Origin of the sequence: Bradyrhizobium diazoefficiens, from assembly GCF_016616885.1 — a bacterium.
Classification (GTDB): domain Bacteria; phylum Pseudomonadota; class Alphaproteobacteria; order Rhizobiales; family Xanthobacteraceae; genus Bradyrhizobium; species Bradyrhizobium diazoefficiens_F.
The window spans coordinates 6,129,154-6,186,824 of record NZ_CP067102.1 but is presented as its reverse complement, the minus strand read 5'-3'; the positions used below and the strand labels follow the sequence as shown (position 1 = coordinate 6,186,824).

46 protein-coding genes and 3 pseudogenes (2 of these 49 only partly in view) are annotated in these 57,671 nt (G+C 64.2%); 22 read left to right on the top strand and 27 right to left on the bottom strand.

All coding sequences use genetic code 11. The annotated features are described in order from the left end of the window. The 4 genes from JJC00_RS28755 to JJC00_RS28740 all read left to right on the top strand — a co-directional run. Positions 1 to 1,197: the 3' portion of a GMC family oxidoreductase gene (locus tag JJC00_RS28755; protein WP_200474266.1), read on the top strand. 402 nt of this gene lie to the left of the window's left edge; 1,197 of the gene's 1,599 nt are visible here — the last part of the coding sequence; the start codon falls outside the window, past its left edge; the stop codon is at positions 1,195 to 1,197. A gap of 7 nt (positions 1,198 to 1,204) precedes the next feature. Next, a complete protein-coding gene (locus JJC00_RS28750; RefSeq protein ID WP_200469211.1) occupies positions 1,205 to 1,654 on the top strand; it encodes a hypothetical protein in 450 nt (149 codons plus the stop codon). Positions 1,655 to 1,746: 92 nt separating this feature from the next. Then, positions 1,747 to 2,766: a S1C family serine protease gene (locus tag JJC00_RS28745; RefSeq protein WP_200469210.1), complete on the top strand. Its 1,020-nt coding sequence runs from the start codon at positions 1,747 to 1,749 to the stop codon at positions 2,764 to 2,766. A gap of 59 nt (positions 2,767 to 2,825) precedes the next feature. Then, on the top strand, positions 2,826 to 4,550 hold the full coding sequence (locus tag JJC00_RS28740; protein ID WP_200469209.1) for an FAD-dependent oxidoreductase: 1,725 nt from the start codon (positions 2,826 to 2,828) through the stop codon (positions 4,548 to 4,550). A gap of 138 nt (positions 4,551 to 4,688) precedes the next feature. Here the strand turns inward: JJC00_RS28740 and JJC00_RS28735 are convergent, their stop codons facing one another. After that, on the bottom strand, positions 4,689 to 8,165 hold the full coding sequence (locus JJC00_RS28735) for an indolepyruvate ferredoxin oxidoreductase family protein (RefSeq protein ID WP_200469208.1): 3,477 nt from the start codon (positions 8,163 to 8,165) through the stop codon (positions 4,689 to 4,691). Between the two features lie 215 nt (positions 8,166 to 8,380). Between JJC00_RS28735 and JJC00_RS28730 the strand changes: the two are divergent. From JJC00_RS28730 to JJC00_RS28720, 3 genes and pseudogenes are all read left to right on the top strand, one after another. Beyond that, positions 8,381 to 8,794 (top strand): annotated as a pseudogene (locus JJC00_RS28730) (hypothetical protein); the annotation flags it as partial. A gap of 200 nt (positions 8,795 to 8,994) precedes the next feature. Further along, a complete protein-coding gene (locus JJC00_RS28725) occupies positions 8,995 to 9,699 on the top strand; it encodes a cysteine hydrolase family protein (RefSeq protein ID WP_200469207.1) in 705 nt (234 codons plus the stop codon). Positions 9,700 to 9,703: 4 nt separating this feature from the next. Beyond that, a complete protein-coding gene (locus JJC00_RS28720) occupies positions 9,704 to 11,371 on the top strand; it encodes a regulator (protein ID WP_200469206.1) in 1,668 nt (555 codons plus the stop codon). Positions 11,372 to 11,454: 83 nt separating this feature from the next. Here the strand turns inward: JJC00_RS28720 and JJC00_RS28715 are convergent, their stop codons facing one another. The 12 genes from JJC00_RS28715 to JJC00_RS28660 all read right to left on the bottom strand — a co-directional run bounded on the left by JJC00_RS28715 (position 11,455) and on the right by JJC00_RS28660 (position 23,090). Continuing rightward, positions 11,455 to 12,576 (bottom strand): SGNH/GDSL hydrolase family protein, encoded by a 1,122-nt coding sequence (locus JJC00_RS28715; protein WP_200469205.1) that lies wholly within the window; start codon positions 12,574 to 12,576, stop codon positions 11,455 to 11,457. A gap of 41 nt (positions 12,577 to 12,617) precedes the next feature. Then, on the bottom strand, positions 12,618 to 13,763 hold the full coding sequence (locus tag JJC00_RS28710) for an acyltransferase family protein (RefSeq protein ID WP_200469204.1): 1,146 nt from the start codon (positions 13,761 to 13,763) through the stop codon (positions 12,618 to 12,620). Between the two features lie 190 nt (positions 13,764 to 13,953). Continuing rightward, positions 13,954 to 14,778, bottom strand: a complete 825-nt coding sequence (locus tag JJC00_RS28705; protein ID WP_200469203.1) for a carbohydrate ABC transporter permease — start codon at positions 14,776 to 14,778, stop codon at positions 13,954 to 13,956. After that, positions 14,775 to 15,713 carry a carbohydrate ABC transporter permease gene (locus JJC00_RS28700; protein ID WP_200469202.1) on the bottom strand — a complete coding sequence of 313 codons (939 nt, stop codon included), beginning with the start codon at positions 15,711 to 15,713 and terminating at the stop codon, positions 14,775 to 14,777. Before JJC00_RS28700 ends, JJC00_RS28705 begins: the two co-directional genes overlap by 4 nt. After that, complete coding sequence (locus JJC00_RS28695; protein WP_200469201.1) at positions 15,710 to 17,035, bottom strand: ABC transporter substrate-binding protein; 1,326 nt, start codon at positions 17,033 to 17,035, stop codon at positions 15,710 to 15,712. The genes JJC00_RS28700 and JJC00_RS28695 overlap by 4 nt, the downstream gene beginning before the upstream one ends. Before the next feature lie 75 nt (positions 17,036 to 17,110). After that, positions 17,111 to 17,890 carry a sulfur oxidation c-type cytochrome SoxA gene (soxA, locus tag JJC00_RS28690; protein ID WP_200469200.1) on the bottom strand — a complete coding sequence of 260 codons (780 nt, stop codon included), beginning with the start codon at positions 17,888 to 17,890 and terminating at the stop codon, positions 17,111 to 17,113. Then, positions 17,887 to 18,204, bottom strand: a complete 318-nt coding sequence (soxZ, locus tag JJC00_RS28685) for a thiosulfate oxidation carrier complex protein SoxZ (protein WP_200469199.1) — start codon at positions 18,202 to 18,204, stop codon at positions 17,887 to 17,889. The genes soxA and soxZ overlap by 4 nt, the downstream gene beginning before the upstream one ends. Then, positions 18,204 to 18,662 carry a SoxY-related AACIE arm protein gene (locus JJC00_RS28680; RefSeq protein ID WP_200469198.1) on the bottom strand — a complete coding sequence of 153 codons (459 nt, stop codon included), beginning with the start codon at positions 18,660 to 18,662 and terminating at the stop codon, positions 18,204 to 18,206. The genes soxZ and JJC00_RS28680 overlap by 1 nt, the downstream gene beginning before the upstream one ends. Before the next feature lie 8 nt (positions 18,663 to 18,670). Beyond that, positions 18,671 to 19,120 carry a sulfur oxidation c-type cytochrome SoxX gene (soxX, locus tag JJC00_RS28675; RefSeq protein WP_200469197.1) on the bottom strand — a complete coding sequence of 150 codons (450 nt, stop codon included), beginning with the start codon at positions 19,118 to 19,120 and terminating at the stop codon, positions 18,671 to 18,673. Then, positions 19,113 to 20,396, bottom strand: a complete 1,284-nt coding sequence (locus tag JJC00_RS28670) for an NAD(P)/FAD-dependent oxidoreductase (RefSeq protein ID WP_200469196.1) — start codon at positions 20,394 to 20,396, stop codon at positions 19,113 to 19,115. Before JJC00_RS28670 ends, soxX begins: the two co-directional genes overlap by 8 nt. A gap of 46 nt (positions 20,397 to 20,442) precedes the next feature. Further along, positions 20,443 to 22,629 carry a xanthine dehydrogenase family protein molybdopterin-binding subunit gene (locus JJC00_RS28665; protein WP_200469195.1) on the bottom strand — a complete coding sequence of 729 codons (2,187 nt, stop codon included), beginning with the start codon at positions 22,627 to 22,629 and terminating at the stop codon, positions 20,443 to 20,445. Positions 22,630 to 22,640: 11 nt separating this feature from the next. Further along, positions 22,641 to 23,090, bottom strand: a complete 450-nt coding sequence (locus JJC00_RS28660; RefSeq protein ID WP_200469194.1) for a (2Fe-2S)-binding protein — start codon at positions 23,088 to 23,090, stop codon at positions 22,641 to 22,643. 272 nt (positions 23,091 to 23,362) lie between these two features. On the opposite strand from JJC00_RS28660, the gene JJC00_RS28655 reads away from it, so the two are divergent. Then, positions 23,363 to 24,982 (top strand): B12-binding domain-containing radical SAM protein, encoded by a 1,620-nt coding sequence (locus JJC00_RS28655; protein WP_200469193.1) that lies wholly within the window; start codon positions 23,363 to 23,365, stop codon positions 24,980 to 24,982. Positions 24,983 to 25,153: 171 nt separating this feature from the next. Next, entirely contained in the window at positions 25,154 to 27,349 is a 2,196-nt protein-coding gene (locus JJC00_RS28650) for a hypothetical protein (RefSeq protein ID WP_200469192.1), read from the top strand. A gap of 7 nt (positions 27,350 to 27,356) precedes the next feature. On the opposite strand, the gene JJC00_RS28645 is transcribed toward JJC00_RS28650, so the two are convergent. After that, entirely contained in the window at positions 27,357 to 28,745 is a 1,389-nt protein-coding gene (locus tag JJC00_RS28645; protein WP_200469191.1) for an MFS transporter, read from the bottom strand. 168 nt (positions 28,746 to 28,913) lie between these two features. Here JJC00_RS28645 and JJC00_RS28640 point away from each other — a divergent pair, with 168 nt between their 5' ends. Then, on the top strand, positions 28,914 to 29,975 hold the full coding sequence (locus JJC00_RS28640; protein ID WP_200469190.1) for an isocitrate/isopropylmalate dehydrogenase family protein: 1,062 nt from the start codon (positions 28,914 to 28,916) through the stop codon (positions 29,973 to 29,975). 258 nt (positions 29,976 to 30,233) lie between these two features. On the opposite strand, the gene JJC00_RS28635 is transcribed toward JJC00_RS28640, so the two are convergent. The 9 genes from JJC00_RS28635 to JJC00_RS28595 all read right to left on the bottom strand — a co-directional run bounded on the left by JJC00_RS28635 (position 30,234) and on the right by JJC00_RS28595 (position 42,537). Beyond that, positions 30,234 to 30,932 carry a hypothetical protein gene (locus JJC00_RS28635; protein ID WP_200469189.1) on the bottom strand — a complete coding sequence of 233 codons (699 nt, stop codon included), beginning with the start codon at positions 30,930 to 30,932 and terminating at the stop codon, positions 30,234 to 30,236. A 73-nt stretch (positions 30,933 to 31,005) separates the two neighbouring features. Then, positions 31,006 to 31,578, bottom strand: a complete 573-nt coding sequence (locus JJC00_RS28630; protein WP_246774297.1) for an invasion associated locus B family protein — start codon at positions 31,576 to 31,578, stop codon at positions 31,006 to 31,008. Positions 31,579 to 31,580: 2 nt separating this feature from the next. After that, positions 31,581 to 35,678 (bottom strand): beta strand repeat-containing protein, encoded by a 4,098-nt coding sequence (locus JJC00_RS28625; protein WP_200469188.1) that lies wholly within the window; start codon positions 35,676 to 35,678, stop codon positions 31,581 to 31,583. Between the two features lie 318 nt (positions 35,679 to 35,996). Further along, complete coding sequence (locus JJC00_RS28620; RefSeq protein ID WP_200469187.1) at positions 35,997 to 37,049, bottom strand: helix-turn-helix domain-containing protein; 1,053 nt, start codon at positions 37,047 to 37,049, stop codon at positions 35,997 to 35,999. 328 nt (positions 37,050 to 37,377) lie between these two features. Next, positions 37,378 to 38,124 (bottom strand): SDR family NAD(P)-dependent oxidoreductase, encoded by a 747-nt coding sequence (locus JJC00_RS28615; protein WP_200469186.1) that lies wholly within the window; start codon positions 38,122 to 38,124, stop codon positions 37,378 to 37,380. Between the two features lie 169 nt (positions 38,125 to 38,293). Beyond that, complete coding sequence (locus tag JJC00_RS28610) at positions 38,294 to 39,211, bottom strand: MBL fold metallo-hydrolase (protein ID WP_200469185.1); 918 nt, start codon at positions 39,209 to 39,211, stop codon at positions 38,294 to 38,296. A 37-nt stretch (positions 39,212 to 39,248) separates the two neighbouring features. Further along, the gene (locus JJC00_RS28605; protein WP_200469184.1) at positions 39,249 to 40,454 is read right to left on the bottom strand and encodes an NAD(P)/FAD-dependent oxidoreductase; all 1,206 of its coding nucleotides are present in this window, start codon (positions 40,452 to 40,454) and stop codon (positions 39,249 to 39,251) included. A gap of 43 nt (positions 40,455 to 40,497) precedes the next feature. Continuing rightward, positions 40,498 to 41,487, bottom strand: a complete 990-nt coding sequence (locus JJC00_RS28600) for an alpha/beta fold hydrolase (RefSeq protein ID WP_200469183.1) — start codon at positions 41,485 to 41,487, stop codon at positions 40,498 to 40,500. Positions 41,488 to 41,586: 99 nt separating this feature from the next. Next, positions 41,587 to 42,537, bottom strand: coding sequence for a helix-turn-helix domain-containing protein (locus JJC00_RS28595; protein WP_200469182.1), 951 nt, complete (start codon positions 42,535 to 42,537; stop codon positions 41,587 to 41,589). A gap of 33 nt (positions 42,538 to 42,570) precedes the next feature. On the opposite strand from JJC00_RS28595, the gene JJC00_RS28590 reads away from it, so the two are divergent. Continuing rightward, complete coding sequence (locus JJC00_RS28590; protein WP_200469181.1) at positions 42,571 to 42,804, top strand: hypothetical protein; 234 nt, start codon at positions 42,571 to 42,573, stop codon at positions 42,802 to 42,804. A gap of 235 nt (positions 42,805 to 43,039) precedes the next feature. Continuing rightward, positions 43,040 to 43,969, top strand: a complete 930-nt coding sequence (locus JJC00_RS28585) for a helix-turn-helix domain-containing protein (protein WP_200474264.1) — start codon at positions 43,040 to 43,042, stop codon at positions 43,967 to 43,969. 46 nt (positions 43,970 to 44,015) lie between these two features. Here the strand turns inward: JJC00_RS28585 and arr are convergent, their stop codons facing one another. Next, the gene (gene arr, locus JJC00_RS28580) at positions 44,016 to 44,423 is read right to left on the bottom strand and encodes an NAD(+)--rifampin ADP-ribosyltransferase (RefSeq protein ID WP_200469180.1); all 408 of its coding nucleotides are present in this window, start codon (positions 44,421 to 44,423) and stop codon (positions 44,016 to 44,018) included. Positions 44,424 to 44,594: 171 nt separating this feature from the next. Between arr and JJC00_RS28575 the strand changes: the two genes are divergently transcribed. Then, the gene (locus JJC00_RS28575; RefSeq protein ID WP_200469179.1) at positions 44,595 to 45,095 is read left to right on the top strand and encodes a lipocalin-like domain-containing protein; all 501 of its coding nucleotides are present in this window, start codon (positions 44,595 to 44,597) and stop codon (positions 45,093 to 45,095) included. Beyond that, the gene (locus JJC00_RS28570) at positions 45,092 to 45,331 is read left to right on the top strand and encodes a hypothetical protein (RefSeq protein ID WP_246773952.1); all 240 of its coding nucleotides are present in this window, start codon (positions 45,092 to 45,094) and stop codon (positions 45,329 to 45,331) included. The genes JJC00_RS28575 and JJC00_RS28570 overlap by 4 nt, the downstream gene beginning before the upstream one ends. 14 nt (positions 45,332 to 45,345) lie before the next feature. Here the strand turns inward: JJC00_RS28570 and JJC00_RS28565 are convergent, their stop codons facing one another. Next, on the bottom strand, positions 45,346 to 45,585 hold the full coding sequence (locus JJC00_RS28565; RefSeq protein ID WP_200469178.1) for a DUF1127 domain-containing protein: 240 nt from the start codon (positions 45,583 to 45,585) through the stop codon (positions 45,346 to 45,348). A gap of 160 nt (positions 45,586 to 45,745) precedes the next feature. On the opposite strand from JJC00_RS28565, the pseudogene JJC00_RS38350 reads away from it, so the two are divergent. Further along, positions 45,746 to 46,090, top strand: a pseudogene (locus tag JJC00_RS38350) (winged helix-turn-helix domain-containing protein); the annotation flags it as partial. A gap of 840 nt (positions 46,091 to 46,930) precedes the next feature. Here the strand turns inward: JJC00_RS38350 and JJC00_RS28555 are convergent. After that, entirely contained in the window at positions 46,931 to 47,674 is a 744-nt protein-coding gene (locus JJC00_RS28555; protein ID WP_027528940.1) for an SDR family NAD(P)-dependent oxidoreductase, read from the bottom strand. Positions 47,675 to 47,829: 155 nt separating this feature from the next. Between JJC00_RS28555 and JJC00_RS28550 the strand changes: the two genes are divergently transcribed. The 5 genes and pseudogenes from JJC00_RS28550 to JJC00_RS28535 all read left to right on the top strand — a co-directional run bounded on the left by JJC00_RS28550 (position 47,830) and on the right by JJC00_RS28535 (position 53,966). Beyond that, positions 47,830 to 48,600: a methyltransferase domain-containing protein gene (locus tag JJC00_RS28550; protein ID WP_200469176.1), complete on the top strand. Its 771-nt coding sequence runs from the start codon at positions 47,830 to 47,832 to the stop codon at positions 48,598 to 48,600. A 199-nt stretch (positions 48,601 to 48,799) separates the two neighbouring features. Continuing rightward, positions 48,800 to 49,801, top strand: a complete 1,002-nt coding sequence (locus JJC00_RS28545; RefSeq protein ID WP_200469175.1) for a DctP family TRAP transporter solute-binding subunit — start codon at positions 48,800 to 48,802, stop codon at positions 49,799 to 49,801. 236 nt (positions 49,802 to 50,037) lie between these two features. Continuing rightward, positions 50,038 to 50,355, top strand: a pseudogene (locus JJC00_RS38805) (TRAP transporter small permease); the annotation flags it as partial. Between the two features lie 291 nt (positions 50,356 to 50,646). After that, positions 50,647 to 51,930 (top strand): TRAP transporter large permease, encoded by a 1,284-nt coding sequence (locus JJC00_RS38800; RefSeq protein ID WP_349643552.1) that lies wholly within the window; start codon positions 50,647 to 50,649, stop codon positions 51,928 to 51,930. A 104-nt stretch (positions 51,931 to 52,034) separates the two neighbouring features. Then, positions 52,035 to 53,966, top strand: coding sequence for an alkyl/aryl-sulfatase (locus JJC00_RS28535; RefSeq protein ID WP_200469173.1), 1,932 nt, complete (start codon positions 52,035 to 52,037; stop codon positions 53,964 to 53,966). A gap of 183 nt (positions 53,967 to 54,149) precedes the next feature. Here the strand turns inward: JJC00_RS28535 and JJC00_RS28530 are convergent, their stop codons facing one another. Further along, entirely contained in the window at positions 54,150 to 55,220 is a 1,071-nt protein-coding gene (locus JJC00_RS28530) for a glycosyltransferase family 4 protein (RefSeq protein WP_200469172.1), read from the bottom strand. Positions 55,221 to 55,495: 275 nt separating this feature from the next. On the opposite strand from JJC00_RS28530, the gene JJC00_RS28525 reads away from it, so the two are divergent. Together JJC00_RS28525 and JJC00_RS28520 are read left to right on the top strand one after the other, a co-directional pair. Beyond that, positions 55,496 to 57,259 (top strand): ABC transporter ATP-binding protein, encoded by a 1,764-nt coding sequence (locus tag JJC00_RS28525; RefSeq protein WP_200469171.1) that lies wholly within the window; start codon positions 55,496 to 55,498, stop codon positions 57,257 to 57,259. A 59-nt stretch (positions 57,260 to 57,318) separates the two neighbouring features. Then, positions 57,319 to 57,671, top strand: partial view of an amylo-alpha-1,6-glucosidase gene (locus JJC00_RS28520; protein ID WP_200469170.1) — the 5' end (the start) only. It continues 1,852 nt past the right edge of the window; 353 of the gene's 2,205 nt are visible here — the first part of the coding sequence; it begins with the start codon at positions 57,319 to 57,321; the stop codon falls past the right edge of the window.

Sequence of the window (57,671 nt, the reverse complement as noted above, 5' to 3'; positions counted from 1 at the left end):
GACCGCATCATGGGCACGTCCGGTCTATCGGGCGACCCACGGTCGCCGCTGACGCATCCGCCGATGCCGCAACAGCCGCTCGGATTGTCAGGCGCGATCATCGGCAAGGCCATGAACAAGCTCGGCTGGCACTGGTGGCCGTCGGACACGACGGTCGCGACGACAGACTATGAGGGACGCGCCCGCTGCATCAATCTCGGCCATTGCACGCCGGCCTGCGCGCAAGGTGCGAAATCCTCGACCGACATCACCTATTGGCCGCATGCGGTCCGCGCCGGCGTCGAGCTGCGCACCCATTGCCGGGTGCGCGAGATCACTACCGACGAGAACGGCATGGCCTCGGGCGTGGTCTATTACGACAAGGACGGTGTCGAGCAGTTCCAGCCGGCGCATGTCGTCATCATCGCCTGCAACGGCGTCGGCACGCCGCGGCTGCTGCTGAACTCGAAATCCGACCGCTTCCCGGACGGCCTTGCCAATTCGTCGGGCCTCGTCGGCAAGAATTTGATGTTCCACCCCTATGCGCAGATCTACGGCTATGTGAAGGAGCCGACCGACAGCAATCGCGCGCCGCCGACCTGCCTGTGGAGCAAGCAGTGGTACGACACGGACCTCTCGCGCGGCTTCGTGCGTGGCTATGGCGTCCAGTTCGTGCGTGGGGCAGGCCCGGTGTTCGAGGCTGTCGTCAGCGAGCAGAAGGGCATTCTGCCCTGGGGCGCGGATCATCACCGCGTCTTCCGCAAGCTCAACGGCCATCGGCTGGGTTTCTCCGCGATCTGCGAGGATCTGCCGGAGGAGCATAACCAGGTCACGCTCGATCCTGTGCTGAAGGACAGCCACGGTATTCCCGCGCCGAAGATCAACTACACGATCAGCGACAACAGCCGGAAGATGATGGACCATGCACTCGCCCGCGGCCGGGAGATTCTCGAGACCGCCGGGGCGACCGATATCTGCGTCAATTCGCCGATCCCGTGGGGCGGCTGGCATCTGCTCGGCACCGCACGGATGGGCACTGATCCCAAGCGCTCCGTCGTCAACGAATGGGGCCGCACGCACGACGTCAAAAACCTCTTCATCGTCGACGGCAGCATCTTCGTCACCTCGGGCGGTGTGAACCCGACGTCCACCATCCAGGCCCTCGCGCTCTACATCGCCGACCAGATGAAGCAGCGCCTCGCAAACTTGTTCGACTGAGGCCGTCATGTCCGCAGACAATCAACTTACGCGCACCCAGCGCGACGACCTCCGCACCGTCGCCGGGATGATCGTGCCCGCCAGCAACGAGTACAAGGTGCCCGGCGCCGACGATCCTGTGATCCAGGCCGATATCCTTGCGACACTCGGCCGCGACACCAAATTGGTGACCGCGGCGCTGGACCATCTGGCGCGGCTCGCCGGCCAGCCACTCACGGAGCTCGATGCCGCCAGGCGCGATGCGGTGGCGCAGGAATTTCGCAAGCATGGTGGCGCGGCTGCGGCAACGCTCGTTCGCGTCATCTTGCAATGTTATTACCGCGACGACCGCGTGCTGCGATCACTCGGGCTTGAGCTGCGCGCGCCGTTCCCCAAGGGCCATGTACTCCCGGATGGCGACTGGTCGCTGCTCGACCCCGTCAAGGCCAGGTCCGGCACGTTGCGGCGGGCACCCTAGCCACCTAGGCAGTCCAGCCTTGCGCCCCGGGCGGGCCACTTGCGCCTGACGGAACAGGCCACCATCTGTGTGAGCCTCAAGGACTTTTTGCCATGCTGGATTTCACTTCAGATATCGTCGATGACGCGTCATCATCGCGAACGAGAGCCTCTGCTCCGGTCGATGACCGGACCTTGCTGGATGCCTATTCCAATGCCGTGATCGATGTGACCGACCGCGTCGGTCCGGCCGTGGTCCGTGTCGAGACCGGGCCAAAAATGCCGAACGGTCGCGAGCGCGGCGGGCTCGGCTCCGGCATCGTGATTTCGCCGGACGGGCTCGTGCTGACCAACAGCCATGTGGTCGGCGCCTCCAAGGAGATCCGGCTGCGGGATGTCGAGGGCCATGTCGGCGACGCCCGCGTGCTCGGCGTCGATCCCGATACCGATCTTGCGCTGCTGCGCGCCAACGGCGTGCGCGATCTGCCCTATGCCGCGCTTGGCAATTCCAAGACGTTGCGGCGCGGTCAGCTCGTGATCGCGATCGGCAATCCGCTCGGCTTTGAATCGACCGTCACCGCCGGCGTGGTTTCGGCGCTCGGGCGCTCGATCCGCTCGGTCAGCGGGCGCACCATCGAGGACGTGATCCAGACCGATGCCGCGCTCAATCCCGGCAATTCCGGTGGACCGCTGCTGTCGTCGAATGCCGAGGTGATCGGCATCAACACCGCCATCATCAATGGCGCGCAAGGCATCTGCTTCGCGGTCGCCAGCAATACCGCGCAGTTCGTGCTCTCGGAGATCATCCGCCATGGTTATGTCCGCCGCGCCTTTATCGGCGTCGCCGGACAGACCGCGCCGGTGCCGCGGCGACATGCGGTGCTGGCCGGCGTCGAGAACAAGATGGGCGCGCTGCTCGCGCAGATCGAGCCAGATGGACCAGCGGCGAAGGCGGGCCTGTTGCCCGGCGACGTCGTGATCAGGCTGGACGGTGTCGATATCAACGGCGTCGACGATCTGATCCGCGTGCTCGACCGCGACCGGATCGACCGGCGTCTCGCTATGGACGTGCTGCGGCTCGGCCGCCTGCGGGCGATCGATATCGATCCGATTGAGCGGAAGCCGCAGCGCTAGCGCAGGACGGGCGAGGCGGGGTATGACGGTGTCATGCCTCGCCTTCGGACCCTTGCCGCATGATGCCGGCGCATGAGACCTACGACGTCATTGTCATCGGCGCAGGTGCCGGCGGCATGACGGCTGCGGCGGTCGCCGCCGCCGAAGGCCTGCGCGTGCTGGTAATCGAGAAGACCGCGTTCGTCGGCGGCACCACGGCTTGGTCCGCCGGCATGGTCTGGATTCCCGCCAATGCCAGGATGAAGGAGGCGGGGCTCTCCGACAGCATCACGGACGCGGTCCGGTATCTGTCGAGCACGGTGCCGGAACCCGCCAACGCCGGATTGCGCGCTGCCTTCCTCGCGCGCGGGCCGGAGGCGGTCGCCTGGCTCGAAGCCAATACGGACGTGCGCCTGCAGCCGGTGAAGGTCTATCCGGACTATTATCCGGAGCGGCTCGGTGCGACGCCCGGCGGCCGCGTGTTGGAGCCAGTCGCGTTCGATGGCACCCGGCTGGGTGCGCATTTCGCGCGGCTGCGCGCACCGCTGCCGGAGTTCACGCTGTTCGGCGGGATGATGGTCAATCGCCTCGACATCCCGCATCTGCGCCGGATTGGGAAGTCGCTGCGCTCGACCCTGCGCGCGGCGCGGCTGGTCTCGGAGTACGCGCTGCAGCGGCTGCGTAGCCCGCGCGGCACGACGCTCCATCTCGGCAATGCGCTCACCGCGCGCCTCTATGCGTCGCTGCTAGCACGGCAGGTCGAGATCCTCTTCAGTGCCGATGTCGAGGACTTGTCGCTGCAGGGCGATCGCGTCGGTGGCGTGGTCATCCGCCGCGGCTCACGCGACCGTTCGATTGCGGCGCGATGCGGCGTGGTGCTCGCGACGGGTGGCTTCTCGCACGATGCGACTTTGCGCAAACGCTTCTTCCCCGCGGCGGCTGGCTTCGTCTCGGCCACCAATACGGCAGCCACGGGCGATGGGCTTCGCCTGGCGACCGCAAGCGGCGCCGTACTCAACACGGATGCGACCAGCCCGGCCTATTGGGTGCCGGCCTCGCTGTTCCGCCGCGCCGACGGTAGCCGCGGCGTGTTCCCCCATACTGTCACCGACCGCGCCAAGCCCGGCGTGATCGCGGTGAATGCGGCGGGCCGACGCTTTGTCAACGAGGCGCTGTCCTACCACGAGTTCGTGCTCGCCATGCTGCGTGACGGCAATGGCGAACCCGATCGGCCGTTCTATTTGATCTGCGACCGTCAGTTTCTCTGGAGCTATGGCCTCGGCCGCATCAAGGCATTTACGCGTGGTATCGGGCGCTACGTGGCGAGCGGCGAGTTGATCGAGGCTCCGGATATCGCGCCGCTCGCGGGGAAGATCGGCATCAAGCCGTCGGTGCTCACGGCGACGCTCGCGAGCTACAATTCCGACGCGAAGGAGGGCCGCGATCCCGAATTCGGCCGTGGCAGCACCATCTACCAGCGTCACCTCGGCGATATCAGCCACAAGCCCAACCCTTGCGTCGCGCCGATCATTCGCGCGCCGTTCTTCGCGATGCGGATCTACCCGGCCGATCTCGGCACCGCCATCGGCCTGAGGGTCGATGCGCAAGCGCGCGTGCTTCGCGAGGACGGCACGCCGATCACGGGCCTCTATGCCTGCGGCAACGACATGGGTTCGATCATGAACGGCAATTGTCCCGGGCCGGGCATCACGCTCGGGCCGGCGCTGACGTTTGGGTTTATTGCGGGACGGCATCTGGCGGAGGGGGCGGCGGTTACGCCGAGTGCTGCGAAGGCATCTGTCTAGTTATTGTCTCTGCCGTATCCACAACCTCCGTCATTGCGAGCGCAGCGAAGCAATCCAGAAATCCATCCGTGGTGGCGGTCTGGATTGCTTCGTCGCTTTGCTCCTCGCAATGACGGGCGGAGAGAGAACGCTTAGTCGCTACTCCGCAGCCACGGCAAAGCGGCTGTTTTCCAGTTCCGCCTCGAGCCGCGCCTTCTCGGCCGCCGCCAGCTTGATGTTGGCTTCCTTGACGTGGCCGAAGCCACGGATCGTCTCGGGCACACGTGCGAGGCGCGCCAGCAGCGGAATTTGCGCCGCTGTCAGCCCGGCTGTCCGCTGATCGATCATCGCGAGATAATCCTCGACCAGCTTCCGCTCGGTGCGGCGCTCCTCGGTGCGGCCGAACGGGTCGAGCGCGCCGCCGCGCAGGAATTTGAGTTTTGCCAGCACGCGGAAGGCATGGATCATCCAGCCGCCGAACTCCTGCTTCTGAAGGCGTCCCGTCGTCTTGTCGCGCTTTGCAAAGATCGGCGGAGCCAAGTGGTATTTCAGCGTGAAGTTGCCGTCGAATTTCTCCGACACCTTGCTGGCAAAGCTGCCGTCGGTGTAAAGCCGCGCGACCTCATACTCGTCCTTGTAGGACATCAGCTTGAACAGGTTTTTCGCGACCGCCTCGGTCAGCTCCGTGGACGCGGGCGAGGCGGCATTCTCTGCCTTGCGCACCATGGCAACGGCCGCGAGATAGCGATCCGCGTAGGCCTTGTCCTGATAGCCGGTCAGGAATTCGGCGCGCGTCGTGATGATGTCGTCGAGCGACTTTGTCGGAGTAGACGCCCGGCTCTTGAACTGGAGCACGCTGCGCACCCGCGACATGTCGTGGGCCGCCAGCCGCCCCCAGGTGAAGGCGAGCTTGTTCATCTCGATCGCGGCGCCGTTGATCTCGATGGCGCGGAGCAGGGCCTCCAGCGACAGCGGGATCGCGCCCCTCTGGAAGGCGAAGCCGAGCATGAAGGGATTGGTCGCGATGCTGTCGCCCATCAGCGCCGCGGCAATACCTGTCGCGTCGATGATGTCGAGGTTCTTGTCGCCGACGGCATCGCGCAGCACGGTCTGCATCGTTCCCATCTCGAAATCGATATCGGGGTTTTGCACGAAGCTCGCGGTCGGCTGCAGGTCGGCGTTGATATAGGCCTTGGTCACCCCGCGCTCGGCGCGGCTGAGTGCGGTCGGGCCTGCCGAGACGATCATGTCGCAGCCGAGGATGACGTCGGCGCCGCCGGTGGTGATGCGGACGGCGGAAATGTCCTCCGGCTTCGGCGCAATACGGACATGGCTCATCACCGCGCCGTTCTTCTGCGACAGGCCGGTGAAGTCGAGCGCCGAGCAGCCGCGGCCGTCGACATGGGCGGCCATGCCGAGCAGGGCGCCGATGGTGATGACGCCGGTGCCGCCGATGCCGGTGACGAGGATATTGTAGGGGCCTTCCAGCTCACGCGCGGGCGGCAGCGGCAAATCGGCGAACAGTTGGCCTGAATCCACCCCCGAGGTCGTCATGCGCTTCAGCGAACCGCCATGCACGGTAACAAAACTCGGGCAAAAGCCCTCGACGCAGGAAAAGTCCTTGTTGCAGTTCGACTGGTCGATCTGGCGCTTGCGGCCGAACTCGGTTTCCAGCGGCTGCACCGAGACGCAGTTGGAAGCCTGCGAGCAATCGCCGCAGCCTTCGCAGACGAGCTCGTTGATGAAGGCGCGTTTGGCCGGATCTGGATAGAGCCCGCGCTTGCGGCGGCGGCGCTTTTCGGCCGCGCAAGTCTGGTCGTAGATGACGACCGTGAGGCCCTTGATGTCGCGCAGCTCGCGCTGCACGGCATCGAGTTCGCGGCGGTGATGGATGGTTGCGCCTTGCGGGAAGTAATTGCCCTCAGGATATTTCGTCGGATCGTCTGAAACGATCGCCAGCCGCTTCACACCCTCGGCCCAGACCTGGTGCGCTATCTGCGCGACGTTAAAGCCACCCTCGGCGGGCTGGCCGCCGGTCATCGCGACGGCGTCATTGTAGAGGATCTTGTAGGTGATGTTGATGCCGGCGGCCGATGCCGCGCGAAGGGCGAGGAGCCCGGAATGCGTATAGGTGCCGTCGCCGAGATTCTGAAAAATGTGCTTCTCGGTGGTGAAGGATGACTGGCCGATCCAGTTCACGCCCTCGGCGCCCATATGCGAGATCAGATCGGTGCGGCGCGTCGGCATGCTCAGGGCCATGCCGTGGCAGCCGATGCCGGCCATGGCGCGGCTGCCTTCGGGTACGCGGGTCGAGGAATTGTGCGGGCAGCCCGAGCAGAAGAACGGCGTGCGCGCGAGCTTGATCTGCGTGCCGGCGGTGACGGGATTGTCGAAGGCCGCGAGCCGGGCGAGGCGCTGCTCCAGCACCGGGCTGTGATGGCCGAGCTTGCGCAAGCGCGCCACCAGCGCGCCCGCAACGATGGTCGGCGTCAGCTCGCCTTCGCTCGGTAGCAGCGGGGCGCCGCTTTCGTCGCGCTTGCCCGTGACCGTCGGACGCCTGGATGCATCGATATTGTAGAGGATGCGCATCAGCTGGTCTTCGATGAAGCCGCGCTTCTCCTCGACCACCAGCACGTCCTGAAGACCTTCGGCGAAACGCTTGGCGCCGCTTTCCTCCAGCGGCCAGGTCAGTGCGACCTTGTAGATGCGCAGGCCGAGATCCTGCGCGTCCTTGTCGGTAATGCCGAGATCAGCGAGCGCCTGGCGCAGGTCGAGATAGGCCTTGCCGGTCGCGACGATGCCGAGCCGCGCGGGCTTTGAATCGAGCACGATACGGTCGAGCTGGTTGGCGCGGGCAAAGGCCTGTACCGCGGCCATCTTCGGGCCGAACAGCCGCCGCTCGGCGTCAAGCGGCGGATCGGGCCAGCGGATGTTGAGACCTCCCGGCGGCATCTCGAAATCGTCGGGCAGCTTGATCCGGATACGTTCAGGGTCGCTGTCAATCGACGCCGAGCTCTCCACGGTCTCGCTGATCGCCTTGAAGCCGACCCAGCAGCCGGAGAAGCGCGACAGCGCAAAACCGTAGAGGCCGAGATCGAGATAGTCCTGCAGCGTTGCCGGATTGATCACGGGGATCAGGGCCGCCGCGAACACCTGCTCGCTCTGATGCGCCAGCGTCGAGGACTGGCAGCCGTGGTCGTCGCCGGCGAGTGCGAGCACGCCGCCATTGAGCGAGGTGCCGGCCGCATTGGCGTGCTTGAGCGCGTCGACCGAACGGTCGACGCCGGGGCCCTTGCCGTACCAGATGCCGAATACGCCATCGACCTTGGCGCCTGGAAACAGGCCGACCTGCTGGCTGCCCCAGACGGCGGTCGCCGCAAGGTCCTCGTTCAGGCCGGGGACGAAGGCGATGTCGTGCTGCTGCAGGTGCGACTTCGCGCGCCACAGCGCGTGATCATACATGCCGAGCGGGGAACCGCGATAGCCCGAGATGAAGCCGCCGGTGTTGAGCCCCTGGAGCCGGTCGCGTTCGCGCTGCAACATGGGCAAGCGGACCAGGGCCTGGGTGCCTGACAGGAAGATCCGCTTCGATTCGAGCCGGTATTTGTCGTCCAGCTCGACCTGCATCAGCGTCATTTCAGGAGTCCTCGTCTCTTAATCGGCGGGGGTTTGCGCTGCGGGAAGGATTTGCGGCTGCGCGACGCAAATTGTGACAGTCAAGGGCATGGGCCTGCGAAGTCAATACGGCTAGCCGCATCCGTGGCGCTCCTGCTAGTCATGGCTGCTTGTGGAGAACATCATGGCTGCAAACGCATTCGACACCGAGATCACGGAGACGACCGAAGCCCTGATCGCTGCGGCAGAAGCTCGACGTCATCACTGAGACCTCGCCGTACTATTCAGGCGCGGGCAATCCGTGGAACAGAGCCATCATCCCGATGGAGATGCTGAGCGTATTGTTTCAGTACCGCTCCAAGGACGATCCGCTGCCGGCCAAGGGGCCGGCTGTCGGCCTGTTCGCCGACCAGGAGATCCGGCTGGTGAAGGGTCCGCTGTTCGTCGACGAGGAATACGAGGTCGAACGCGAGGTGGTCGCGCTGTCCGGCAGCCGCCGCATCGAGAGCGCCTGGATCAAGACGCGAGTGTTCGACAAGGCGGGCACGATGGTCGCCACGATGCTGCTCAACATGGCGACGCTGAAGGATTCCTATGCGCCATATGAGGAGGAGCATCGGCGGCTGTATGGAGATACTGGCCGCAGCTAAGAAGCGCGCTTCACTGCCGCTCATCGTCTAGGCAAATGCACGTCGCAAAGCCGTCGCACAGCGAATAAGCAAACGCGGTCTCTTCCGATAACATTCTGATAGCGCTGCGAATTTCTCTACGCTGCGCGTTCAATCGCAATTGTACACAATGGCACGGCGCTTGCAGAACTCCTGGCAAAGAGAGTTCTCGCGGGGGCGTCATGTTGAACTCAACCAAGCCGACACTGGGCATCATCAGCGCCGAGCCCGAGCCGATCCAGCTCGACTGGGCAAGCACGGCGCTTCTGATCATCGACATGCAGCGCGACTTCATGGAGCCCGGAGGCTTCGGTGAAACGCTCGGCAATGATGTCAGCCAGCTCGCGCGTGCGGTGAAGCCGATCGGCGCGATGCTCGCGGCCGCACGCGACACCGGAATGCTGGTGATCCACACCCGCGAAGGCCATCTGCCCGATCTCTCCGATGCGCCGCCGGCGAAAGTCGAGCGCGGCGCGCCGTCCTTGCGCATCGGCGATCCCGGTCCGATGGGCCGCATTCTCATCCGCGGCGAAGCCGGCCACGACATCATCCCCGAGCTCTATCCGCTCGACAGCGAGGTCGTCATCGACAAGCCCGGCAAGGGCGCGTTCTACGCCACCGAGCTGACCGATGTGCTGGAGAAATACGGCATCGAAAATCTCCTGGTGTGCGGCGTCACCACCGAAGTGTGCGTCAACACCACCGTGCGCGAGGCCAATGACCGCGGCTATCGCTGCGTCGTCATCTCGGATGGCTGCGCATCCTACTTCCCCGAGTTTCACGAGATGGGCCTGAAGATGATCAAGGCCCAGGGCGGCATCTTCGGCTGGGTCGCGGACTCAGCCGCAGTCTTGGAGGCGATGAGGACTTCGACCACACAGGGGTAATATCATGAGCGCATCGACGGGGACGGCCGGCAAATCCGAGATGAACAGGTCCGAGTTCAAGCCGGCGCTATGGACATCGGGCGACTGGAATGCGTTTTTCGGCTTCGGCACCAACATCCTCGTCAACATGCTGGTGCTCACGGGCCTGTTGCGCTTCGTGCTGAAAATGCCGGACAGTCTCGTGTTCGGCCGCATCCTGCCCGCACTCGGGCTCATGATGTGCCTCTCCACCTTCTACTACGCGTACCTCGCCTATCGTCTCGCGCAGAAGACCGGCCGTAGCGACGTTTGCGCGCTGCCCTCCGGCGTCAGCGTGCCGCACATGTTCATCGTCACATTCGTGATCATGCTGCCGGTGACGCTCAAGACCGGCGATCCCTTGAAAGGTTGGTCGGCCGGCCTGGTCTGGGTGTTCTTCCAGAGCTTCATCCTGATGATCGGCGGCTTCATCGCGCCCTTTATCCGGAAGATCACCCCGCGCGCCGCACTGCTCGGCACGCTCGCAGGCGTCTCGCTGACCTTCATCGCGATGCGTCCGGCGCTCGAGATGTACATGACCCCGCAGATCGGTCTGGTCTGCTTCGCCATCATTCTGGTGAGCTGGTTCGGTGGCGTGAAATATCCGAAGAGCATTCCCGCCGGGCTGGTCGCGATCGTGGTCGGCATGATCATCGCCTGGGGCTCGAACCTGTTCGGTCTCGGCCTCGGCGGATTGAGCGTCAACGGCGTCGGCGATGCCTTCGCCAATTTCGGCTTCTCGGTGCCGATCCCGGCGGCGAACTATGTCTTTTCCGGCTTCGAATATCTCGGAATCATCCTGGTGACGGCGATTCCTTTCGGCATCTATGACCTCGTCGAGGCCATGGACAATGTCGAGAGCGCAGAAGCCGCCGGCGACGAATATCCGACCACGCGGGTGCTGACCGCCGACGGCGTCGTCAGCCTGATCGGCTGTCTGATGGGCAATCCCTTCATCAACGCGGTCTATATCGGTCATCCCGGCTGGAAGGCGATGGGCGGCCGGATCGGCTATTCGGCGGCGACCGGCATCATGGTGGTGGTCCTGTCCTGGTTCGGCGTCATCTCGGTGCTGTTGGCGCTGGTGCCCGTCGTCGCGATCTCGCCGATCCTGCTCTATATCGGCATGCTGATGACCGCGCAGGCCTTCCAGACCACGCCGTCGAAGCACGCGCCCGCCGTGGCGCTGGCCTTCACGCCGCATCTCGCCGCCTGGGCCAAGCTCCAGATCGACACCATGCTCGGCTCGACCATGAATGCGGCGGCAACCGTCGGCGGCTTGGCGGCCGACAAGGCCGACGCGGTCAAGGCGGCCGCGATCGCCGCGCTTCCGCAGCAAGGCGTCTTCTATCACGGCCTCGAAGTCATGGGCGGCGGCTCCATCCTCGGCGGTCTGATCCTGGGTGCGATCGCCGTCTTCATCATCGAGCGCGACTTCGAAAAGGCGTCGGCCTTCGCATTCGTCGGTGCGCTGCTGACCTACTTTGGCTTCATGCACGGCGAAGCAGTCGGAATCGGCGGCGGCTTTGGTGTCACGCCTGCCGTGGCGTTCGCCTATGCCGCGATGGCGGCCGGCCTGTTCGCGGCGAGCAAGCTCGGCACCGCCGAGCATTATGCCGTGCATCCGGAAATGCATGCGGCACCGGCGGAATAGACAGTCGAGATCTGGCGATTGCGGCCGGTGAAGCAAGCGACCCGGCCGCTTCGTCGTAAGATTTCGCTGTTCCTGCAGGCCGGTCAGTCGGCGCCTGGGTCGTCGAACAGACCGAGTGCGCGCAGACCGCTGCTGCCGAATGCGGATGAGGGGAAATCCGCCGTCTCCAGCCGCAAGCTGTGATGGCTGTTCGGCAGGTCGGTTGCGAGGACGATGGTGTCCCGGTCAAGGAAATTGGGCGCCTTCATCGGCCGAATCTCGACGCCGTCGATTGTGACGATTGATCTCTCGAGCAGCGTAGAGGCGCGCCCGCTGACGATGAGCGCGATGCCACACGCCTTGCAGTCGAGCTCGAAGCGAGCGGTGCTTTGCGTGATGGCCCAGATCTGCCCCCAGATGTTCGAATGCGTCAATTCCCACCCGTCGCGGTCGATGGGAGCGAAGTCGGTCGCCGGCATCAACCCGACATGCTCATAGAGTGACGATCCAAGCGGCGCCGGCAACGGTTCGGGGGTGAGTGCGCCGTGCGTCGCCGCCTGCTGCCGCAACACTTTTTCGAAGAAGTTCGTGCAGAAGCTGGCAGCATAGCGATTGCCAAGATCATTGGGGTGAACCACGTCCACGATCACGTCGCGCCAGGCGAGCCGTCCGGCCTCTATCTCCGGCCACAGCGCGTCGCGGAAGCTGATCATCGGCAGGTCGTAGTGCCGGCCGATCGGCGCCTGCATCGATTGCATGTTGCCGCCCTTCTCCCACATCATAAACAGCAGCAGCGCGGCCGGCGCGGTGCGGTGGTCAAGGATGTGCCGCAACAGTCCCTCGTAGGCGTACGCATCGGCGGAGGCATCGTTGACACCGAATTCGACGATCACGAGATCCGGGTCTTTAGACAGCAGATCGACGCCGACGCGAAACGCGCCCAGCAGCGAACCTGTGCCCGCAAGTCCGGCATTGACCACCGAGAGGGACGCGTTGGGAAAGCGTTGGCCCCACCAAGCCGCAATTTGCGATGCATAGTTTTGCGGTGGACCCTGGGTGATCGAGCCGCCGATGAAACCGAGCGTGACCGGTTCACCCCGCGCCGCCTTGGCAAATACCCGCTTCAGGCGCGTGGTGTTGCCCGGCGAGACGACGCTGCGCGCAACCATCTCGGCATTCGGTGCAGCGAGGGCGCGACGGGAGGCGGGCAACAGCGTGGTGCCCATGGCGATGCCGGCGCCGAGCAGCAGATCGCGTCGACGGACGATCACGACGCGCTTCCTTGCGTCACGGCAGTCGGGCGGCGCCGCTGCCGCGTCCAGTTAAGGATCGGCCGCTCCAGATACCAATAGGCAAGGCATCCGACGGCGAGGCCAGCGGCGATCGCCGCAACGGCCAGGGGCGCATAGTTCAGTGCGCTGACCGGGCCAAACAGCTTCCGTCCGATCGCCCAGGCCGCAGCCATCGCGAAGAAGTGGAAGAGGTACAGCGAATAGGATGCATCGCCGAGGAAGCGGAAGGCCGGAATGACCGGCAGGCGCCCGGCTTCTTCGACCCAGATCATCGCGGCGACGATGGTCATGGCACCAAATGACATCGACATATGGAACAACGGCAGATTCGTCGCCGGGTCGGTCCGGTAGAGGATGACAAGCGACAGCGCGCCGGCGGCGAGCAGACTGAGGACATGATTACGGCCAAGTCGCTGCAGCGAGCCGAGTTGATAGAGCCGGCCGACGCCAGCGCCGACGAGGAAGCCGAGCAGGCTGAGGCTCGTATAGAAACCCTCAACATGGGACGGGTGGTCGATCACTCGCCCAATGACGATCAGACCTACAAAAAGCACAGCAAGCAGCGCGGTGCGGCTCCCCGATCTCACGAAGAACAGGCTCCCGAATACCAGATAGAAGAAGGCCTCGTAGTCCAGCGTCCAGCCGAGACCCAGGAGCGGTGCCTTCGGCACGTCGGATGGAATGAACAGGAGCGACTTGATCATGCCCTCGATCGTCGGCACCGTGGTGCGAAAGCTGCTCGGACTGGCGGTTGCGAGACCGACTATCAGGAAGGTCGCTAGCCAGTACATCGGCACGATGCGCATGATCCGGTTGCGGGCGAAGGCGACCGGCTCGAAGCGCGCCTCTCCTCCGATCACCGTGATGATGAAGCCGCTGAGCACGAAGAAGATCTCCACGCCGAGTCGACCGGTGATGAGCAGGGCCTCATTGCGGCTCTCGAGCGGCCAGTACAGCGCGTGGGAGACGAGGACCATCAGCGCCGCCAGCGCCCGCAGATATTGGATGGAAACGAGCTGCGCACGGGCGGATGCCGCCCCGCCTGTCTCGAAGCGGGAGATTAACTGTGTCATTTCAGACCACTCTCTTTCCCAACGACAATGATGCGGCGAAGTGTGCAAGCCGCGAGCCAGGGATCCGGCTACCCGGTGAAGATGAGCGGTCTAAGCCAAAAGCATTGACGCGTATTTAAACGGAATGACGGTCAGTCCGGAGGCCCGTTAACCATGGATCTGGAGTGGGCACGCGCCTCTCGCCGCGGCGGTTCGCCTCATCGCTCATTCGGCTTGGCCGGCTGACGATGAGGTGTGCTCACCCGCCCTTGACGGCACCCGCCGTCAGCCCGGCCACGATCTGCCGCTGAGCAAACACGGTGAGCAGCAGCACCGGAAGCGTGACGATCAGCGCTGCGGCGGCAAGCGGGCCCCAGCTCAGCTGGTCGAACGAGATCATGTTGTAGACCGCGACGGGCAAGGTGCGTGTCTCGCGTCCGGCCAGCACGATGCCGAACACGAAATTGTTCCAGGAGAAGATCACCGCGAGGATGAAGGCGACCGCGATGCCGGGCTTGGCGATTGGCAGCGCGACGTGGCGGAACACCTGCCAGCGTGTGGCGCCGTCGATCAGCGCGGCTTCCTCCAGCTCCATCGGCGTCGTCTCGAAATAGCCGATCATGATCCAGATCACGATCGGTACCGTCACCACCAGATGGATGATGATCTGCGGCACCAGTGTGCCGAGCAGGCCGAGCCACTGAAACAGCAGGAACAGCGGGATCAAATAGGACAGGCCGGGCGTGATGCGGGCGATCAGGATCACGATCGCGGATTTGTGCGCGGCCATACGCGCGATGCCGTAGCCGGCGGGGACGCCGACGATCAGCGCCAGCGCAGTCGCGCCGCCGGTCACGATCAGGCTGTTGATGAAATAAGTCACGAAGCGATTGGAGGCGAGCACGTCGGCGTAATTCTTCCAGGCGATATGCTCGGGGAAGAACACCGGCGGGTAGGCGGCGTTGTCGATCTCGAATTTGAGCGACAGCGACAGCATCCAGAGGAAGAACAGGATTGCCGGCGACACGATGACGAACACCGAGAGCCACAGGCCGATCTTGCCGATGATCTGACGGGGCGTCATGCGTCGCTCGCGATTTCTGTCCACAGCATACGCTGGCGGGCGTAGAGCATTATCGCCGCGAGCAGGACGATCAGCAGGAAGAATACCACCGCGATCGCCGAGCCGTAGCCGAGGTCGTAATAGGTGAAGGCGACGCTGTAGAGATAGATGTTGATCGTCTCCGACGCTGAGCCCGGTCCGCCCTGCGTGATCGCGAAGATGATGTCAAAACTCTTCACGGCGTCGATCATGCGGATCATGCCCGCAATGAACAGGAATGGCATGATCAGCGGCAGCGTGATGAAGCGGAACACCTGCCACAGGTTGGCGCCGTCGATCTGCGCGCTCTCGTAGGGCTCGGTCGGGATCGCGGCGAGGCCGCCGAGCACGATCAGCATCACCAGCGGCGTCCATTGCCAGGTCTCGACCAGCACCAGCGAGGGAATGACCGTTGCCGGATGAAACACCCAGAGCTGCGCGGGGATCCCGACCAGCGAGAGCAAATAGTTCAGCACGCCGAGCTGCGGGTGGAACATCATGGTCCAGACCAGCGCGATCGCCACGGGCGTTGCCATCATCGGCATGATGAAGATACCGCGGAGGAAGCCGCGGCCGGCAAATTTCTGGTGAAACACCACGGCTGCGAACGTGCCGAAGACGAGCGGCAGCACCACTGACAGCACGGTGTAGACCAGCGTATGTCCGATCGCCTCGATGAAGCGGGGATCGCTGGTCAAGCGCAAATAGTTGGAGAACCCGACGAAGGTGGTCGGCGAACCGACCTTCCACTCGTTCAGGCTCATCCAGATGGTGAACACCCACGGGAAGATGATGATCGCAAGCACGACGACCAGCGCCGGCACCACGAACGGCCAATAGGACGGCGGCCGCAGCTCCTTCTCCGGCGCGGCATCAGACTGTGCCGCGCCTGGAGCCGATTGTGTCAACGCACTCACGCCTTTTCGCTGCGCTCCAGGATCGGCCGGTACTGGTCGTTGGCCTTCTTCAGCTCCGTGGCGGGATCGGCGCCGGATAGTGTCGCGGTGAGCGCCGCGCCGACGATGTCGCGGAATTCGGCGACCGGGATCACGACGGGCAGGCCGAGCTTGCTGATCTTGCCGGAATCGATCACAGACTGCAGCCATTCCTTCGGCATCTTGACGCCACTCTGGACCTCCGCATCGTTCAGGATCGAGTTGCGGAACGGCACGCCGCCACCAGCCTGCAACAGCCGCGCGCCCTGCTTCTTCGAGACGATCCACTGGCAGAGCAGATAGGCGGCTTCCTTGTTTTTGCTCGCTGCGGCAATACCGACGCCGTCGCCGTAGGTGGCCGAATATTGCCCCTTCGGTCCGGCCGGCACGATGGTGTAGCCGACCTTGCCGACCACGCGCGATGCGGCCGGATCTTCCAGCGGCGGCGCCCAGCCGACGCCGTCGATCCACATCGCCGAACGTCCTTGCGTGAACGAAGCCATCGACTCCATCCAGTTGAAGCCGGCGACGCCGGGCGGGGCGACTTTCGTCAGCAGTGTCTGATAGAGTTTGGTCGCCGCGATTGCTTCAGGACCGTCCGTCAGGATGTTGCCCTTCGCATCAAGGAATTCGCCGCCGTAGTTGAGGAAGAAGTTGGTCCACAACGTCATGTTGGCGTTGCGCAGGCCGCGTCCGACGAAGCCGAAGGTGCCTTCCTTCGGATCGGTGAGCTTTTCGGCGGCGGTGACCATTTCGTCGAGCGTCTTGGGGACGGCGACGCCCTTCTTCTGGAACAGCTCCTTGTTGTAGTAGAGGATGAAATAGTCGACCGACCAGGGTAGCGACAACATCTGGCCCTTGTCATTCTTTGCATATTGCAGGCCGGCGGCCGAGAAATCGCTCTCGGCGAGGTCGGGCGCGGTCAGCGTCGGGTCCTTCATGAAGGGCGTCATGTCGGCGAGCCAGCCGGCCTTCTCGAACTGACGCTTCTGCACGTGATAGCTGAGATGCACGACGTCGAAGCTCGGCCGTCCCGAGGTCAGCTCAATGACGCATTTCTGGCGCTGCTGCTGCTCGGGAATCTGCTCGGATTCGACCTGGATGCCGGTGAGTTCGGTGAACTCCTTGACGTATTTTTGCAGGTTGTCGCCGCGCGGCCCCTTGGCGAGGATCACCTCCAGCTTGGTCCCGGCGTATTTCTTCCAGTTGACCTCGGCGCGCGCCGGCACTCCCGTCAGGCTGAGCGCGCCGGCTGCGGCAGTGCCGGTCAAAAGCGTGCGGCGCGAGATTTTGTGGTCAGCCACTTTAATTCCTCCCTGTGACTCAATTTGGGGGGATACTAGCGACCGTTCCACGCCTGCCTAGCCCTAATTTGGGCGCTACGGTCGCACTGCCGGCGTTTCCATCGGCATTCCGCGTGCCCGCGCCATCAGATAAAGCTCCAGCGCGACCAGTTCGGGCGCGCCGTAATCATAGGCCTGGGCGCGGACGCCGGTCATGCAGCTGCGCAGGCGCCGCTCCAGCGATCCCAGCGTCTGCCATTCCAGCCGGTAGAGCGGATAGCCGGTCGGCTGCGCTTGCGTGATCGGCGAGCCCGCGAGGCGCTTCTCAAAGTTGTCGTCGTGGCAATTGGTGCAGGCCAGGTTGAGTTGACCCGCGCGCTGCATGAAGAGACTGCGGCCTTGTTCGACGAAAGGTTTGAGTTGTGGATCGTCGCCTGCGGTGATTGCGACGCCGCGCGATTGGTGGGCAACGAAGGCAGACAGCGCCAGGATATCGCGGCTCTCGTAGGGCAGCGGTGCTGCCTGCTGGTGATTGGCGCGACAGATGTTGATGCGCTGGTCGAGCGTGACGGGGCGCGCCAACGTCTTGTCGAAGGCAGGATAGCGGGCCGCGACGTCCTTCATGCTGCTTCGCGCATCGCCATGGCAGTCCGCGCACGCCTTGTCCGCGCTGCCCGCCTTCTTCATCCACAGCGCCTCGCCATCGAGCACGAACAGCATGCCCGGATTGGAGGTGTCGTCATCCTGCATGGCGCGCGTGTCGGGACCCATGAAGGAATAGCCGGAGCGGCGCGCATCGGGCGGGATTTCACCGGCGAGCAGGGCAGGGGCCGTGGCGACAAGCGTCGCCAGCACTATCGCGCGCCAAAAATTCATTCGACCGTGATCGATGCCGATGCGGTTGACGAATAGCCGTTGTCGCCCATCCATTCGAACTCGAACTTGCCGCTCTCCTTGGCGACCGTGAAGAACGACAAATACGGATTGGCGGCGATGGCTGGGAACAGGTCGGCACGAAAGATCTCGGCGCCGTTGTAGCGGCAGGTGAAGCTCGTGATGATGTCGCGCGGCACCAGCGCACCGTCCATGGTGTGGCGAAAGCCGGTTTCCATGATGTGCGAGGTCAGCGCACGGATCTCGATGATGTCGCCGCGTTTGGCCTTCGCGGGAACGTTGATGAGGACGGCCATCAGTTCACCTCCTCGGTGCAGGCGGCCAGCGTCACGACAATATCCGCCGTGACCTGCCAGAAACTGTCGTCGGAGAGGCGGGCGATCGCGACCACCTTCTGGGTGTCGGCGAGCCGGATCCGCGTCGAGATCTCGGCGCGGCCGGACGAAGGGTTCAGATAGAAATTACCGATGTTCGGCTGCGGGTTCTTCTCGTTGAAGACATGGATGCTCTTGACGTAGTCGTCTGCCGTCATCGGACTTGAAACGCTCACCGTCATCGGCACTGTGTTGCCATTCTCGACCAGCGGCGGAATGTCCAGCTTGACCTTGCCCGCGCGAATCGGCGCCTCGCCAACGACGTTGCGGATCGCGGTGTTGAGCATCGCCGGCGTTGCTTCGACCGGCCGTGGTGTAACGATCGGAATGACCGTGACGCTGCCAGCCAGACTTAAAAATTGTCGTCGCGTCGTTGGCATGGCCAGTCCTAGTCCCGAAGTGTTGCAAGATAGGTCACGATGTCCTCGATCTCGGCGGCCGACAGTATCGGCCTGCCGGTGAAATTGCGCCCGACGCGGACGAGGCCGTCCGCACGATAGTAGGACGGCATGATGGTGTCCGGATTGAAGCGCGAGGCGTCAACCAGCCGAAGCCGCAACTGGCTCACTGTCCAGCGGTTCCCCGCGCCGGTGAGATCAGGCGCGAGGTCGCCCTGGAACCGCGTTTCCGGGAAGGGGCCGGAATGGCAGAGGATACAGGTCGTCGTGCGCGCCAGCACCAGCGCACGTCCGCGCGCGGCATCGCCGGGCGCGCCTGTGAGCGAATCCGCGATGCCGTCGCCGGTGATCTCATAGGGCGCTAGGCCTTCTGCGCGCGCGTTGGCGACGAACGCGAGACCGACGATCAGCGCAGCGATGTGGACTATCGATCTAGCCAAATGTGTCCGCCGTGATGGTTTGAAACCAGCGCTCTGCTTCGGCCGCCTCGCGGGCGCGCAGTTCGCGCGGCGCATCGACCGGGCTCGTCGCGCCGCCCTCGACCTCGGCAAAGATGTCGCCCTTGGGCTGGTAATTGCCGGCGAGCGAGAAGCCGTAGCCAGGCGCGACGGTGTTGTAGTAGACGCCGGTCAGCCGTGGCGCCTCCGGCGCGCGGCCAGCGAGCAGATTGACGATGGCCGCAGCGCAGGCCTTGCCTTGTGCGCTCGCGGCCGATGCCGATTTCGGAATGCCGCCGCCGAGGCAGGCATCGCCGATGACATGGATGTGTGTGACGAGCTTTGATTCGAAGGTGACAGGGTCGATCGGGCACCAGCCGGTTGCGTCAGTTGCGCCCGCGAGCTCGGCAATGTGCCCGGCGCGCTGCGGCGGGATGACGTTGGCGACATCAGGGGTATAGTTGCCGAACTCGGTGACGATGGTTTTGGTCGTGGGATCGACCGAAGTCACGCGGCCGCCTTGCGACAGGCCGATGCGTTCGATCATGTCGCCATAGAGCTCCTTCCATGCCTTCTCGAATAGCCGTTGCTGCGAGAAATTGTCCTTGGCATCGAGGATCAGCACTTTCGAGCGCGGCTTCCTCGTCTTCAGATAATGCGCAATCAGGCTGGCGCGCTCGTAAGGCGCGGGCGGACAGCGCAAGGGATTGGCGGGGATCGCAATGGCGACCGTGCCGCCGTCGTCCATCGCCTCCAGCTGCCTGCGCAACAGCAGCGTTTGCGCGCCGGCCTTCCAGGCGTGCGGCATCTTGTCTGATGCCGCCTCGTCATAGCCGGGCAGGGCTTCGAAGTGGAAGTCGATGCCGGGTGAGAGCACGAGACGATCGAAGGGCAGCGCGACGCCGTCGGCGGTCATGACCCTGCGCTGTTGCGGCTCAATGGTGGTCACGGCCTGGTTGATCAGGGTGACGCCTTCGTCGGCGAGCTTGTCATGTCCAAACTGCTGCGCCTCGATGTCGCGCAGGCCAGCGATCACCTCGTTGCTGAATGGGCAGGAGGTGAAGACCGCGTTGGGTTCGATCAGGATGACTTGCAAGTTCCCTTGCGCGCGCTTGAGCGCGCGGGCGCAGGCCGCTCCGCCGAAGCCGCCACCGACCACGACGACGCGGCCCGTCGATTGCGCGCGCAAAACCGATGGCCGCGCCAATGTCGCGGTCGCGGCGGTGATGCCGAGCACGGCAGTTCGCCGTGTCATCGGTCGCGTGGTCATCAGGATCATCCAGGCAAAATGCCGCGGCGGCCGTCATGGCCGCCGCGGCGTTTCTTTAAGCGAAGGTGATGTTCTGGTCGCGCAGCGGCACCGAGCGGATGCGCTTGCCCGTCGCTGCAAAGTAGGCGTTGAGCACCGCCGGCGCCGCAACGCCGATGGTCGGCTCGCCGACGCCGCCCCAGAACCCGCCGCTCGGCACCATCACCGATTCCACCTTCGGCATCTCGTTGATGCGCATCGAGTTGTAGGTGTCGAAGTTGGTTTGCTCGATGCGGCCGTCCTTGACGGTGCAGCCGCCGTAGAACAGCGCGGAGAGGCCATAGACGAACGAGCCCGCGATCTGCCGCTCCACCTGCGCCGGATTGACGACGTAGCCGGGATCGGTAGAGGCGACAATGCGATGCACCTTGATCTTGCTGCCGTCGGTGACCGAGATTTCGGCGGCTCCGGCGACATAGCTGCCATAGCCCATCACCTGCGCAATGCCGCGATAGACGCCTTGTGGCGCCGACGTGGTCCAGCCGATCTTCTCGGCCACCGCATTGAGCACCGCCAGATGCTTGGGATTCTTGCCCATCAGCTTGCGGCGGAATTCGAGCGGGTCCTGGCCTGCGGCATGGGCGAGCTCGTCCATGAAGCATTCCATGTAGATCGCGTTGTGATTGACGTTCACGCCGCGCCAGAAGCCGGGCGGAACGTGCGGGTTGCGCATCGCATGCTCGATCAACAGGTTCGGCACCGAATAGCCGAACGCAGCCTCGCCGGATTGGGCGACGCCCTGGAATGCCGCCGGATCCATACCATTCTGCAGCGCTTCGGGACGGAGCGAGAACAGGATCGATTGGCCGGACAGGCGGTAGTGCAGCCCGACCAGATTGTTGTCGGCATCGAACGCACCGGTCATCTTGCATTGGGTGACCGGGTGATACCTTCCGTGCGTCATATCCTCTTCGCGCGACCACAACAGCTTGATCGGCGTGCCCGGCATCTGCTTGGCGATCAAGACGGCCTGACGGACATAGTCCGTCATGCCGCGCCGGCCGAAGCCGCCGCCGAGCATCACCTTGTGCACGTCGCACTTCTCCGCCGGCAAGCCCGAGGCCTCCAACACCGCGGCGAAGGCTGCCTCGCCATTCTGCGTGCCGCACCAGACTTCGCATTTGTCCGCCGTGTAGAGCGCGGTGGCGTTCATCGGCTCCATCGTGGCGTGGTTCTGGTAGGGATAGTTGTAGACCGCCTCGACCTTTTTTGCGGCGCCGGCAATTGCCGCCTTCACGTCACCGTTCTTGTTGCCGACATAGGCCGGCTGTGCGTCGTCGAGGCCCTCGGCCAGCCACCTCGCAATCGTCTCGCTCGAGACCTTTGCGTTGTCGCCTTCGTCCCAGACGATCGGCAACGCTTCCAGCGCGGTCTTGGCGTGCCACCAGGTGTCGGCAACGACTGCGATCGCGGAATCGCCGACCTTGACGACCTTCTTGACGCCTTTCATGCCGGCGACCTTGGCTTCGTCAAAGCTCTTCACCTTGCCGCCGAACACGGGGCAATCCTTGATCGCGGCGTTCAGCATGCCCGGCAGCTTGATGTCGATGCCGTAGACCATCGTGCCGGTGGTCTTGTCGGCGGTGTCGAGCCGCAGCAGGCCCTTGCCCGCGATGGTCCAGTCCTTGGGATCCTTGAGCTTGACGTCGGACGGCGGCGTCAGTTTTGCCGCGGCTTCGGCGACCTTGCCGTAGGTCGTCGTCTTGCCCGATGCCTTATGGGTGATGACGCCCTTGGCGACGGTGCACTCGGCCGCCGGCACCTTCCACTCGTCGGCGGCGGCCTGGATCAGCATCACGCGCGCGGTGGCGCCGCCCTTGCGAACATAGTCCTGCGAGCTGCGGATGCCGCGGCTGCCGCCGGTCGAGAAATCGCCCCAGACGCGCTTGCGGGCGACACTCTGGCCGGGGGTCGGATATTCGGTGGTGACCTTCGACCAGTCGCATTCGAGCTCCTCGGCGACGAGTTGGGCGAGCCCGGTGAGCGAGCCCTGGCCCATCTCGGAGCGGGCAATGCGGATCACCACGGTGTCGTCAGGCCTGACCACGACCCAGGCGGTGACCTCGGGCGAGCCGTCGGCCGCGCGGACCATGGCGGGGCCCCCGAAGGGGATATCGAGGCCGATAGCAAGGCCAGTGCCGAGAGCGGCGGTGCCGATGACGAAGGCGCGGCGGTTCATCTTGGGAGAAACATGCTTGTTCATGTGCCGGCTCCTCAGGCGCTTGCGATCGTGTGGATCGCTTCGCGCACCTGCTGGAAGGTGCCGCAGCGGCAGATATTGGTGATGGCCTCGTCGATGTCGGTGTCGGTCGGCTTCGGCTTCTCGCTCAGGAGTGCCGCCACGGCCATGATCATGCCGCTCTGGCAATAGCCGCATTGCGGAACGTCCTTGGCGATCCAGGCCTGCTGCACCTTGTGCAGTGTGCTGCCCGAGGCGAGGCCCTCGATCGTGGTGATCTTTTTGCCCTCGGCCTCGGCGACCGAGATCCCGCAGGAGCGGATGGCAACACCGTCCATGTGGACGGTGCAGGCGCCGCATTGTGCGATGCCGCAGCCATATTTGGTGCCGGTCAGGCCGGCATTTTCGCGGATCGCCCAGAGCAAGGGCGTATCCGGCTCGACGTCGAGCGTGAAGATTTTTCCGTTGATTGTTAGGTTTGCCATCGCAAGTCCCCTGATTGGCCCATCCACCGATGGACTCAGGGGCGCAATGTGTCGGGCAAATTGGAACCTTTCAAATCAAGAGTCTGAGGGGTGGTCACGAAGATTTCGGTGGTCGCGGGAAGATTATGGATCGGACGGTGTTGCCTCCCTGCGCCAGCGGACGCGGTTTGGAGCGACGTCTGGGTCTGAGGGACGGGCGACAGATTGTCCGTTTTGCTGGGGTGCAAGACGTCGGCGCTCTGGTACACTCATGCGACGCAAAAAGAGGTTCCATGACCGTATCGCGCCCTTGCAATGTGCTCATGCTCTATCCGCTGTTCACTGCGGAATCCTTCTGGAGTTTTGGCGAGTCCTGCAAGCTGATGGGCGTCCGGCGGCCAGCTGCCCCCCTCGGCCTGATCACCGTTGCGGCGATGTTGCCGGAGAGCTGGACGGTCAAGCTCATCGACTGCAACACGCAAGCCTTCGGGGACGACGATCTTGCCTGGGCCGACGTGGTCTTCACCGGCGGCATGCTGCCGCAGCAGGCCGATACGCTCCGTCTGATCGACAAGTGCCACGCAGCGGGTAAGCCGGTCGTGGTCGGCGGGCCCGATCCCACGTCGAGCCCGCACGTCTATGCAAGTGCGGACTTTCAGGTGCTCGGCGAGGCCGAGGGCGTCATCGACGAGTTCATCGCGGCCTGGGATAGCGGCGCGCGTACCGGCGTGTTCACCGCGCCGAAATTCCAGGCCGACGTCACCAAGACGCCGGTGCCGCGCTTCGACCTGCTCAAGTTCGAAGACTATCTCTATCTCGGCGTGCAGTATTCGCGCGGTTGCCCGTTCACCTGCGAGTTCTGCGACATCATCGAGCTCTACGGCCGCGTGCCGCGGACCAAGACGACCGAGCAGATGTTCGTCGAGCTCGAACGGCTCTACCAGATGGGTTATCGCGGTCATCTCGACTTTGTCGACGACAATTTCATTGGCAACAAGAAGTCGCTGCGTCAGTTCCTGCCCCAGCTCGCCGAATGGCAGCGCGCGCACGGCTATCCCTTCGAGCTGTCGACCGAAGCCTCGGTCAATCTGGCCGACGATCCCGAACTGCTGGAGCTGATGGGCGAGGCGAACTTCTTCGGTATCTTCGTGGGTATCGAAAGTCCGGATCCCGCGACGCTGGTCGCGATGCGGAAGAAGCAGAACACGCGGCGCAACATCGCCGAGAGCATCCACAAGATCTACGGCGCCGGCATGCTCGTCACCGCCGGCTTCATTGTCGGCTTCGACAGCGAGAAGGTCTCGATGGCCGAGGCCATGATCGATTTCATCGAGGAGGCCGCGATTCCCGTCGCCATGGTCGGCCTGCTCTATGCGTTGCCGAACACGCAGCTCACGCGCCGCCTGGCGCAGGAGGGCCGGTTGCACGCGAACCACGATCTGGCATCGACGACCGGCGGCGACCAGTGCACCGGCGGCATCAATTTCGATCCGGTGCGGCCGCTGCGCGACATCCTGTTGGACTACAAGACGGTGCTGGAGCGGGTCTACAGCCCCGCCGCCTATGCGGGCCGTGTCGATAAGTTGATGACGCTGCTCGACCGATCAAGGCAGCGCCACGAGCTCGCCGAGGGCGATATCCGTTCGCGGGTCGGGGCGATGGAAACCGTGCACCGTGTGGTCACCGCGATCCCCGAGGCGCGCGGGCCGCTGTGGCAGACCTTTATGAACTGCGCCAAGCGCGACACCTCATCGGCGCGCATCGCGGTGCAGATGATCGCGGCCTATGCGCATCTCGGGCCGTTCTCGCGCAAGGTCATCGATGCCATCGACGCGCGCCTCGCCGCGCTGGATGAGCAAATGCCGGTTCCAGTCGTCGCTGACGGCGCGACCGTGGCGCGAAATCTGGCCTGACATCCCGCCCAAATTCAGGGCCGCGATTGTGAGCCGCTCGCTTGACAGCGCGACAACCTGGGGGCGATCGTCGCCAGGATAACACCGGGGCGCCATCGATCGCGGCGGCTCCCGCAAATTTCCGAGCCTATCGGCCATATTGCGACAAGAATAGCTTTAGCGGGGTGCGGCATGTCCAGGAAGGTGATCGGCTGGTCGGTTGCGGCGATCGTCGCGATCTTTCTGCTCTTCAATTATCTGCCCTCGTTCGTCGCCGATTCCCTCTACAAGAATGTCGATGACATCACCGACGGAGAGATGCCCGCCACCGTCACCTCTTTCGAATCGGGACCGGAGGTCGTCAGCACGATCGGCGGCAGCGGCGAGGGATTGAACTGCAGCCTTCCCGCGGTGACCAACATCTTCTTCGACGGAAGCAAGGACGACAACGGCAGGCGCCACCTCGTCCTGCAGCGCTTCCGGCAGGCCTGCGTCTTCCACGACCTCTGCTATCGCCATGGCCTCGCCACCTACGGCTATAACCAGAACGATTGCGATCGCATCCTGCAAAATGCGGCGTTCCGGCTCTGCGTCTATATCCGCAACGGCAGCGGGACCGGCAGCGCGACGCGTTGCCAGACCGATTCGAAGATGGTCCTCGCAGGCGTCAGCATGGGCGGGTACAACGCCTTTCGCGGCTGGGATCGATCGACCTATTTTGAATTCGAATCCGATCCGTTCCGCTCGGACGGTTTTCAGGCCAGCCGCGTGGTGGACCATCCGTTCAAGTCGGTCGATCCCGCCAAATACCGCAACGAGCCGGATCAGGTCATCCTGTCGTTCGAGAACGTGCGATCCGACATCGCCGTCACCTGCATGACTTGCGGAAAGCTGCCTGTGTTCGCGTACACGCAGGATCCGAACGAGGTTGACGCCGAGCTGCGTTCCGTGGGCGTGACGAAGCTGCCGGAGGCTCTGCTCGAGCGCGCGCCGATGCTGTCGGAAACCGTCCCGATCTGGCTGCCGCCGCGCCGCCATCATGCGGCACCGCATTTGCTGGTCGATAGCAAGGGCAAGGACCATCTGATCTGGATGAGCCGGAACAATCCGCAGGATACGGTGTCCTGCATCGTTGGTGCCGACGCCGCGCGGCTTCTGACCAATACGTTGCCGCGGCGGGATCTCTGCTCGAAAGATGCCGGATCGTTGCTGAGCATGGTGGAGGTCGACATGTTCGCGACGTCTCCGCTGCCGATGGAAATTCCAGGCGCGCCTGAGACCATCTACGCGACGGCCATCAGTCCGCAGAAGACGGTCGACAACGATCTCAGCTTCTGCTCGCGTTCGGCATTGAAGCCGGTCGAACAATCCGGCAACGACGATCGGTCCAGATGCATCAGGTTCGCCGGAGAAGCCGTCAGTAAGGGCGCAGCGCTCGGCGCATTCCAGAATTTTCCGGTCATTCGCCCCGGGCAGCAGATTGTCTTCGCGCGGGACGTCGACCAGCGGACGGACTCGCCGCTGACGGCGATCTGGCAGCGCGTCTTCGGCGATACCTATTCACCGGGTGGCGCGCTGCTCGTGATCGACGTCGCGCCGCCGGCCACGCCAAAGGGAGCGGCCGTGGCCAAGCTGAAGAAGATCGTCCGGTTCAATATCGACGATCGCTTCGACCCGATGATGCCGATCACACGCAAGGTCGACGATCTGCGCTTCCTGAGCCTGGAGGCATCGAAGGAGACCGTGCGCCTCCGCATGATCGATTTCGCCAAGGACCATCCGGCTCTCGGCAATGTGCGATTGACGATGGGCGGCGGCGACGTGGAACTGGATCGCTCCTGGGCCGCAAGACCCTTGATGGTGCTGGAAACCAGGGACGCGCAACCGAGGACCAGGCTGGTGTTTTCGCGCGGCGAGATCGCGATCGATCCCGGCAAGCCCGTCTCGCCGGATGCGACGACGGAAGCGCTGACATTGCAAACCCTGGTGTTCGAGCGCGACGCCGCGGCGCCTTCGGATGCGCCGTTCGTGAAATCGGCCGGCGCGGCTTGCAGGATCATCTATGAGTTCGCGGCGGGTCACACCGACTGGCCATGCTATCGCGCCTTCGATCCCGATCGTTCGATGCGGGCCTCGCCGGCGGCGCGGATGCAGGCGTCGCAGATGCTGGTCGGGCATTTCTCGCAAGGCGCTGGACACGGCATCGCGTTTCCCGATGCATGCCTGAAATCGGAGCCGATCATCCTCGCGCCGAAAGGTGATACGTTCACGCCCGTAAAAGACACCGCGGGTTGGGACGGTCCGCCAAAGCTCCGACGGACGATCACATGCGACCCGCTCGATGCGGTGGCCACCGTAAGCCGACCGATCGCGCAGAAGGCGCAATAGAGCCGGCCTACTTCACCGCCAGCCGCAAGAAGCTCATTACGCTGCCGAGCGCGGCAAAGCCCGCACCTAACGCCAGCGCGACGGTCGCGCCGTTGTGACCAGCGAACGCAAAGCACGCCGCGGCAAGCGCCGCGCCGGTCGTCTGTCCGGTCAGGCGCGCGGTGGCGACGATGCCCGAGGCGCTGCCGCCGCGGTGCGGCGGTGCGCTTCCCATGATAGCCTTCATGTTCGGCGCCTGGAAGAAGCCGAACCCCATGCCGCAGATCATGATCCGCCACACGATATCGGGAATGCTCGGGCTCGCCGGAAGCAGCGCGAGCAGCGCCATACCGAGGCCGAGCAGGACGAGGCCGATGCCGCCCAACAGGCCGACCGGATGGCGATCGGAGAGCCGGCCGGCGATCGGCGCCATGATGCCGACCACCAGCGGCCATGGCGTCATGAAGAACCCGGTCTCGACCTGCGAGCGCCCGAGCACGTCCTCGAAATAGAACGGCAGCGAGACGAAGGCGAGGCCCTGCACCGCGAAAGAGCAGACCGCGGTCGCCGCCGACAGCGCGAACATCGGCCGGCTGAACAGGTCGATCGGCAGCATCGGCGCGGGATGGTCGGCATGGCGGCGTGTCAGGATGAAGCCGAGCGCGAGCGCCGTGACCAGCTCGACGCCCACGATAACAGGCGACAGATTATGCGCGGCGCTGCCGATGCCCGTGATGAACAGGCCGAGGCAGAGGGCGGCGAGAAGCGCACCGAGGAAATCAAAGCCGTGATCGGCGCGCGGCGTCTTCGGCAGCATTGCAAAGCCGATGCCGGTGGCGACGAGGCCGAACGGGATGTTGACGGCGAACAGCCACGGCCACGGACCGACCGCGAGGATCGCAGACGCGATCGAGGGCCCGAAAGTGAAGGCGGTGGCGACCACCAGCGCGTTGTGGCCGAAGCCGCGGCCCTGCATCCGGCCGGGATAGACGAAGCGCACCAGCGCGGTGTTGACGCTCATGATGCCGCTGGCGCCGAGGCCTTGCAGCGTGCGCGCGACCAGCAAACTGTCGAGCGACCAGGCGACCGCGCAGAACAGCGAGGCGATGGTGAACAGCACGAGGCCGCCGAGATAGATGCGCTGGTGCCCGACGATCTCGCCGAGTGCGCCGAGCGGCAGCAGCGTCGCCACCAGCGCGATCTGGTAGACATTGACCACCCAGACCGACTGCTCCGGGCTGACATGCAGATCCGCCGCAATGGCGGGCAGCGCGATGTTGGCGATCGCGGTGTCGAGCGAGGCCATCGCCAGCGCCGTGAAGATCGCGGCGATCGCCCAGCGGCGCTGCTCGGCCGGCAGGCCATCGGCAACGGGATGATCGGGCTCGCGCGCAGCGGCAGGTAACGTGATTGTCATTGCCTTGCGCGTTCTCCGACAGCGGGCTCAAATGGTCTCTGCGGCATGTACTACGCCGAAGGTCGCTTCCACAGGCATATGCTTGCATGCATTGTATGCGCGAAGCTCAGGCGCTGAGCCTTCGCGCCGGCCGTATCATCGCGACTGCCGCTCTCACAGGGGATCACCATGCAAATCGTCGTTCTGCCGGGGGACGGCATCGGACCGGAGATCACGGCCGCGACAACGGGCGTGCTGCGCGCGGCCTCCGAGCGCTTCCAGCTCGATCTGCGGCTGGAGGAGCATGCGGTTGGCCACGCGAGCCTGAAGCAGTTCGGCACCACCGTGCGCCCCGAGCTCATCGAAACCATCCGCGCCGCCGACGGCCTGATCCTGGGGCCGACCGCGACCTTCGACTTCAGGGACGAGGCGCATGGCGAGATCAATCCGTCGCGCCACTTCCGCAAGAACCTCGACCTCTACGCCAACATCAGGCCCGCGCGAACTTACGCCGGCCGGCCCGGCCGGCTCGGCGAGTTCGACCTCGTCGTGGTGCGCGAGAACACCGAAGGGTTTTACGCCGACCGCAACATGGAGCAGGGCAATGGCGAGCTACTGGTCACATCAGACGTCGTGATCTCGCTGCGGCGGATCACGCGGCTCTGTTGCGAGCGCATCGCGCACGCCGCCTGTCGTCTGGCGATGAAGCGGCGCAAGCATCTCACCATCGTGCACAAGGCCAATGTGCTGAAGCTCGGCGACGGCATGTTTCTCGACATCTGCCGCAAGGCGGCGAAGTCCTATCCCGGCCTCGCGGTCGACGACATCCTGGTCGACGCCATGATGGCGCATGTGGTGCGCAACCCCGACCGGTTCGACGTCATCGTCGCCACCAACATGTTCGGCGATATCCTGTCCGATCTCACCGCAGAGCTCTCGGGCAGCCTCGGCCTCGGCGGCTCCCTCAATGTCGGCGACCGCTACGCCATGGCGCAGGCCGCGCATGGCTCGGCGCCCGACATTGCAGGCCAGGACGTCGCCAACCCGGTCTCGCTGATCCTCTCGACCGCGCTGCTGCTCGGCTGGCATGGCGAGACAAGCGGCGCGGTCCGCTATGAGGAAGCGGCGCGTGCAATCGAAGCGGCGGTGGCGAAGGCGATCGGCGAGGGCAGGGCGACGCGCGATGTCGGCGGCAAGCTCGGCACGATCGCGGCGGGCGCCGCGATCGCCGAAATCCTGCGGGCGGAGTGAGCTGCGTCCGCTTTTTCTTTCACGCTCGAAGCAAAACGCTCGAAACAACCCCATGCACAGTAGAAGGCCCCTTGATGAACAAGGGATTTTTCAGTCGGCTCCGGTCCGCCCCTCGGCGCGTCGGATACGTTGACACGTCGGGCAAAACACCGGCACGATGCTATGCTGGTGGTAGTTGAGGACGAGAGTATCGCGTGAGCTCACGGATGCGCGTAGTCCCTTTCAGAGCTGCGAAGGATCACTCCGTGGCTATCGGCGTCATCCTGCGACCCGCAGCGCGGTGACCGCGACGCAGGCGTTGCCGAACGGAACGAGCATCACCTGCGCGCCGTTGGGCAGCGCGATCGTGGCCAGCTGGCCGAGCGCGCCGTTCTGCCCGTTGAGCTTGGCGAGCTCGGCTGCAACCATCGAACAGTTCTCCGCCCGCGGCGTCACCCGCACAAGATTGCCCTCGCAGGACGATCCAACGGGCGCAGCAAACACGATGCCGGCGGCTTGCTGGTTGGCGCTGTCCTGGGGTGGCTGGTTCGGCGCGAGCGCGACCAGCGACTGCACCGAATGAGAGTTGCCGGCCTTGGCGTCCCACTGCGACTGCGCGGTATAGTTGGAGTTCATCGCGAGGCCGCGGCCCAGTGTCCCGAACAGATTGGCGCAGGTCACGATGTTGCCCTGCCGTGCATGATCCTCGAACACAGTCGGCTGCTGTCCCGCCTGTGGCGGCGGAGCGGATGCCGCGGCAGAAGGCGGCGTCTGCGTCTCCTGCGGCTGCGCTCTATGCTGCGGCTGTGGCTTGGCCGGGGCGGCGGGCTTCTTGGCCGGCGCCGACGTTCCCGGCTGCAACGGCATCGGCTGCGCCTGGGCGGGCTGCATCTGCTGGGCATAGCCGACGACGCCGGCTGCACTGACCGCCGCCACGACGACCGCCGAGAAAATCAGGATTGGGGTCTTCAATCGCATCGGCCTGTTCATCCTCTTAACGTGCACCTCGATGCGGAGCGCCGGATTCCGGGTCCGCATACGGCTTCCTTTGTCATTTCAGTTTCGCCAGCACGCCGGACAATCCGTCCAGCGGCGCTTCCAGCACGATCGGCCCTGCCTGCGGAAGCTGGTAGGAGACAACGCACGGCGTCGCCGCGCGGATGTGCCGCCTCAGCACATTGCCGATCGCAATCGTGGCGAAGCAGAAATTGGCATCGCAGTGATCCGTCTGCGCGACAATGTGGTCCGGACTGTCGCCCATGGCGAGCTCGATCTGCGCGCCGACGCCGGCAGTTGCCGGGATGCGCATTGCCATCAGCGGCTTGCCGTCGGCGGTCGCAATCAGCGACCAGTTGAAGGCGACCGCGCCCTGCGCGCTGACGATCGACTGCGTGACGTTGCAGACGCGACGCTTCGATTTGAGACTCTCGTCGCAGATCAAGGTCCAGTTCCTGAACGGCTGGATCATCCGCCTGAACTCGCCGAGCGTCTCGCCTTCCGGGACCGCGACGTCCGACGGCTTCACGGCGTAACCGGATGGCGGCGCGCCCTGCGCGGGGGCGCGCGCGGCTGCCCCGAGCCAGATCGCCAAAGCCAGGCATGCCAGCCGCCTCGCCACAATCACCGTCAATTGAGCGTCAAGCTCACGCCAGCGCTGACACCCCAGTCGCCGCCGGCGGTGGTTGCGGCCGCGTTGGTGCGCACCCGGCCGTTCTCGCTGGTGTAGCCGATGCCGAAGGCCAGCGCGCCCTGGCTGCGCCAGACGCCGCCGCCCGCCGACGCGCTGACCTTGCCGGGCCGGTCGTCATAGCGCAGCGATGCGGCGGCCATGCCGATCGCCGCGGCACGCCAGGCGTCCTGCCGTATCTCGCCGATCTGGCCATTGAGCTGCTGGAACGCACCGTTGAGCTGGTCGACGTTGACCGCGTCGGTGCCGGCGACGCCCGCCGCCACATTACTGACGGTCACCGGCCCGCTATTGCCGCTGTTCAGCGTCACCTTGTTGATGGTCTTGCCGGATGCATCTGTGTCGTAGCGGATCGAGCTCGACGCAACCGCCTGGAGCTGGCTCACATTGACCGCATCAGTGCCCGCCGAGCCCGCGGCAACGTTGGTGACGCGGCGTTCAGCTCCGGACGAGCCGACCGACACTTCGCCGGTCGCGACGCCCGCGACGCTCTTGCCGACTACCGGCGTATAGGCCGCATCGCTCAGATTGGCCGTCGTGGTCGAGTTCGCGCCGAGCGCCAGCGAATTGGCCTGCGTCGCCTTGGCGCCGGCGCCGATCGCCACCGAATTGTCGGCCGAGGCCGTCGAGCCGTTGCCCATCGATATCGCGTTGGCCCCGCTTGCCACCGACTGCCCTCCGATCGCAACACTCTCCGCGCCGGCCGCAACGGAGTCCGCCGCGGACGAATTGGCGTGGAAATATTTGACGCCGCCACCGCCGCTGCTGATATTGCTGACGGTTGTGTAGAGATTGTCGAGCGCGGTGTTGGTGGCCCAGAGCTGCGAGCCGTTGATCGCATCGGTCGAGGTCGAGGTGATCTGGCCGGCGGCCACGTTGGTGACGGTGCGCTCCGCGCCGCCGCTGCCGACGCTGACGGTCGAGGTCGGCGCGGTGCCGGCGAAGCCGTATGTGGTGCCGCCAATCGTGGTGCTGGCGGTTTTCACCACGGTCGAGGTGGTTGAATTGGCGCCGAGGGCGACGTCGCCCGCCTGCGCCGTCGCTTTGGCGTTCGAGCCGAGCGCAACGCTGGTCGGGTTGGAAGTCTGGGATCCTGCGCCGATCGACACCGACTGGATGCCGCTGGCCTGCGCACTGGTTCCGAACGCGATCGAATCGGCAAAGTTGGACACCGAATTCTGGCCGATCGCGATGCCGCCGGGCGCAGTCAGCGCCACGGTTGCGCCAAATCCCATGCCGATGCCGTTGTCGCCGTTGACCACGGTCTGCGGCCCCACGGCGACCGAGTTGTTGCCGACCGCCAGGGAATCCGCGAGCGTGGAGTTGGCGTGGAAGTACTTTGTCGTCGTGGTCGCGAACGACGACAGCGCGCCGGTGAGCTGCCGCACAGTCACGGCGTCGCTCGACTGCGTGCCGTCGGCGACGTTGGTGATCTGCCGGTAACTCGTCGCATTGCCGACCGACACCGCGCCGAGCAGCGCGAGATCCGTGGTGTTGAAGGGAATGATGGTGCCGCCGATCGTGCCGGATGCCGGCGCCAGCGCGCGGTTGGACACCGAGCCCGAACCGATCGCCACGCCGTCGGCGACAGTGGCCTGGGTGTTGAAGCCCAGCGCGGTGGAATTGGCGGCCGTCGCCGACGCGGCAACGCCGGCCGCCATCGAGTTGGTCCCGGTCGCACCGTTGTTGTTGTAGTTGGCCTGCTGGGTGCCGCCATCGTTGACGCCATAGTAATGGGTCAGGCCGTTGCTGACGACGGTCGAGAGGCTGTCGATCGCCGAGGTGGCGGCAAACAATTGCGAGCCGTTGATCGCATCGGTCGAGCCGTTGCCGACCCGTCCCGCCGCGACATTGGTGATGGTGCGCTCGTTGCCAACCGAGCCGACGCTGACCGTCGAGGTCGGGGTCGTGCCGGCGAAGCCGTAAGTGGTGCCGCCGACGACCATGCTGGCGGTTTGAACCGTCGTGCCGGTCTGGCTGCCCGAGCCGAGCGCGATATCGTTGGCATTCGCGGCGGTCGCGCCGTTGCCGATCGAGACCGAGCCGCTGCCGGTCGCCGTCGACACCGGGCCGATCGCCACCGAGTTCAACCCCGTTGCGGTGGAATCGGCCAGCGCCGAATTGGCGTGGAAATATTTGATGCCGCCGCCGGTGTTGATGTTGTTGACGGTGGTGGCGAGACCATCCACCGCCTGGTTGGTGGCCGAGAGCTGCGAGCCGTTGATTGCGTCCGTCGAGCTGCCGCTGATCCGGCCCGCCGCGACATTGGTGATGGTTCGTTCGGCGCCGCCCGCCCCGACGCTGAGGGTCGAGCCCGGCGTGGTCCCGGCGAAGCTGTAGGTGGTGCCGTTGATCACCGTGTTTGGTGTGCCGACCGCGGCCGTGGTGACGCTGCCGGAGCCGAGCGCGACTGCGCCGGCATTGGCCGCGGTCGCACCGGCACCCAACGCAATCGCATTCGCGGCCGTGGCATTGGCCTGGCTACCGAAGGCGAGCGCGCTCGCGCCATTGGCGATGTTGCGGTCGCCGATTGCCACCGCGCCTTGACCGGTCACCGTGTTCTGGTAGCCGATGCCGACCGCGCCCTGCGCCGGCGTGCCTGCGGTGCCGACCGCCTGGCCACCGCCGCCCACCATGTTGGTGTTGCCCATCGCAACCGTGCCATCCCCCGTCGCGGTGTTGTTGAGGCCGTTGGCGATGGCGCCGTTGCCAGTTGCGGTGTTGGGATCGCCGATCGCAACCGCGCCGTTGCCGCTGGCAACGTTGCCGGCGCCGACCGCAACCGCCTGGCCGCCGGTCGCCAGGGTGTTGGTACCCACCGCGACCGCATTGGCGGAATTGGCGACGGCGGTGTTGCCGATCGCGATGGCGCTGGTGGCGCTGGCAGCCGACTGGAAGCCGACCGCGAGCGAGTTCGCGCCGCTGGCATTGGCGCTAACGCCCGTTGCGATCGAATTGGCGCCAGTCGACGTCGCGTTGTTGCCGAGCGCGACGCCGCCGGTCGCCGCGCTATTGACGATTGCGCCCGATCCCAGCGCGACGCTGCCGCCGGTCGAGAGTGCCTGCGCCTGGTTCCCCAAGGCGACGCTGAAATCTGCCGAGGCTGCGGCCTGGTTGCCGGAGGCCAGCGCGCCCGTCCCCGACGCAACAGCCTGCTTGCCAACGGCGGTGGAGTTGAGACCGCTGGCGACGGAGGCCCAGCCTCCGGCCCATGCGAAGCTGCCGCTGGCCGTGGAACTGACACCGATCGCAGTGGAGTTGCCTCCCGTGGCACTGGCAAAGGTGCCCAAGGCGCTGGCGCCGGCGGCGGTGGCACTGGCGTCGACGCCGAGCGCGACCGCATTGACGTTGCTTGCGACCGTGCCCTGGCCCAGCGCCATTGCACCGCCGGTGCCCGATGCCTTGGCGTTCAGGCCGAGAGCCACCGCATATTGCCCCGACGAAACGGACCCCCGTCCGATCGCGATGGCGTCGGCCTGAGATGCCGTCACGTCTGTGCCGATGCCGATCGCGCTCTGAGCAAGCGCACCGGTTCCCGCGGCCGTGCGCGAGCCAAGATAGATGGAGTTAATTTGTGAAGCGATCGACTGGAAGCCGATCGCGACGGCATTCTGGGCGCTGGCGCTGGTGTTGGTCCCTTGGGCAACCGCATCCAGTCCGGACGCCGTTGCTGCACTTCCAATCGCGATGGCGCGCAGGCCGCTGGCCGACGAGCTGGTGTCGATTGCCACGGAATCCGTACCGGTCGCAGATCCGCCGCCAAGCTGCACGCTTCCGGCGCTAGCGGCCGAGGCCGAAATCACCACGACGGCGAACGCACCAAGCGTCGCCGCGATGGCCGACCCGCCAACTCCCAGCGTCCCCAGACCTAACCGGTTCCGGTTCACGCCGAGCGTCCGGTGCGCCGTCCGCAGCAGCGCCAGCAGCCGGCGACGCAGCGAACCGATGCCCGCATCGCCCGCCGCGATCCAGCTCCGGACGAAGCCGGTGCGCCCTTGATGCCTCAGCGATTCGGTCGAGTTGCGTGCGATGGCCATGGCGCGTCCCCTTCGTGACATCTTTTGAAGACGCCGGGGGTATCGAACCACGGACTGAGCCCACACGCGTATGCTTTGAAAGCGCGCGTGGAGAAGTGAAGGGAGCGTGCGCTCGCATTCTTGTCCCGGCCAACGATGTGCCGATTCAGCGAACGCATCCAGCCACCCAGCGCCCGCTCGACCGCCCCATCACTGTGCCCCGAGTCGTCATGCGGAAAAGGATAGACACAATTCCGTCGACGTCACTCAGCAGACCGTCCCAAATACGCGCAGATCGTCTCACAAGTTGAATGATCAGCCGATGCAGCTTTAGGAGATTTAACCAGCAGTCGATCGGCGACGAAAGCGCTCGCGCATCTCGCGCGGGCTGACGCCGAATTCGCGGCGGAACGCGCGGGTGAAATCGGACGCCAGTTTGAAGCCGTGGCGATAAGCGATCTCCTGCACCTGCCTGTCCGGGCTGCCGACAAGTTCGGCATGCGCCGCGTGCAGCCGCCTGCGCATGACATAGCCGGCGACACCGCCGACGCTCTCGAATGCGCGATAAAGTGCGGAGCGCGAGATCCGCAACTTCTGCGCGATGCGTTCCGGAGTCAGGTCGAACTCGGCGAGGTGAGTCTCAATATAAAGACGCGCACGCTCGAACAGCACCGACTCGATCGAGCCGCGCGCCTGTCGCAGCCGGTCCGAGGACAGCTGGATGCAGGCTGCAATCATGTGCGCGGTCGCGCGCCCGGCTTGTCTCAATTCGTCCGCGGACATCAGCATGATGCGCGCTTCGAGACGGTCGAGATAATCGGCCAATAGTTCGATCAGATTGCCGGACAGCAGAGTATTGCAGACCTCGTCGAACTGATCGGCCACATCGGCGAATGCCCTGCGCGGCAAGCCCAGCACCAGGCCGTCATAGTCCGTGATGCTGCCGCGGAAATTCTCGTCGAGCGAGATCAGGAACATCGCGCCCGGCCCGGCCTGAATCCGCCGCTCTGCAGTTTCGAAACAGAGTTCGCCGGAGCGCACCCGGAACAGCCACCAGATATCCACCGGCGCGCCGTGTGACGGTGCGATGACGCGGCTGAACGATTGCGCGGCAAACCGCCCGGACGTGAACACGACATCGGCCATGTTGCAGGTCAGGTACTCGACCTCGAATCCGCGCGAAGGGATGTGACCTTCCGGCGGCGCGACCTCGACCAGCGAAGCCATCCGCGTCTTCCAGACCTCGAACTGCTCTGATGGCGGATAGTGTCGTGTCGAGAACAGCCGTGGAGGCGCCGGGGCTATATCCCTGATGTTCCGCGGCTCGCGTGGGAGGGGAACATGTTCCAGGAGCTGGGCTGCGCGTCCCGGCGCCTTGTCATTTTCTTGCATTTACTTTCGTGCCCCGTGGCCGCAAGCGACGAACGTCGGCTCAACGGAAGCGCATTCCCAAGGTTGCGTCGCCTGCGCGCGGCAGGCTGCCGTATTTCAAGGAGACAAAGAGGCGGCATTTTAGATAGCGAACAACACCGCCGGCCGCTCCTGATCGGGCTGATGCAGGTTGCTACAGCAGTCGTGCTCGCATCTAGATTTCATGATTGTGGCGACATTCGGAAAGCTCCGACTATCTAAGAACAATCTGCGTGAGAACCAGAGGAGCGGCCGACAGCGCGAACATCGGCGGGCTGATCAGGTCGACGTCGCTATCGGCCCCGTCCAATCAGGCCAACCCCAGGCCGCCATCGATAGCAATCACCTGGCCGGTCATCCATGCCGAAGCGGGCCCGGCGAGTTGGACGATCCATTCGGCGACATCGTCGGGTACTCCGCGGCGGCCGAGCGGTATGCTGGCGCGCTCCTGTTCTTCGACCGCAGCGGCCTGTTGGGCAGACAATCCCATCATGCCGGTCAGCGCGCCCGTCTCGGTTGGACCTGGAGCGATGGCGTTCACTCTGACGCCAAACGGCGCCAGCTCCAGCGCCCAGCACCGCGTCAGATGCTCCACGGCCGCCTTGCTGGCTGCGTAGTGAGACAGTCCGGCCGCCGCCTTGTGCCCAAAGGTGCTGGAGACGTTGACGATCGTGCCGCGGGTGGCCTTGAGATGAGGAAGCGCGGCCGAGGCGAGCAGACTTGGACCGAGCACGTTGACGGCGGAGATATCCGTGATGCGATCGGCGGTCACATCGGCCAGCGGCAGAATCGCGCCGGCGCCGGCATTGTTGACCAGCGCATCGAGGCGGCCCCATGTGTCGAATGCCTTCGCAATCGTCCGCTGGGCATCGTCGGCGGAAGCCGCGTCCGCCGTCATCCCGGTGATATTCGGGTGTTGCAGCATTGTCTCCTGGATCAGGCTCGCCCGGCGGCCGGTGACGAGCACCTGGTAGCCCTGATTCGCGAAGCGCAATGCCGCTGCCCGCCCGATACCTGAACTGCCGCCTGTCACGACAACGACCTTTTGATCTTGCATGTTCTAGCCTCTTGTGCGGCCGGCCGCACCTTCTGGTTGGATTGATGACGAGTTTGCAGGTCGCCGCGGTCCGTTTCGGTTTTCGGCGCCGCGGCAGTTGCAAAAGTTTTGAACTGGAGCGCGCACTCACGCATTCCGCGAGCGCGCGCCCTGGTTCGCTCAAGAGCGGTCAGTAGTCCCAGAAGACCGGCACCCAACGGAAGGCATCGCCGGCGACCGCGACATGGCCGACCGATGGGAACGGCATATGCGTGGCCACCAGCAGCTCGCCGGTATTCGCGAGCTCTCGCAAGAGACGGATACGAACGCGCGCCGCCTCCTCGGGATCGTGCTCGAAGCCGTTGTGCCACTCGGGCTGGTCGAACCCGACAGCAAACACGGCGTCGCCGGCGAATGTCAGCGCGTCGCCGCCGGACGCCACGCGAACCACGCTGTGTCCGGGGGTGTGACCGCCGGTGCGACGAACGACGACGCCGGGTGCAACCTCGTGCTCCTCATCGAACTGCCGCAACTGAGCGCCGTACTCCTTCACAAACTGCTTGGCGGCCGCCCGAAGCGCATCCGGGAATCCGGGCGGCATGGAGACGCGCGAGAAATCGGGCGCCTCCCAGAACTTGACCTCTGCGGCCGCCACGTGGATCCGCAGGTCCTTGCGCAGCCGCTCCTTCACGCCGTCGACGAGCAGCCCGCCGACATGGTCCATGTGCATATGGGTCAGCACCAAATCGGTCACGGACGCGAGATCGATCCCGGCGGCCTCCAGTCGCTTGATCAACTGACCGGCTCGCGGCAGGTGCAGGTCCGGATCGGACCCCAGTCCGGCGTCGATGAGGATGGTCTTGTCGCCGCTTCGCACCATTACCGCATTCAGCGCCCAGTCGAAGGCGTCCGGCGGCAGGAACATGCCGTTCAGCCAGGCTGCGCGATCGGCCGGGGCGGCATTGTGCGCCAGCATGGTGGTCGGGAGCGGCAGCACGCCGTCGCTGACCACCAGCACGTCGATCTCGCCGATACGCAATGCGTAGCGCGACGGGACGAGCTCTTCGGGTTTCGATGTAACGGGGGAGGGGGCGTTGTGCAGGTTCATGTTGGTCTCCTGTTGAAGGTTGCGGATGGTGAAATGTTTAGAGGGCGGTGACGCGCTCCGGATCGGCCGAGGCGAGCGCTGCGGCGCGCTCGGCTTTGGGCGGATAGATCCAGACCGTGTTGATTTCCTGCTTGGTCTTCTTGGCGACGTCGCCGACCATCTCGACTGTGCGTTCCCAGCCGCGTGTGAACAGCGCGCCGGCTTCGCCGAGGTCGAGGCAGGTAACGTAGGCTTTCTGGTGATAAGGCCTGGTCGGAACGCCCAGCAGTTCGGCGGCGGCGTTGTTGCCGGCGAAGGCGCCCATCCGGGTCGCATGCTGACATGACATCAGCGCGTAATTGCCGACATCGTCGCACGCGGCCCGTGCGGCATCGCCGGTCGCAAAGACAGCATTGACCGATGGCACGCGAAGATCACGGTCGACGAGCAGCCGGCCGAATTGGTCGCGGTCGGCGGGGATCTGCGCCGTCAGCGGAGCAGCGCGCATGCCCGCGGCCCAGATCACTGTTTCGCATTCGATGTGTTCGCCGCTGGAGAGCGTGACGCCGGATTTGTCGAGCGAGGCGACGCCGACACCGAGCCTGGTCTCGACGCCGAGCTTGCGCAGCGCATCCTGGATGACGGGGCGGGGACCTGCGCCCATGTCGGGGGCGATCGCCTCGTTGCGGTCGACAATGACCACGCGCACCTGGGCGTCCTTGCCGAGAATCTCGCGCAGGCGCGACGGCACCTCGGTTGCTGCTTCGATCCCGGTGAATCCGCCGCCGGCCACCACAACGGTATTGCGTGCCTTCGAGGGCGGGCGGCTCGACAGTTTATTCAGGTGGCGATCGAGCGCGATGGCGTCGTCGAGCTGGTCGACGCTGAAGCCATGCTCGGCAAGGCCGGGAACGTTCGGGCGGAACAAGCGGCTGCCAGTGGCGACGACCAGGCGGTCGTAGGACAGCTTCTTCCTGGCGCCTTGCGTGGCAGCGATCTCGACGACCCCTGACTTGGTATCGATCGCCTCGGCATGGCCCTGGACGTAGACGACGTCGATCGCCTTCAGCACGTCCTGTAACGGTGCCGTCAGGGTTTCGGGCTTCGGTTCGTAGAGCCGCGGGCGAACCACCAGCGTCGGCTCGGGCGCAACCAGCGCGATCTCGAGCTTATCGGGCGAAACACCCTGGATGTCGCGCAGGCGGGCTGCGGAAAGGGCGGCATACATGCCGGCGAAGCCGGCGCCAATGATGACGATGCGCATGTCGATTGTTCCTTGGTTGAGGTGATTGCGATGAAAGCGCGGGTTACGCCGTCACGAATTCGAGCAAGTCGGCGTTGACGATGTCGGGATGTGTCGTGCAGACGCCGTGCGGCAGCAGATCGTAGATCTTCAGCGTGCTGTGGTTCAGAAGCCGGGCCGACAGCAGTGCCGAGTCGGCAACGGGGACGATCTGGTCGTCGCTGCCGTGCAGGACCAGCGTCGGCACGGTGATGGCTTTCAGATCCTCGGTGAAGTCGGTCTCGGAGAAGGCCTTGATGCCCTCGTAATGGGCCTTGGCGCTGCCCATCATGCCTTGACGCCACCAGTTCCAGATCGCGGCCTGCGAAGGCTCAGCGCCCGGACGATTGTAACCGTAGAAAGGTCCGCTCGCGAATTCGAGGTAGAACTGCGACCTGCTGGCGGCAAGCTGCCGGCGCAAGCCGTCGAACACCTCGATCGGCAATCCGCCGGGATTGGACTCGGTCTTCAGCATCAGGGGCGGCACGGCGCCGATGAGCACCAGCTTGGCGACGCGATCCCGGCCATGGCGCGCGACGTAACGCGTGGCCTCCCCGCCACCCGTCGAGTGGCCGATGTGAATGGCGTTGCGAAGGTCGAGATGCTCGACGAGGGCTGCAACGTCGGCCGCATAATGATCCATGTCGTGCCCGTCGCTGACCTGGCTCGAGCGGCCATGGCCGCGGCGATCATGTGCGATCACGCGAAAGCCCTTGCCGAGGAAGAAGAGCATCTGGGCATCCCAGTCGTCGGCGCTGAGCGGCCAGCCGTGATGGAAGACGATCGGCTGCGCGGACTTCGGTCCCCAATCCTTGTAGAAGATCTTCACGCCGTCGCTGGTGGTGACGGAGGTCGCAACGTCATTCTTCCCGGTCGAGAAAGCCGCGGTTTTCGTGTCGCTGCCCGCTGCCGAGGTGGAGCGGATGGTCATGGAAGCCGCGTACATGAGCGTTGTTGCGAGAATATTTCGTCGCGAGGTGGTTGCGAGCCGGCTGACGGAGCTGATCAAGGCCATTTGCAATTTCCATTTCAGTGATGTGTGGCGCGACCATACCTAGCGAACCGCATGTGCTGATGCCCCAGCGCGATTGACGCGATTGCAGCGCGATTGCTGCTAACGCGCGCGTCGCCGCCAATCGCTTGGCGATTCCCCGGTCAACTTTCGAAACGCGGCGGCAAAGGCCGTCTGCGAGGAATAGCCGAGCGTGGCCGCGATCGAGACGACGGACACGTCGCTATCGCGCAGCATGTTCATGGCCTGCTCGAGTCGGTGCTGGCGCAGCCAGGCATGAGGGGAAAGCCCGGTACTGTCCTTGAATGCGCGGCAGAAGTGAAAACGCGACAGACCGGCCTCGGCAGCGAGAGCTGCGAGCGAGACGTCGGCATCACTGTCCGAGCGCAGCCGTTCGATCGCGCGGAGCAGCGTCTTCGGCGCCAGCCCACCCCTGGTTGGCACGATCATGCTCGGCGAGCCGCTGTGCGCAGCGAGAAGGCGCGTCGCCAGCAAGTCCATGAGTTGCTGCCTGAACAGCGTGTCCAGCGCCTCGTTTCCTTCCAGCACATCCGCCGCACTCAGGAGCAATCGGGATGTCACGGGATCGGGATGCGCGGTTCGCTCCAGAAGATCGGCCGGTGAGCCGGCTTCGGCCTCGTCTGCAACACGCTTGAGCGTAGTCTGAGGAAGATAGAGCTGAACGACGTCGACAGGCTTCGGAATGTCCCACCGCGAGCTCGATCCTTCCGGAATGATGATCACGACGCCGGGGCGAAACGTCCCGATCGCGACAGATCGTCCGGACCGGCGCTCCATGCGCTGGATCGAGCCGTTGTATGCCATGATGACGTGGTGGCTCATGGGCTCGACCACGTCGTGCAACGGCTCGTGCTTCCAGTGGGCAATCCCGGCGCCGGAGGAGTCCAATGCCATGCGAAAAGGCACCGTTCCGAGCACGCGGGCCATCTCCACATCGGCAGCGGGCCGGTCGCCCGCCGGCGCGGCATCGCGCCGCAGTTGAGACGCGGCGGGCATTTCATTCGGAGACTCGCGTAAGACGACCTTGCTCATGGACTTTCGCTCGTGTGGGGGCAGCGTCGCTGGGTGCGCGACGTCGTGATCATGGCGTCAGCCGCCGCATGGCGGGGCCGGACGGCTGGTCTGGTGATCGCTTGCTCGACGGATCGACCGCGGATGAAGGCGATCCGTTGCAGCTCCGGCACCGTTGATTTGCGGGTTTTAGGCGGCGCGAAAATCCGCGTCTTTCCCGATGCCGCCCTGAATTGCCTGATCCTGCTCCGCGGACGCCTCACCCGTGCAGCTTGCGTGCGTTTGTGAAAAGTCGTGATGTCCGCGTTTCGGTTCGACGACAGTCTCGTCGCCCAGGCATGAACCGGATCGTTCTGAAATGACTGCCGAATTTGACGTGGGTCGCCCCCGTGGGCGCGCGGGCAGGCCCGGTCGGGTGCGACGTCGGCGGTCGTGGACAGCAATGGGCGAATAGCCGATAGGTCGTGCTCGAAATGGCAGGTTGCTGTGGTCTGCTCTCGAACCTTCACAGAAGAGACAAATGATGACCAGGACAGGCGCTTACGGTGAACGGCTTGGAGAATTCCTCCGCCTCGAGGAAGCGCCGCCCACGCTGGTGACCCGTTCGCTGCGCAGCACCGAGCTCGCGGTCACCGAAACGCGCAACGACAATCCTGTGCCGGGTCTGTCCGGCTCGTTTGCAGCGGAAGATGCCTATCTCGTCAGCCTGAAGCTGCGCGACTATCCGGAGTGCGAGATCTGGGGGGAGGGCCGTCACATCAAGAAGGCGGATGTCTACGCCGGGACGACCTATCTGTACGATCTCAAGACCGACCCGCGTTACGTGATCGACAAGCCGTTCCACTCCATCCATTTCTACGTGCCACACTCGGCGCTCGATGGCCTCGCCGATCAATCGGGGACGCGGCGCATCGACGTGGTCGATTGCAGCCCTGTCGGGCATGATGATGCCATCGTCCGCCATATCGGCGCTACGTTGCAAGAGGGGCTGCGCCGGCCGGCCGAGGCCAACCAGCTATTCATCGATTACATGATGCTGGCGCTGACTGCCCACGTGGCTCAGGCCTATGGAGGCTTTCGGCACAAGGCCGAGACCAGCCCGGGTGCGCTTCCGCCATGGCAGCTGGCGCGCGCTTGCGACAAGCTCGAAGCGGATATCGGCGGCAAGCTGCCATTGCAGGCCATCGCGGCCGAACTCGGACTGTCGGTCAGCCATTTCTCGCGTGCGTTTCGCGCTTCGACCGGCCTGCCGCCTTATCGCTGGCTTCTGCATCATCGGGTGAGAACCGCCAAGCGTTTGATGAGCGTGCGCGGCCTGTCGCTATTCGAGGTTGCGATTTCGGTCGGCTTTGCCAACCAGAGCCACTTCACACGGGTCTTTTCCGAGATAGCCGGCATCAGCCCGGGTGCATGGCGGCGCGATGCGCTGGGGACAGCGAGCGGCGAGAGGTGATCTGCATTGCTTTCTGCGCGAACCGATATCCGCTTCGCCCGAAAATCTAGTCGATGATGTTGTTGGCACCTTCCGCCTTCAGGCGGGCGATACCGTCTTTCATCTGCTGCAGCCGTTCAGGCGCGTGGCCTTGCCACTGTGTCACTTCAGCAAGCACCCGCAACGGATCGCGGGAGCGATAGGACAGCGTCGGATTGCCGGGAAATTTTTTGTCCGTCACATTCGGATCGGCCATGGTCGGCTCGACGACGTAGATTCGCCCTGGTGTGGTGCCTGCGGCCAGCTCCGCGCCCCAGATCGCTGCATCGAGCGTGGTCGCGAAATAGACCCAGGACAGCGGCATGACGTCGGTGAAGTTGGATTGTTGGCCGACGACAATGAGGTCGCCAGGATTCAGATCGGCGCGGGTGCCGTGGAAAAACGATTGCACGAACGCGGTTGCAGCAGATGACATGAGACAATCCTGGAGACCTCACCCGAAGAGGTGATTGAATACACAATTTCAGAGCAGAAATACCTCGTGCCGGTGTTTCGGGCTGGGCTGATATCGGCCAGGACCCGTTGCGGACAATCCGGAACCCGCTTAGCGTTCGTGGGCAGACTTGATGAAAAGCGAGGCCTTCTTATGAGTGGACGTTTTTCGTTTGGCTTTTGTGCGATTGCATTTGTCTTGAGCTTTGTTTTCCCGGGAATCGGCTTAGCGCAAGGAAACTCGCTCAGGAATCAATTGATCGGCACCTGGATTTACGTATCCAGCACAGGCACACGAGAGGACGGCAGCGCCGTTCAGCGGCCGAGCCTGCAGGGTGCAGTCACCTACACCGCCGAAGGCCGCTTCCACTTCATCACGGTGAGGACCGATGCTCCTAAGTACGCCTCAGGTGACTCTGCCCGTCCCTCGCCGGAGGAGGCCATGGCCGTCGCATCAGGCGTGGTTGCTTACACCGGCACTTATACAGTGGACGAGAGCACAAGAACAATTCACGTCAACATCGAAACGAGTTCTTTCCCGAATCTGGTCGGCGCACCCAATCAGCGCCGGATCGTCACATCGATCACCGACGACGAGGATGGCGTGCTCGTTAACGTTCACCAATCCGCGCACACCCGCAGGCATAACTCTTGAGCTTGCATTCAAGCGGGCCAAGTAACTTTTTGAACCGAACCTCGTTCGAAGACATTTTTGGCGGCGCGCCGGTGTCCTTCTCCAAGGACAACCATCTCGGCGTATCCGCCGCAACCATCGGCCAGATCAAGAACGGCCGCTGGGTGACGATTGCCAAGAACCAGTCTCGTAAGAGCGAGAAAAATAGACTGACGACGGCGATGCCTGATAGAAGACGTCGAGCATCGCCGGTTTAGGAGGGATTCTTGACCTATCCGGCGGATTGGATCCCCCGGGGGTCGTTATCCCGGTGGGAGGCGACATAGTCGATCTCGCCGCGTGTGGTGCCGATATCCAGCAACTCCCAATCACTGAGGCCGGACAGGGCCCTGTGGACCCTCCGACGCTCGCGCCGTTCTCGAAGCGCGCTCCAAAATCTCTCAAAAAATCCGACAGTTCCGATCTGCGCGAAGGTCCGTGGAGACCCGGTTGTGTCATAGGCTGTGTTCATCGCGGTAACTCCGCCGATTGATCCACCTATGCCACGCTGCCCCGGTATCGCTGGGTGCGCTTGATATCCGGCTTACATTTTCCTTATCGGCGGCTTATTGTTGCTGGACGAATGATGCCGCGCTCTCCGGGGACAGAGAGCAAGCCCAGGGAATGGTGCCATGCGCTATTTCTTCGAGGATTTTGCGTTGGACACCGACCGGCGCGAGTTGCGGCGCGGGCCCGATATTGTGCCGACCACGCCACAGGTTCTCGATCTGCTCGAATATCTGATCCGGAGCAGGGACCGCGTTGTCAGTAAGGACGATCTCGTACGGGTGATTTGGAATGGTCGCATCGTGTCCGACGCCGCGCTGACGACCCGGCTGAACGCCGTCCGACGCGCGATCGGTGACTCCGGCGAACAGCAGCGTCTTATCAAAACATTCCCACGAAAAGGCTTTCGTTTCGTGGGCGCGGTGCATGATGAGGATCGGCGCCCGGAAACGGCGGTGGACTCGATCGCTCTCGCAGAACCGTCGAGGCTTGGCTGCGCGACCGGGGCGGCAGCAGTTTTGATCCCGGCTCTGTCCGAAGAGGATGCTGGCAAACAGCGATCCGATAGCTGGCTCGGTCACTTCAGGGGGCGCCTGAAGCTCGTCGGCGGAGCGCTGACGTCGGTTGCCGCCGTCGGCGCGATTGCCGGCGGCCTTATCGGCTATTGGAATGTCTGGAAGATCGTTCGCACCGACGCCGTTCATGAAACTCAAAAGGTTGAGAGTCAATCGGCAGTCCGGCGTGAGATCGCACCTCGTCTCTCACTGGTCGTGTTGCCCTTCGTCAACCACAGCAACGATTCCGAACAAGACGAATTTGCCGACGCCATCACAACGGAGTTGACGAGTGATCTCGCGCGAACCCCCGCCATTTTCGTTGTCGGGCGCGAGGCGGCCTTTGCCTACAAGGACAAGCCGATCGACCTGGCGCAGCTCAAGGCGGATCTCGGCATCCGCTGGGCCGTACACGGCGTAGTGAGTCGCAACGGCGACCAGGTGCGGATCAATGTCTCGCTGACCGATCTCGATACCGTCCGCGATGTATGGTCAGATCGGTTTTACGGCGATCATGCAAACCTGGCCGTCTTGCGAAACAACATCGCAGCGCGGCTTCTCTGCGTTGCGCACCTCCGCCTCCGTCAATACGAAGAGGCCATTGAACAGTGTAGCCGCTCGCTCAACACGACGGGTGCGGACGTTCAGGCCTATATTGGCCTGATCTCGGCTTACGAGCCGGCGAGACAGAAGGGGACGGCGGGCGAGGGCAATGGCCCTGCACCCCAACGCACATCCTGATTTTGCGCCCGCGCCTCAAAATTGATACCTTCGCAAACCCCCATCCACCGGGATGACCGTGCCCGTGATGTACCGCGCCACCGGCGACGCCAGGAACACCGCGAGCGCCGCGAGATCCTCCGGCTCGCCCCAGTAGCCGACCGGAATCTCTTCTTCGGCAAAGCGCTCGCGATAATCGGGCGCGTAGTTGCGGCGGATCTGCTCGCTCATGATGCGGCCGGGCGGGATGCAGTTGATGGTGATGCCGTGCTCGCCGATCTCGCGCGACAAGCCCTTGGCCCAGGCGTGCACAGCAGCTTTCGCGGCGAAAGCCGCGTTGAGACCTTCCGGCTCGGACTTGCCGGTGATGTTGACGATGCGGCCCCATTTGCGTTCGATCATCTGCGGCAGCAGCGCATGCGCGATGCGGCGGTAGCTGGTGAAATTCAGCGCGATCGCTTCGTCCCATTTGCTGTCGGGCGCATCGACCGGCAAGGGGCGGCTGCCGCCGGCATTGTTGATGAGGATGTCGACATGGCCGAGCTCGCTCACGGCGAAGGCTGAAATCTTCTCCGCTGCGTCCTTGGCCATCACGTCCTGCTCGAACGGCGTGATCAGGCCGCCGCCGACTTCCTTCACCAACTCGGCGAGCAGGTCGGTGCGCCGCGCCACGCCCACCACGCGCACGCCTTCGGCCGCGAGGCCCTTGGCAATTGCGCGGCCGATGCCGATGCTTGCGCCGGTGACGACGGCGGTTTTCGATTTCAGCCCGAGGTCCATGATCACACGCTCTCTTGTTCGCTTTTTTGCGTTTTGGTGTTCGTTTGCCGTTCGTTTCCTGCCCTGTCGCGGGTGCGGCGATTTGCCCGACCGGGACGAGCAGTGGTAACCAAGGGCGGCAGCGAAGGAAATACGAAAAAGAAAAGGCGCAGATTATGGTCTGGGATCCGCAGCAATATCTGAAGTTCTCCGGTCACCGGCTCCGGCCCGCGGTCGACCTGTTGATGCGGATTCCCGATGTTGGCCCGCGCACGGTCGCGGACCTTGGCGCCGGCGCGGGCAATGTCACGAAGCTCATCAGGGAGCGCTGGCCGACCGCCGCGGTCACCGGCGTCGAGGGCTCGGCCGAGATGGTTGCCGCGGGGCGCAAAGCCGCGCCGGACGTGGAATGGTCACATGAGGACCTCGGCCATTGGCGCCCCGCCAAGCAATACGACGTCGTCTATTCCAATGCCGCACTGCACTGGCTGCCCAATCACGCGGCACTCTTTCCGTCGGTGATGGAGAAGGTCGCGCCCGGCGGCATGCTTGCCGTGCAGATGCCGCGCAACTTCCTGGCGCCGTCGCATGTCCTGATCGGCGAGACCGCCCTGAACGGGCCGTGGCGGTCCAAGGTCGAGCACCTCGTCACGCCGCCGCCGGTCGAGGGGCCGGCCTTCTATCACGATCTCCTCGCGCCCTTGTCGCAGAATATCGACATCTGGGAGACCGAATATCTCCAGGTCCTCGAGGGCGAGAATCCCGTGAAGGAATGGACCAAGGGCACCTGGCTGACGCGCTATCTCGACGTGCTCGAGGGCGCCGAGAAGATCGCGTTCGAGGCGGCTTATGGCGAGCGAGTCGCAAAGGCCTATCCCAAGAACACCGCGGGCCAGACGCTCTTTCCGTTTCGGCGGCTGTTCATGGTCGCCCAACGCAAGGGTTAATGCCCTTCGGCGATGCGACATAAGCGCTCGCTTCCCGGGACAGGAGCGGGCGCCGGGTTGCGCATGCGACCGCCATCAAGATAGCTTCGCTGCGGCAAATTGGGCTTAGGTCTAGTTGTTCGGGGTACGGATTGCTGCCACTACTGAAACCGTAAAACAAAAAAGAAGCCGGTTTCCGAGGTTGTTGGGGAGGACTTTCATGCGCAAACTGCTCTTTGCGGTCGCAGCGGCCGCGTTCGCTTTGGCTCCTGCTGTGGCCGAGGCCCAAAGCCCGATCATCATCAAGTTCAGCCACGTCGTCGCCAACGATACCCCGAAGGGCAAGGGCGCGCTGAAGTTCAAGGAGCTTGCCGAGAAGTACACCGACGGCAAGGTCAAGATCGAAGTCTATCCGAACTCCTCGCTCTACAAGGACAAGGAGGAGATCGAGGCGCTGCAGCTCGGCTCGGTGCAGATGCTCGCGCCCTCGACCGCGAAATTCGCACCGCTCGGCATCAAGGAGTTCGAGGCGCTCGACCTGCCCTGGCTGTTCAAGGACGAGCAGACCTATTCCAACGCGATGAAAGGCACGGTCGGCAAATGGCTGTTCCAGAAGCTGGAGACCAAGGGCATCACCGGTCTCGCTTATTGGGACAACGGCTTTCACATGGTGTCGTCGAACCGCCCGCTAACGAAGCCGGAGGATTTCAAGGGCCTGAAATTCCGTATCTCCGGCTCGAAGATCGCCGACCAGTATTTCCGTCTCATGGGCTCGATCCCGCAGATCATGGCGTTCTCCGAAGTCTACCAGGCGCTGCAGACCGGCGTGGTCGACGGCTGCGAGAACACCGCGTCCAACTATCTGACGCAGAAGTTCTACGAGGTGCAGAAGGACATCACCGTGTCCTATCACGCGCATCTGCAATATGCCGTCATCGTCAACTCGAAATTCTGGTCCGGCCTGCCGCCTGACATCCGCACCCAGCTCGACAAGGCCATGGCGGACGCGAGCGAGTACACCAACCAGATCGCGCACCAGGAGAACGAGGACGCGCTGGCCGAGATCAAGAAGACGGGCAAGACCACGCTGCATTATCTGACCGACGCCGACCGCAAGGCGTGGCAGGAAGCGATGCAGCCGACTTACAAATGGGCCAAGGGCCGGGTCGGGCAGGAAGTGCTCGATCTCATCGGCAAGGAACTCGACGTCAAGATGAACTGACGCGTTTTCCGGGAGAATAATACCAACGGTCGGGAGTGTGCGCACTCCCGACCGTTTCGCATCGATAGGGGGGCTTTGATTTGCTTCGCGTGCTGAACCAGGGGCTCAATCATCTCGAAGAATGGTTGATCGCGACGCTCATTGCGGCTGCAACCGGGCTGATCTTCATCGCCGTCGTGCACCGTTACGGTGCAGGCGAATCGATCAACCTGTCGCGATGGGCGGCCGCGCACGGCATGACCTGGCTGGCATCGCTGTCGATGGCGGTGTTCACCTTCCTGTCCGAGCTCGACCTGTCCTGGGCGCAGGAACTCTGCATCTACATGTTCATCTGGATGGCGAAGTTCGGCGCGGCCTATGGCGTGCGCACCGGCATCCATGTCGGCGTCGATCTGCTCGTCAACCGTTTGCCCGAGCATTCGCGCAAGCACGTGATCCTGTTCTCGCTGCTCTGCGGCGCGCTGTTCACCGGCATGATTGCCACCTTCGGCGCCTCGTTTGTTTCCGAGATGTTCAAGACCGGGCAGCAGTCCAACGACCTGGAAGCGCCTATGTGGTTCGTCTATCTGGCGATTCCGCTCGGTTCCGGGCTGATGTGCTTCCGCTTCCTCCAGGTCTCCTGGTTCTATTTCTGGACCGGCGAGCTGCCGCATCATGACGAGACCCAGGTCGAGGGCGTGGAGGCCGACATTTCGCCGGCACTGCATCCGCAGCCTGCCGGTGCCGCGACGAAAGCCGCCGCCCGAAAAGTCTCGCCGCTCGGCGTGATCCTGATCCTGGCGCCGATCCTGATATTCGCGATGTGCCTTGCCGAGAAGTTCGGCGTGTTCGCGCTGCCGCAATGGATGCGGGCTGCGACAGTGTTTGGGCTCCTGATCGCGCTGATGCTGACCGGCATCCCGGTCTCGATCGCGCTCGGCCTCACCGTGATGACCTTCCTGTTCACGCTGACGACGGTGCCGATCGAAGCGGTCTCGATGAAGCTCTTCACGGGCATCGAAGGCTTCGAGATCATGGCGATCCCGTTCTTCATCCTCGCCGGCAATTTCCTCACCCATGGCGGCGTTGCGCGCCGCATGATCAATTTCGCGACGTCGCTGATCGGGCACTGGCACGGCGGACTGGGGCTCGCCGGCATCGTCGCCTGCGCCATGTTCGCGCTGGTGTGCGGCTCGAGCGTGGCGACGGTCGCCGCGATCGGCGCCATCGTGCTGCCGGAGATGGTCCGTCACGGCTATCCCATGCGCTTCGGCGCCGGCATCATTACGGTTGCCGGCTCGCTCGGCATCCTGATGCTGCCGTCGATCCCGAAGATCGTCTATGCGGTCTCCACCAACACCTCGATCGGCGCGCTGTTCGTCGCGGGTCTCTTGCCCGGCATCCTGCTGACGACGATGCTCTGCATCGTCACCTGGTGGCTCGCGCGCAAGCGCGACTATCCGCGGCTGCCGAAGGCGACTTGGGGCGAGACCATCCACGCCTTCCGCGAGAGCATCTGGGGCTTGATGCTGGTCGTCATCATCATCGGCGGCATCTATAGCGGGCTGTTCACCGCCACCGAGGCGGCCGCGATGGCCGCGGTCTACTCCTTCATCATCGCCGTGTTCGTCTACAAGGCGATCAAGATGGCCGACGTGCCGCGGGTGCTGCTGCGCGCCGCCAACACCAGCGCGATGCTGCTCTACATCGTCACCAACGCAGTGCTGTTCTCCTTCGTGCTCTCCAACGAGAACCTGCCGGCCACCCTGGCCGACTGGATCGCAGCGCAAAACCTCGGCTGGGTCGGCTTCCTGCTGGTCGTCAACGTGTTGCTGCTGCTCGCCGGCAACTTCATGGAGCCGAACTCGATCATCCTGATCATGGCGCCGATCCTGGCGCCGGCGGCCAAGAAGCTCGGCATCGACCTCGTCCATTTCGGCATCGTCATGGACGTCAACATGGAGGTCGGCCTCTGCCATCCGCCTGTCGGCCTGAACCTCTACGTCGCATCGATGATCGCGCGCATGCGCATCACCGACCTCGCGGGAGCGGTGATGCCGTGGCTGCTCACCATGCTCGGCTTCCTCGTCATCGTGACCTACTGGCCCGATTTGACGCTGTGGCTGCCGCGGGTGCTGGGGATGCACTAGGTCGTGCCGCGTTCAGCGACCGGCGTTGCCGGTCGTTGGCTGTTGGAACCGGGACACTAATGGGATTAGATGGCTCCAACCAAATGAGGGGAGGAGCCATCCCAATGACCGAGATTTCGAGCAGCGAGCCGAAGGACGCAACGCCGTCCGTCATTGCGCAGCAAACGGCAATGCTGAATGCGCTGCCGTTTTCGGACACGCGGGATTTTGACGACGCGGCGCGCGGCTTCCTCGGCACGATCGAGCACGCGGAGATTACGAATCCGCAGGGGCGGACGGTCTGGAGCCTCGAGCCCTATGGCTTTCTGTCCGCCGAACAGGCGCCACCGACGGTCAATCCGAGCCTGTGGCGGCAATCGCGCCTCAACATGCAGCACGGGCTGTTCGAGGTCGTGCCCGGCGTCTATCAGGTGCGCGGGCTCGATATCGCCAACATGACGCTGATCGAGGGCGACAGCGGTGTCATCGTCGTGGACACCCTGACCTCGATCGAGGGCGCCCGCGCCGCGCTCGATCTCTACTTCAAGCACCGCGGTGTGAAGCCGGTTGCGGCTGTCATCTTCACGCACACCCATACCGATCACTGGGGCGGCGCGCGCGGTGTGCTGGAGGAGGATGCGCTCGCCAGGGCCAGCGTGCCCATCATCGCGCCGAACCTGTTCATGGAGCATGCCGTCTCCGAGAACATCATCGCGGGGCCGGCGATGCTGCGTCGGGCGCAATATCAATTCGGTCCGTTCCTCGCCAAGGGGGCGCGAGGGCAGGTCGATTGCGGCCTCGGCAAGACCATGGCGGCGGGCGCGGTCGCGCTGCTGCGGCCGACCGACCTGATCATGGCGACCGGAGACAAGCGTGTCATCGACGGCGTCGAGTTCGAATTCCAGATGGCACCGAACAGCGAAGCGCCGGCGGAGATGCACTTCTTCCTCCCCCGCTACAAGCTCTTGAACCTCGCCGAGAACTGCACGCATAATTTCCACAATCTGCTGCCGTTCCGCGGCGCCGACGTGCGCGATGCGCTGGCGTGGTCGAAGTACCTCAACGAGGCGCTGCATCTGTGGGGCGGCAAGGCCGAGGCGATGTGCGGCCAGCACCACTGGCCGGTGTGGGGCCGCGAGCGCATCGACACCATGATCCGCGAGCAGCGCGACCTCTACAAATTCGCGCATGACCAGACCATCCGCCTGATGAACCACGGTCTGAACGCGGCCGAGATCGCCGAGACGATCCAGCTGCCGAAGAGCCTGGAGGGCGCCTGGCCCGGCCGCGGCTACTACGGCCATATCCGCCATAACGTGAAAGCGATCTACCAAAAATATCTCGGCTGGTACGACGCCAACCCGGTCAATCTCGATCCGCTGCCGCCGGTGGAATCGGGGAAGAAGTTTGTCGAGTACATGGGCGGCGCCGACGCGATCCTGACGCGGGCGCGTGCTGATTTTGACAAGGGCGAATTCCGCTTCGTGGCGCAGGCGCTCGGCCATCTTGTCTTCGCCGAGCCGGACAATCAGGCGGCGCGCGCATTACTGGCCGATACGCTGGAGCAGCTCGGCTATGCCGCCGAGAGTTCGACCTGGCGCAACGCCTATCTGTTCGGCGCCCAGGAATTGCGCCAGGGCATGCCGAAGACGCCGCCGCGCCCGCCGATGCCGCGCGAGACGCTGGCGGCGCTGCGCACCTCACAGCTCTGGGACGTGCTCGGCATCCGCCTCAACGGCCCGAAGGCGGAAGGAAAGCACATCGTGCTGAACTGGAGTTTTTCAGACACCGGCGAGACATTCGTGCTCAATTTGGAGAACTGCGCGCTGACCTATACCGAAGGCGTGCAGGCCGACAACGCCGACGCCAGCTTCATGCTGGCGCGCGCCACGCTGGATGAGGTGATCGCGAAGCTGACGAGCTTTCCGGAAGCGGTCGCCGCCGGCAAGGTCAAGCTGTCGGGTAACCCGATGCGGCTTGCCGAGCTGATGGGCCTGATGGACGAATTCCCGCGGATGTTCGAGATCGTAGAGCCGAAGCGGGCGGTGGTGGTGTAGGGCGGCCGCTCGCCTCGTTCCTGCTGGCATCGCTTTCCACACACTCACTGTCATCGCCCGGCTTGACCGGGCGATCCAGTCCTCCGCGGCGGATGTTGCGTGAACGAACTGCCGCCGCGGAGTACTGGATGCCCCGGTCAAGCCGGGGCATCCACAGTGTGTCTTGAGGCGACAAAGCGCCCTCTACTCCGCGCTGCTGACCAGCTTGATCCGCGGCGCGGTGGCCTCGGTCAGGTTGCGATAGGCGGCGAGATAGTCCAGCGCCATTCGCCGCGCCGTGAAGCGCTTCTCGAACTGCTTGCGGATCGCCGTGCGGTCGAGCTGCGCGAGGCGGTTGACGACGCCGGCGGCGCTGAGGATGTCCTCGACCACGAAGCCGGTGAGGCCCTCGTCGATGATCTCCGGCACCGAGCCCCGGTTGAAGGCGACGATTGGCGTGCCGCAGGCCATGGCTTCGATCATCACCAGGCCGAACGGCTCCGGCCAGTCGATCGGCAGCAGCAGGCCGAGCGCACCGCTGAGGAAATCCGACTTCTCGTGATCACTGATCTCGCCGATGAAATCCACCAGCGGATTGTTCTCGATCATCGGCTTGATCAACTCGTCGTAATAGTCCTGGTCGGCGCGATCGACCTTGGCCGCGATTTTTAGCGGGATGCCGCAATGCATCGCGATCTTGATGGCGCGGTCGACGCCTTTCTCCGGCGCGATGCGCCCGAGCACGGCGAGATATTCCTGCTTCGCCAGCTTCGGCGTCAGCAAGTTTTCAGGCAGGCCGTGATGGATCGTCGTCACCCAGTTCGCCTGCGGCACCGGCCGCCGCTGTGCGTTCGAGATCGAGATGACGGGCATCTTGGAGAACGTGTTGAACACCGGCTGGTGCTCCGGCAGATCGAGCCGGCCATGCAGCGTGGTCAGGAACGGCGTCGGCTGCCGGTAGAACAGCGACCACGGATAATAGTCGAGGTGGAAGTGGAGGAAGTCGAACTCCTCGTCGTCACATTTTTGCCGCACGCGCTCCAGGAGCACCATGTGCAGCGCGTTGGGATCGCGCACGGAACCGTCGAGGCGAAGCGCCCGCGGCCATAATGCGTCCAGTTTTGCCGACGTCTGCGAGTCGCCACTGGCGAACAGCGTGACGTCGTGACCCAGGGCAACCAACTCTTCCGTCAACCAATGCACCACCCGCTCGGTGCCGCCATACAGCTTGGGTGGAACAGCCTCCGTCAACGGAGCTACCTGCGCGATGCGCATCTCACCTTCTCCTCTGCGATCATGAAACGTTGAACCCCCAGCGTGTCGGCACCGGCAATGCCAGCGAAGGGAACGTTCCCGCAGTTGCGAAGTTCCTCTCAACGAACGTTACATCTTCGACACACTGCGGCGCGGTCGCGATGCTGCCATCACCTCTTCTCAGATCGTCCGCATCCGCATGTCGTGATGGGGGTGCCCGGAACCGAGGCGAAGCGGTCGATGTTCAATCGGCCAGTAAGAACAATTGGAATCATTACGACGGGGTCGAGTGTCATATGGATCATCTTTCTGGATACGCGCGCAGGCCATTTGCTTTTGTCGTGCGCTATTTGCGGCGTCGATTGGCGTCGCATCTGGTGATCCTGGGCGCCGTGATTGCAGCCGTTGCCTGCTCGGTAGGCACGCAATACGGCGTCAAATTTCTTGTCGATAGTCTGTCGGCGGGAACCTCGCATGGTGGTAGCGTATGGCTGGCATTCATTCTGCTCATGTCGCTGATCGCCGCCGACAACTTTCTGTGGCGGATCGCGAGCTGGACGGCGAGCTTCACCTTCGTGCGTGTCACGGGCGATTTACGCCGTGACATATTTCGTCATCTGACCGGGCATGCGCCGAGCTATTTCTCGGACCGCATGCCGGGCATGCTGACCAGTCGCATTACGGCCACATCCAATGCGGTGTTCACCGTCGAGAACATGTTCGTCTGGAACGTGTTGCCGCCGTGCATCGCCACAATTGCGGCGATCGCGCTGATTGGAACCGTGAGCCCGTATATGGCGCTCGGCCTGACCGTGATCGCGGGCGGCATGGTGATCGCCATGTTCCATCTGGCCGCGGCCGGCAAGCCGCTGCATGACGATTTCGCCGACAAGGCCGCCGTCGTCGACGGCGAGATGATCGACGTCATCAGCAATATGCCGCTGGTTAGGGCGTTCTGCGGCATCGGCCATGAGCACGAGCGGTTCGATGCCACCGTCAACCGGGAACTCACCGCGCGAAGCCGCAGCCTGCGTTATCTGGAGAAGCTGCGGCTGCTACATGCCGGCGTGACCGTGGTTTTGACCGTTGCGCTGATGGCCTGGGCCGTCACGCTCTGGCAGCAGGGCGAGGCGACCACCGGCGACGTCGTGCTGGTCTGTACCCTCGGCATCTCCATTCTCAGTGCGACGCGCGATCTCGCCGTGGCCCTGGTCGATGTCACCCAGCACGTCGCGCGCCTGACCGAGGCGATTGCGACGCTGCTGGTGCCGCACGAGCTGCGCGATCACCCGGAGGCGGAACCGCTGGTCAAGACTGGCGCCGCGATCGCGTACAACAACGTCACCTTCGGCTATCCCGGGGCTGAGAAGATCTTTGAGCGATTCAGCCTGCGGCTCCAGCCCGGCCAGCGCGTCGGCCTGGTCGGCCAGTCCGGCGGCGGCAAGTCGACCCTGTTCACGCTGCTGCAGCGCTTCTACGATGTCGACGAGGGCAGCGTGACCGTCGACGGTCAGGACATCTCCATGGTCACGCAGCAGAGCTTGCGCGAGGCGATCTCCGTGGTGCCGCAGGACATTTCGTTGTTCCACCGCTCCATTCGTGAGAACATCCGCTACGGCCGGCCGAATGCGACCGACGACGAGGTGCTGCGCGCGGCGATCGCGGCGCGCTGCGATTTCATCGACAGCCTGCCGGAAGGTCTCGACACCATGGTCGGCGACCGCGGTGTGAAGATGTCCGGCGGTCAGCGCCAGCGCATCGCGATCGCGCGCGCCTTCCTCAAAGACGCGCCGATCTTGCTGCTCGACGAGGCGACTGCCGCGCTCGACAGCGAATCCGAGGAGGCGATCCGCGAGGCGCTGTCGCGGCTGATGCGCGGCCGCACGGTGATCGCGATCGCGCATCGCCTTGCGACGCTGCGCAATTTCGACCGGGTGATCGTGCTCAAGCATGGCAAGATCATCGAGGACGGCGCGCCCGACCGCCTGATGCAGGGCCACGGACCCTACCGGGAGCTGGTGACGCAGGAAATGAGCCGGCTCGCGAAGTTCGCCGCGTAAACCCAGCAGTTGCGTTTGCGTTGGTCGCGTTCGAAAAACAAGCCGCAGGGGAGCAGCTCATGGGAGCCGAAGCCGCAACCAAGATCGTTTCGGTATCGCAGAAGATAGAGACCGTCGTGGAGCAGGCGTTCTACATTCCGATGACGGGGCCCGCTGCGCGGCCCCGCCGCTCCCTCAAGCACGACGACACTTTTATCGTGCTCGATAGCCATGGCGATATCGGTGCGTCGGCGGGCGGGCCGGACGGCCTGTTCAACTACGATACGCGCTATCTGGCGCGGCTGGAGCTCGTGCTCGACGATCTCCAGCCGTTGTTGCTCGGCTCGAACCTGCGCGACGACAATTCGGGATTGACGGTCGACCTGACCAATCCCGACATCTATCGTCAGGGTCGCATTGTCCTGCAAAAAGA

Bases quoted from the DNA above. Each gene is read 5' to 3' on its own strand.
- JJC00_RS28750 (WP_200469211.1), top strand. From the start codon at position 1,205: ATGTCCGCAGACAATCAACTTACGCGCACCCAGCGCGACGACCTCCGC.
- JJC00_RS28745 (WP_200469210.1), top strand. From the start codon at position 1,747: ATGCTGGATTTCACTTCAGATATCGTCGATGACGCGTCATCATCGCGA.
- JJC00_RS28740 (WP_200469209.1), top strand. From the start codon at position 2,826: ATGATGCCGGCGCATGAGACCTACGACGTCATTGTCATCGGCGCAGGT.
- JJC00_RS28735 (WP_200469208.1), bottom strand. From the start codon at position 8,165: ATGACGCTGATGCAGGTCGAGCTGGACGACAAATACCGGCTCGAATCG.
- JJC00_RS28725 (WP_200469207.1), top strand. From the start codon at position 8,995: ATGTTGAACTCAACCAAGCCGACACTGGGCATCATCAGCGCCGAGCCC.
- JJC00_RS28720 (WP_200469206.1), top strand. From the start codon at position 9,704: ATGAGCGCATCGACGGGGACGGCCGGCAAATCCGAGATGAACAGGTCC.
- JJC00_RS28715 (WP_200469205.1), bottom strand. From the start codon at position 12,576: ATGGGCACCACGCTGTTGCCCGCCTCCCGTCGCGCCCTCGCTGCACCG.
- JJC00_RS28705 (WP_200469203.1), bottom strand. From the start codon at position 14,778: ATGACGCCCCGTCAGATCATCGGCAAGATCGGCCTGTGGCTCTCGGTG.
- soxA (WP_200469200.1), bottom strand. From the start codon at position 17,890: ATGAATTTTTGGCGCGCGATAGTGCTGGCGACGCTTGTCGCCACGGCC.
- soxZ (WP_200469199.1), bottom strand. From the start codon at position 18,204: ATGGCCGTCCTCATCAACGTTCCCGCGAAGGCCAAACGCGGCGACATC.
- JJC00_RS28680 (WP_200469198.1), bottom strand. From the start codon at position 18,662: ATGCCAACGACGCGACGACAATTTTTAAGTCTGGCTGGCAGCGTCACG.
- JJC00_RS28670 (WP_200469196.1), bottom strand. From the start codon at position 20,396: ATGATCCTGATGACCACGCGACCGATGACACGGCGAACTGCCGTGCTC.
- JJC00_RS28665 (WP_200469195.1), bottom strand. From the start codon at position 22,629: ATGAACAAGCATGTTTCTCCCAAGATGAACCGCCGCGCCTTCGTCATC.
- JJC00_RS28660 (WP_200469194.1), bottom strand. From the start codon at position 23,090: ATGGCAAACCTAACAATCAACGGAAAAATCTTCACGCTCGACGTCGAG.
- JJC00_RS28655 (WP_200469193.1), top strand. From the start codon at position 23,363: ATGACCGTATCGCGCCCTTGCAATGTGCTCATGCTCTATCCGCTGTTC.
- JJC00_RS28650 (WP_200469192.1), top strand. From the start codon at position 25,154: ATGTCCAGGAAGGTGATCGGCTGGTCGGTTGCGGCGATCGTCGCGATC.
- JJC00_RS28645 (WP_200469191.1), bottom strand. From the start codon at position 28,745: ATGACAATCACGTTACCTGCCGCTGCGCGCGAGCCCGATCATCCCGTT.
- JJC00_RS28640 (WP_200469190.1), top strand. From the start codon at position 28,914: ATGCAAATCGTCGTTCTGCCGGGGGACGGCATCGGACCGGAGATCACG.
- JJC00_RS28635 (WP_200469189.1), bottom strand. From the start codon at position 30,932: ATGCGATTGAAGACCCCAATCCTGATTTTCTCGGCGGTCGTCGTGGCG.
- JJC00_RS28625 (WP_200469188.1), bottom strand. From the start codon at position 35,678: ATGGCCATCGCACGCAACTCGACCGAATCGCTGAGGCATCAAGGGCGC.
- JJC00_RS28620 (WP_200469187.1), bottom strand. From the start codon at position 37,049: ATGCAAGAAAATGACAAGGCGCCGGGACGCGCAGCCCAGCTCCTGGAA.
- JJC00_RS28615 (WP_200469186.1), bottom strand. From the start codon at position 38,124: ATGCAAGATCAAAAGGTCGTTGTCGTGACAGGCGGCAGTTCAGGTATC.
- JJC00_RS28610 (WP_200469185.1), bottom strand. From the start codon at position 39,211: ATGAACCTGCACAACGCCCCCTCCCCCGTTACATCGAAACCCGAAGAG.
- JJC00_RS28605 (WP_200469184.1), bottom strand. From the start codon at position 40,454: ATGCGCATCGTCATCATTGGCGCCGGCTTCGCCGGCATGTATGCCGCC.
- JJC00_RS28600 (WP_200469183.1), bottom strand. From the start codon at position 41,487: ATGGCCTTGATCAGCTCCGTCAGCCGGCTCGCAACCACCTCGCGACGA.
- JJC00_RS28595 (WP_200469182.1), bottom strand. From the start codon at position 42,537: ATGAGCAAGGTCGTCTTACGCGAGTCTCCGAATGAAATGCCCGCCGCG.
- JJC00_RS28585 (WP_200474264.1), top strand. From the start codon at position 43,040: ATGACCAGGACAGGCGCTTACGGTGAACGGCTTGGAGAATTCCTCCGC.
- arr (WP_200469180.1), bottom strand. From the start codon at position 44,423: ATGTCATCTGCTGCAACCGCGTTCGTGCAATCGTTTTTCCACGGCACC.
- JJC00_RS28575 (WP_200469179.1), top strand. From the start codon at position 44,595: ATGAGTGGACGTTTTTCGTTTGGCTTTTGTGCGATTGCATTTGTCTTG.
- JJC00_RS28565 (WP_200469178.1), bottom strand. From the start codon at position 45,585: ATGAACACAGCCTATGACACAACCGGGTCTCCACGGACCTTCGCGCAG.
- JJC00_RS28555 (WP_027528940.1), bottom strand. From the start codon at position 47,674: ATGGACCTCGGGCTGAAATCGAAAACCGCCGTCGTCACCGGCGCAAGC.
- JJC00_RS28550 (WP_200469176.1), top strand. From the start codon at position 47,830: ATGGTCTGGGATCCGCAGCAATATCTGAAGTTCTCCGGTCACCGGCTC.
- JJC00_RS28545 (WP_200469175.1), top strand. From the start codon at position 48,800: ATGCGCAAACTGCTCTTTGCGGTCGCAGCGGCCGCGTTCGCTTTGGCT.
- JJC00_RS38800 (WP_349643552.1), top strand. From the start codon at position 50,647: ATGCGGGCTGCGACAGTGTTTGGGCTCCTGATCGCGCTGATGCTGACC.
- JJC00_RS28535 (WP_200469173.1), top strand. From the start codon at position 52,035: ATGACCGAGATTTCGAGCAGCGAGCCGAAGGACGCAACGCCGTCCGTC.
- JJC00_RS28530 (WP_200469172.1), bottom strand. From the start codon at position 55,220: ATGCGCATCGCGCAGGTAGCTCCGTTGACGGAGGCTGTTCCACCCAAG.
- JJC00_RS28525 (WP_200469171.1), top strand. From the start codon at position 55,496: ATGGATCATCTTTCTGGATACGCGCGCAGGCCATTTGCTTTTGTCGTG.